General features: G+C 61.3%; 48 protein-coding genes and 1 pseudogene (1 of these 49 running past the window's edge). 27 read left to right on the plus strand and 22 right to left on the minus strand.

The window, feature by feature from the left end:
- Positions 1–225 precede the first annotated feature (225 nt).
- The 13 genes from MF6394_RS19780 to ureC all read left to right on the plus strand — a co-directional run bounded on the left by MF6394_RS19780 (position 226) and on the right by ureC (position 14,111).
- Entirely contained in the window at positions 226–2,286 is a 2,061-nt protein-coding gene (locus MF6394_RS19780) for a TonB-dependent copper receptor (RefSeq protein WP_078467366.1), read from the plus strand.
- 118 nt (positions 2,287–2,404) lie between these two features.
- Positions 2,405–3,766 carry a PepSY-associated TM helix domain-containing protein gene (locus tag MF6394_RS19785; RefSeq protein WP_078467367.1) on the plus strand — a complete coding sequence of 454 codons (1,362 nt, stop codon included), beginning with the start codon at positions 2,405–2,407 and terminating at the stop codon, positions 3,764–3,766.
- A gap of 194 nt (positions 3,767–3,960) precedes the next feature.
- Entirely contained in the window at positions 3,961–5,226 is a 1,266-nt protein-coding gene (gene urtA / locus MF6394_RS19790) for an urea ABC transporter substrate-binding protein (protein WP_003188149.1), read from the plus strand.
- Positions 5,227–5,392: 166 nt separating this feature from the next.
- Positions 5,393–6,895 carry an urea ABC transporter permease subunit UrtB gene (gene urtB, locus MF6394_RS19795; protein WP_044271067.1) on the plus strand — a complete coding sequence of 501 codons (1,503 nt, stop codon included), beginning with the start codon at positions 5,393–5,395 and terminating at the stop codon, positions 6,893–6,895.
- Positions 6,895–7,962 (plus strand): urea ABC transporter permease subunit UrtC, encoded by a 1,068-nt coding sequence (gene urtC / locus MF6394_RS19800; protein ID WP_014716711.1) that lies wholly within the window; start codon positions 6,895–6,897, stop codon positions 7,960–7,962. Before urtB ends, urtC begins: the two co-directional genes overlap by 1 nt.
- On the plus strand, positions 7,959–8,792 hold the full coding sequence (urtD, locus tag MF6394_RS19805; RefSeq protein WP_014716710.1) for an urea ABC transporter ATP-binding protein UrtD: 834 nt from the start codon (positions 7,959–7,961) through the stop codon (positions 8,790–8,792). Before urtC ends, urtD begins: the two co-directional genes overlap by 4 nt.
- Before the next feature lie 126 nt (positions 8,793–8,918).
- Positions 8,919–9,617 carry an urea ABC transporter ATP-binding subunit UrtE gene (gene urtE / locus MF6394_RS19810; protein WP_044271064.1) on the plus strand — a complete coding sequence of 233 codons (699 nt, stop codon included), beginning with the start codon at positions 8,919–8,921 and terminating at the stop codon, positions 9,615–9,617.
- 31 nt (positions 9,618–9,648) lie between these two features.
- The gene (locus MF6394_RS19815) at positions 9,649–10,488 is read left to right on the plus strand and encodes an urease accessory protein UreD (RefSeq protein WP_078467368.1); all 840 of its coding nucleotides are present in this window, start codon (positions 9,649–9,651) and stop codon (positions 10,486–10,488) included.
- A gap of 145 nt (positions 10,489–10,633) precedes the next feature.
- On the plus strand, positions 10,634–10,936 hold the full coding sequence (gene ureA / locus MF6394_RS19820; RefSeq protein WP_003171437.1) for an urease subunit gamma: 303 nt from the start codon (positions 10,634–10,636) through the stop codon (positions 10,934–10,936).
- A gap of 9 nt (positions 10,937–10,945) precedes the next feature.
- Positions 10,946–11,458: a GNAT family N-acetyltransferase gene (locus MF6394_RS19825; RefSeq protein WP_044271058.1), complete on the plus strand. Its 513-nt coding sequence runs from the start codon at positions 10,946–10,948 to the stop codon at positions 11,456–11,458.
- Between the two features lie 5 nt (positions 11,459–11,463).
- On the plus strand, positions 11,464–11,997 hold the full coding sequence (locus tag MF6394_RS19830) for a GNAT family N-acetyltransferase (protein ID WP_044271056.1): 534 nt from the start codon (positions 11,464–11,466) through the stop codon (positions 11,995–11,997).
- Positions 11,994–12,299, plus strand: a complete 306-nt coding sequence (locus MF6394_RS19835) for an urease subunit beta (protein WP_032893787.1) — start codon at positions 11,994–11,996, stop codon at positions 12,297–12,299. The genes MF6394_RS19830 and MF6394_RS19835 overlap by 4 nt, the downstream gene beginning before the upstream one ends.
- Before the next feature lie 111 nt (positions 12,300–12,410).
- A complete protein-coding gene (gene ureC, locus MF6394_RS19840; RefSeq protein ID WP_032893788.1) occupies positions 12,411–14,111 on the plus strand; it encodes an urease subunit alpha in 1,701 nt (566 codons plus the stop codon).
- 63 nt (positions 14,112–14,174) lie between these two features.
- Here the strand turns inward: ureC and MF6394_RS19845 are convergent, their stop codons facing one another.
- Together MF6394_RS19845 and MF6394_RS19850 are read right to left on the minus strand one after the other, a co-directional pair.
- Entirely contained in the window at positions 14,175–15,113 is a 939-nt protein-coding gene (locus MF6394_RS19845; protein WP_078467369.1) for a DnaJ C-terminal domain-containing protein, read from the minus strand.
- Positions 15,114–15,343: 230 nt separating this feature from the next.
- Positions 15,344–22,291: an NEL-type E3 ubiquitin ligase domain-containing protein gene (locus tag MF6394_RS19850; protein WP_078467370.1), complete on the minus strand. Its 6,948-nt coding sequence runs from the start codon at positions 22,289–22,291 to the stop codon at positions 15,344–15,346.
- 166 nt (positions 22,292–22,457) lie between these two features.
- On the opposite strand from MF6394_RS19850, the gene MF6394_RS19855 reads away from it, so the two are divergent.
- The gene (locus tag MF6394_RS19855) at positions 22,458–23,726 is read left to right on the plus strand and encodes an Hsp70 family protein (protein WP_032893792.1); all 1,269 of its coding nucleotides are present in this window, start codon (positions 22,458–22,460) and stop codon (positions 23,724–23,726) included.
- A 547-nt stretch (positions 23,727–24,273) separates the two neighbouring features.
- On the opposite strand, the gene MF6394_RS19865 is transcribed toward MF6394_RS19855, so the two are convergent.
- From MF6394_RS19865 to MF6394_RS19880, 3 genes are all read right to left on the minus strand, one after another.
- Positions 24,274–25,287: an AI-2E family transporter gene (locus MF6394_RS19865; RefSeq protein WP_003188124.1), complete on the minus strand. Its 1,014-nt coding sequence runs from the start codon at positions 25,285–25,287 to the stop codon at positions 24,274–24,276.
- 177 nt (positions 25,288–25,464) lie between these two features.
- On the minus strand, positions 25,465–25,764 hold the full coding sequence (locus tag MF6394_RS19875) for a PsiF family protein (protein WP_003188123.1): 300 nt from the start codon (positions 25,762–25,764) through the stop codon (positions 25,465–25,467).
- A gap of 71 nt (positions 25,765–25,835) precedes the next feature.
- Positions 25,836–26,624: an AraC family transcriptional regulator gene (locus tag MF6394_RS19880; protein ID WP_078467373.1), complete on the minus strand. Its 789-nt coding sequence runs from the start codon at positions 26,622–26,624 to the stop codon at positions 25,836–25,838.
- A gap of 98 nt (positions 26,625–26,722) precedes the next feature.
- Here MF6394_RS19880 and MF6394_RS19885 point away from each other — a divergent pair, with 98 nt between their 5' ends.
- Entirely contained in the window at positions 26,723–27,610 is an 888-nt protein-coding gene (locus MF6394_RS19885; protein WP_044271043.1) for a DMT family transporter, read from the plus strand.
- Between the two features lie 91 nt (positions 27,611–27,701).
- Here MF6394_RS19885 and MF6394_RS19890 read toward each other — a convergent pair whose 3' ends face one another.
- Positions 27,702–28,592 (minus strand): esterase/lipase family protein, encoded by an 891-nt coding sequence (locus MF6394_RS19890; RefSeq protein WP_047712456.1) that lies wholly within the window; start codon positions 28,590–28,592, stop codon positions 27,702–27,704.
- Between the two features lie 176 nt (positions 28,593–28,768).
- Here MF6394_RS19890 and MF6394_RS19895 point away from each other — a divergent pair, with 176 nt between their 5' ends.
- Entirely contained in the window at positions 28,769–29,299 is a 531-nt protein-coding gene (locus MF6394_RS19895; RefSeq protein WP_003188119.1) for a ferritin-like domain-containing protein, read from the plus strand.
- Positions 29,300–29,412: 113 nt separating this feature from the next.
- Here the strand turns inward: MF6394_RS19895 and MF6394_RS19900 are convergent, their stop codons facing one another.
- Positions 29,413–31,479, minus strand: coding sequence for an AsmA family protein (locus MF6394_RS19900; protein WP_044271037.1), 2,067 nt, complete (start codon positions 31,477–31,479; stop codon positions 29,413–29,415).
- A 357-nt stretch (positions 31,480–31,836) separates the two neighbouring features.
- Between MF6394_RS19900 and MF6394_RS19905 the strand changes: the two genes are divergently transcribed.
- Complete coding sequence (locus MF6394_RS19905) at positions 31,837–32,157, plus strand: hypothetical protein (RefSeq protein WP_003188116.1); 321 nt, start codon at positions 31,837–31,839, stop codon at positions 32,155–32,157.
- 151 nt (positions 32,158–32,308) lie between these two features.
- Complete coding sequence (locus tag MF6394_RS19910) at positions 32,309–32,941, plus strand: TetR family transcriptional regulator (protein ID WP_003188114.1); 633 nt, start codon at positions 32,309–32,311, stop codon at positions 32,939–32,941.
- A 5-nt stretch (positions 32,942–32,946) separates the two neighbouring features.
- On the opposite strand, the gene MF6394_RS19915 is transcribed toward MF6394_RS19910, so the two are convergent.
- A complete protein-coding gene (locus MF6394_RS19915; protein ID WP_003188113.1) occupies positions 32,947–33,453 on the minus strand; it encodes a C40 family peptidase in 507 nt (168 codons plus the stop codon).
- 339 nt (positions 33,454–33,792) lie between these two features.
- On the opposite strand from MF6394_RS19915, the gene ureE reads away from it, so the two are divergent.
- The 5 genes from ureE (at position 33,793) to MF6394_RS19940 (ending at position 37,471) form a co-directional block, all read left to right on the plus strand.
- Positions 33,793–34,293, plus strand: a complete 501-nt coding sequence (ureE, locus tag MF6394_RS19920; RefSeq protein ID WP_003188112.1) for an urease accessory protein UreE — start codon at positions 33,793–33,795, stop codon at positions 34,291–34,293.
- Positions 34,290–34,964, plus strand: coding sequence for an urease accessory protein UreF (locus MF6394_RS19925; protein ID WP_078467374.1), 675 nt, complete (start codon positions 34,290–34,292; stop codon positions 34,962–34,964). The genes ureE and MF6394_RS19925 overlap by 4 nt, the downstream gene beginning before the upstream one ends.
- Before the next feature lie 14 nt (positions 34,965–34,978).
- Positions 34,979–35,593, plus strand: a complete 615-nt coding sequence (ureG, locus tag MF6394_RS19930; protein ID WP_003188109.1) for an urease accessory protein UreG — start codon at positions 34,979–34,981, stop codon at positions 35,591–35,593.
- Between the two features lie 22 nt (positions 35,594–35,615).
- Positions 35,616–36,188, plus strand: a complete 573-nt coding sequence (locus tag MF6394_RS19935; RefSeq protein WP_034125669.1) for a HupE/UreJ family protein — start codon at positions 35,616–35,618, stop codon at positions 36,186–36,188.
- 173 nt (positions 36,189–36,361) lie between these two features.
- Positions 36,362–37,471, plus strand: a complete 1,110-nt coding sequence (locus MF6394_RS19940; protein ID WP_078467375.1) for an AGE family epimerase/isomerase — start codon at positions 36,362–36,364, stop codon at positions 37,469–37,471.
- A gap of 109 nt (positions 37,472–37,580) precedes the next feature.
- On the opposite strand, the gene MF6394_RS19945 is transcribed toward MF6394_RS19940, so the two are convergent.
- The 10 genes and pseudogenes from MF6394_RS19945 to amaB all read right to left on the minus strand — a co-directional run bounded on the left by MF6394_RS19945 (position 37,581) and on the right by amaB (position 48,623).
- Positions 37,581–38,486, minus strand: a complete 906-nt coding sequence (locus tag MF6394_RS19945; protein ID WP_003188105.1) for a cation diffusion facilitator family transporter — start codon at positions 38,484–38,486, stop codon at positions 37,581–37,583.
- A 96-nt stretch (positions 38,487–38,582) separates the two neighbouring features.
- Positions 38,583–38,672: pseudogene (locus MF6394_RS35045) on the minus strand (outer membrane lipoprotein carrier protein LolA); the annotation flags it as partial.
- 30 nt (positions 38,673–38,702) lie between these two features.
- Entirely contained in the window at positions 38,703–39,470 is a 768-nt protein-coding gene (locus MF6394_RS19950) for an SDR family oxidoreductase (RefSeq protein ID WP_003188104.1), read from the minus strand.
- A gap of 784 nt (positions 39,471–40,254) precedes the next feature.
- Positions 40,255–40,971, minus strand: coding sequence for an ABC transporter ATP-binding protein (locus MF6394_RS19960; protein ID WP_005784287.1), 717 nt, complete (start codon positions 40,969–40,971; stop codon positions 40,255–40,257).
- On the minus strand, positions 40,968–41,843 hold the full coding sequence (locus tag MF6394_RS19965) for an ABC transporter ATP-binding protein (RefSeq protein ID WP_003188102.1): 876 nt from the start codon (positions 41,841–41,843) through the stop codon (positions 40,968–40,970). Before MF6394_RS19965 ends, MF6394_RS19960 begins: the two co-directional genes overlap by 4 nt.
- Positions 41,840–43,117 (minus strand): high-affinity branched-chain amino acid ABC transporter permease LivM, encoded by a 1,278-nt coding sequence (gene livM / locus MF6394_RS19970; RefSeq protein WP_003188100.1) that lies wholly within the window; start codon positions 43,115–43,117, stop codon positions 41,840–41,842. The genes MF6394_RS19965 and livM overlap by 4 nt, the downstream gene beginning before the upstream one ends.
- A 2-nt stretch (positions 43,118–43,119) precedes the next feature.
- Complete coding sequence (locus MF6394_RS19975; protein WP_003188099.1) at positions 43,120–44,034, minus strand: ABC transporter permease subunit; 915 nt, start codon at positions 44,032–44,034, stop codon at positions 43,120–43,122.
- A gap of 201 nt (positions 44,035–44,235) precedes the next feature.
- Positions 44,236–45,372, minus strand: coding sequence for a branched-chain amino acid ABC transporter substrate-binding protein (locus MF6394_RS19980; RefSeq protein ID WP_003188098.1), 1,137 nt, complete (start codon positions 45,370–45,372; stop codon positions 44,236–44,238).
- 374 nt (positions 45,373–45,746) lie between these two features.
- Positions 45,747–47,030: an L-pipecolate oxidase gene (gene amaA, locus MF6394_RS19985; protein ID WP_078467376.1), complete on the minus strand. Its 1,284-nt coding sequence runs from the start codon at positions 47,028–47,030 to the stop codon at positions 45,747–45,749.
- A 102-nt stretch (positions 47,031–47,132) separates the two neighbouring features.
- On the minus strand, positions 47,133–48,623 hold the full coding sequence (gene amaB / locus MF6394_RS19990; protein WP_003188096.1) for an L-piperidine-6-carboxylate dehydrogenase: 1,491 nt from the start codon (positions 48,621–48,623) through the stop codon (positions 47,133–47,135).
- A 153-nt stretch (positions 48,624–48,776) separates the two neighbouring features.
- Between amaB and MF6394_RS19995 the strand changes: the two genes are divergently transcribed.
- The 3 genes from MF6394_RS19995 to nadE all read left to right on the plus strand — a co-directional run bounded on the left by MF6394_RS19995 (position 48,777) and on the right by nadE (position 51,920).
- Positions 48,777–49,667: a LysR family transcriptional regulator gene (locus tag MF6394_RS19995; RefSeq protein ID WP_078467377.1), complete on the plus strand. Its 891-nt coding sequence runs from the start codon at positions 48,777–48,779 to the stop codon at positions 49,665–49,667.
- A 207-nt stretch (positions 49,668–49,874) separates the two neighbouring features.
- On the plus strand, positions 49,875–51,089 hold the full coding sequence (gene pncB / locus MF6394_RS20000; protein ID WP_003188094.1) for a nicotinate phosphoribosyltransferase: 1,215 nt from the start codon (positions 49,875–49,877) through the stop codon (positions 51,087–51,089).
- A 3-nt stretch (positions 51,090–51,092) separates the two neighbouring features.
- The gene (gene nadE / locus MF6394_RS20005) at positions 51,093–51,920 is read left to right on the plus strand and encodes an ammonia-dependent NAD(+) synthetase (RefSeq protein WP_032893809.1); all 828 of its coding nucleotides are present in this window, start codon (positions 51,093–51,095) and stop codon (positions 51,918–51,920) included.
- Positions 51,921–52,055: 135 nt separating this feature from the next.
- On the opposite strand, the gene azu is transcribed toward nadE, so the two are convergent.
- On the minus strand, positions 52,056–52,502 hold the full coding sequence (gene azu / locus MF6394_RS20010; RefSeq protein ID WP_003188091.1) for an azurin: 447 nt from the start codon (positions 52,500–52,502) through the stop codon (positions 52,056–52,058).
- Positions 52,503–52,835: 333 nt separating this feature from the next.
- Here azu and MF6394_RS20015 point away from each other — a divergent pair, with 333 nt between their 5' ends.
- Entirely contained in the window at positions 52,836–53,018 is a 183-nt protein-coding gene (locus tag MF6394_RS20015; protein ID WP_005784271.1) for a hypothetical protein, read from the plus strand.
- Between the two features lie 128 nt (positions 53,019–53,146).
- Here the strand turns inward: MF6394_RS20015 and MF6394_RS20020 are convergent, their stop codons facing one another.
- From MF6394_RS20020 to MF6394_RS20030, 3 genes are all read right to left on the minus strand, one after another.
- On the minus strand, positions 53,147–54,037 hold the full coding sequence (locus MF6394_RS20020) for a transglutaminase family protein (protein WP_078467378.1): 891 nt from the start codon (positions 54,035–54,037) through the stop codon (positions 53,147–53,149).
- Positions 54,037–56,523, minus strand: coding sequence for a circularly permuted type 2 ATP-grasp protein (locus tag MF6394_RS20025; RefSeq protein ID WP_078467379.1), 2,487 nt, complete (start codon positions 56,521–56,523; stop codon positions 54,037–54,039). Before MF6394_RS20025 ends, MF6394_RS20020 begins: the two co-directional genes overlap by 1 nt.
- A gap of 148 nt (positions 56,524–56,671) precedes the next feature.
- Positions 56,672–57,671: the final stretch of a transglutaminase family protein gene (locus MF6394_RS20030; RefSeq protein ID WP_078467380.1), read on the minus strand. The gene runs 2,291 nt beyond the window's last position; the window shows 1,000 of its 3,291 coding nt (coding positions 2,292–3,291); its start codon lies off the right edge, out of view; the stop codon is at positions 56,672–56,674.

The following is a 57,671-nucleotide window of genomic DNA, read 5'->3' on the forward strand; positions in this document are numbered from 1 at the left end:
CCGCACCGTCGCGAGATGACAGTCTTCTATTGGGCGGTGGTGTCGGTTGTGTTTAGGCGACACCCCCGGGGCCATGCCCGGCAGAGCATCTTCCCCGGCGCCCGTAGCCGTGCGCCGCCCATCGTTTCGTAAGCCCTTCACCGCGTTACTTCACCCCGGCCGACTTTAGACAGACAGCCGCAGGCTGCTGGCCGTGTTGTTTACGATTGATTGATGGAATTTGTCATGTCCAGGTTTTCTGCTGACACCCGTTTGGGAAGTACTGCCCTGCTCACCGCGTTATGCGGCGCACTATTGGCTGCCCACGCTCACGCCGACGAGCATGAGCTGAGCCCCACGGTCATCACCGCTATTGCCCCCAGCTCGCCGCTGACCGTGGTCACCAACCCCAAAGACCCACGCCAACCGGTGCCCGCCAGCGATGGCGGCGACTACCTCAAGACCATCCCCGGCTTCGCCCTGGTGCGCAACGGCGGCACCAATGGCGACCCGGTACTGCGCGGCATGTTCGGCTCGCGCCTGAATATCCTCACCAACGGCGGCATGATGCTCGGCGCCTGCCCGGGGCGTATGGATGCCCCCACCTCCTACATATCGCCGGAAACCTACGACAAGCTCACCGTAATCAAAGGCCCGCAAACCGTGCTCTGGGGCCCGGGCGCGTCAGCGGGCACCATCCTGTTCGAGCGTGAACCGGAGCAGTTCGGCGAGCTGGGCACGCGGGTCAATGCCAGTGTGCTGGCCGGCTCCAACGGGCGTTTCGACAAGGTCATCGATGCCGCTGCCGGCGGGCCATTGGGCTACGTGCGGGTGATCGGCAACCAGGCCCACGCCGACGATTACAAGGACGGCAACAACGACACGGTCGCCTCGCGCTATGACAAGTGGAACGGTGACGTAGCCGTGGGTTTCACGCCCGACGCCGACACCCTGCTGGAACTCACCGCCGGGCGTGGCGACGGCGAGGCGCGCTACGCCGGGCGCGGCATGGATGGCTCGCAGTTCCTGCGCGAAAGCCTGGGGCTGCGTTTCGAAAAGTCCAATATCGGCGAGGTGCTGGATAAGGTCGAGGCCCAGGTCTACTACAACTACGCCGACCATGTGATGGACAACTACAGCCTGCGCGTCCCTTCGGGCACCGGCATGATGGCGGGCCCCATGGCGTCCAACGTCGACCGCCGCACCCTCGGCGCACGTATCAAGGCGACCTGGCGCTGGGCCGATGTGCAATTGATCAGCGGCCTGGATGCACAGACCAATGAACACCGTGCACGCAGCGGCATGGGCATCGACACCTATAAGGATGCGCCACGCAACAAGGACGCCAATTTCCACAACTACGGTGTGTTCGGCGAACTGACCTGGTACGCCGCCGACAATGATCGCCTGATCACCGGCGCACGCCTGGACCGCGCCTCGGCCAAGGACTTCCGTCAACGCACCGGCTCGGGAATGATGTCGCGCCCGAACCCGACTGCCGGCGACACCCGCGCCGATACGTTGCCCTCGGGCTTTGTGCGCTATGAACACGACCTGGCGGACAGCCCCACCACGCTGTATGCCGGCCTGGGCCACGCGGAACGTTTCCCGGATTACTGGGAACTGTTTTCCCCCAACACCGGCGCGGCCGGTTCGGTGAATGCCTTCGACGGCGTGAAACCGGAAAAAACCACCCAGCTCGACTTCGGTGCCCAATACAAGAGCGCCGACCTGGAAGCCTGGGCCTCGGGCTATGTCGGCCAGGTGCGCGACTTCATTCTGTTCGACTACAGGCCCGGCATGATGGGCACCACCTCCCAGGCGCGCAATGTGGACGCACGCATCATGGGCGGCGAAGTGGGCGCGGCGTACAAGCTGAGCCAACACTGGAAAGCCGACGCCAGCCTGGCCTATGCCTGGGGCAAGAACAGCAGCGACGGCAAGGCCCTGCCCCAAATGCCACCGCTGGACACGCGCCTGGGCCTGACTTACAGCGAAGACGACTGGAGCGCCGGCGCCTTGTGGCGCGTGGTCGCGGCACAAAACCGCATCGACCCGAACAAGGGCAACGTGGTCGGCAAGGACTACGACAAAAGTGGCGGCTTTGGCGTGTTCTCGTTGAATGCGGCCTACCGCATCAACAAGCACTTCAAGGTCAGCACCGGGGTCGACAATTTGTTTGGCAAGGCTTACGCCGAGCACTTGAACCTGGCCGGTAACGCAGGCTTCGGTTACCCAGCCAACGACCCGCAGGCCATCAAGGAACCGGGGCGTACGCTCTGGACCAAGGTGGACATGAGCTTCTAAAAGCATTGCAGGCAAGCCAGCCCTCACAGGTGGAATACATTCCAATGTGGGAGCTGACTTGCCTGCGATGACGGTGTAACAGACCAAGAAAAATCAAAAGCCTTATGCGGAGCCCCCGATGACCACACAAAAAATTTCCTTCTACAACCTGGCCTGGCGCTGGCATTTCTACGCCGGCCTCTTCGTCGCCCCCTTCATGGTGCTGCTGGCCCTCACCGGCATCATCTACCTGTTCAAACCTCAGCTCGACCCGCTGATGTACGGCCACCTGCTTACCGTGCCCGCCGCCGAACACGCGCTGAGCGCCGACGAGCAACTGCGGCGCGCCCAGGCCGCCTACCCTCACGCCGCGATCAGTAAATACCTGCCCCCTGCCGACGCCACTCGCAGCGCGCAGTTCGTGATGCGCAACGACGCCCACGAAGTGACAGTGTTCATCGACCCCTATCGCGGCACCGTCCTCGGTGAGCAAGACGCAAACAACAACCTGCAAGCCATCGTCCGCGCCCTGCACGGCGAACTGATGATCGGCACCGTCGGTGATCGCCTGATCGAACTCGCCGCTGGCTGGGGCGTGATGCTGGTGGTGTCCGGCCTGTACCTGTGGTGGCCGCGGGGCAAGTCTTCGGCCGGGGTGTTGTGGCCGCGCTTCGGTAGCCGTGGCCGCTTGTTCTGGCGCGACCTGCACGCTGTCGCCGGGTTCTGGGGCGCGGCGTTCCTGCTGGTGATGCTGCTCAGCGGCATGACCTGGACCGGCTTCTGGGGCAAGCAATACGCCGACCTGTGGAACACCTTCCCGGCAGCGATGTGGAACAACGTGCCGCAGTCCGACCAGCAGGCCCGTGTACTCAACACGGCCACCCAGCAAACCGTGCCCTGGGCCCTGGAAAACACGCCGATGCCGATGTCCGGCGACCACGCCGAACACATGAATCACGGCGCAATGCACGCAGGCCCGGCCGCACCCACGGTGCGCCTGCAACAGGTGGTCGACCTGGCCAACGCGCGCAAGGTCGAGCCCGGCTACAGCATCACCTTCCCCACCACCGCCACCGGTGTGTTCACCGTCGCGGTGTTCGCCGACGACCCGCGCAACGACGCCACCCTGCATGTGGACCAGTACACCGGCAAGGTCCTGGCCGATGTGCGTTGGGATCATTACAACCTGGTCGCACGCGCCACCGAGACGGGTGTGATGCTGCACGAAGGCAAGATGTTCGGCTGGGTCAACCAACTGATCGTGCTGGTGATCTGCCTGATGATTCTGCTCAGCGCGGTCAGCGGCGTGGTGATCTGGTGGAAGCGTCGGCCACAAGGTGGGCTGGGCGTGCCGCCGCTGCGTCATGACTTGCCGAAGTGGAAAACCGCGATGGCGATCATGCTCGGGCTTGCGATCATTTTCCCGTTGGTAGGGGTTTCGTTGGTCCTGGTATGGGCGCTGGATCGCTTGCTGCTGTCACGCATTAGCGCAACCGCCTGAAGCATTGTCGCGCAACGCCCTCTTTTGAAGCCTGCCGTGCACTCAACGGCCTGCGTGGCGCCAACCTGGTGCGCCACGGAGCAGCTTTACCTCCTGAACCCGCCGGTAAACCCGTGTCTGGCGTAGCAGGCACAGCCCTTGCAAAGCCCTGTGTATCTGCCCCACAACAATTATCGGTACACGGAGATCGCACCATGAAGCGTCGCAGCTTGATCAAGGCTTTCACTTTGTCGGCATCCATTGCCGCCATGGGTTTGACCTGGACCGTCCAGGCCGCCGAGACCATCAAGGTCGGCATCCTGCACTCGTTGTCCGGGACCATGGCGATCTCCGAAACCTCGCTTAAAGACATGGCGCTGATGACCATCGACGAGATCAACGCCAAAGGCGGGGTGAACGGCAAGATGCTCGAACCGGTGGTGGTGGACCCTGCGTCCAACTGGCCGCTGTTCGCCGAGAAAGGCCGGCAACTGCTGACCCAGGACAAGGTCGCCGTGGTGTTCGGCTGCTGGACCTCGGTGTCGCGTAAATCGGTGTTGCCGGTGTTTGAAGAACTCAACGGCTTGCTGTTCTACCCGGTGCAGTACGAAGGCGAAGAGATGTCGCCCAACGTGTTCTATACCGGTGCGGCGCCGAACCAGCAGGCGATCCCGGCGGTGGAATACCTGATGAGCGAAGAAGGCGGCAGCGCCAAGCGTTTCTTCCTGCTCGGCACCGACTACGTGTACCCGCGCACCACCAACAAGATCCTGCGCTCGTTCCTGCACTCCAAAGGCGTGGCGGATAAAGACATCGAAGAGGTGTACACCCCGTTCGGCCACGCCGATTACCAGACCATCGTTGCCAACATCAAGAAGTTCTCCGCCGGTGGCAAGACGGCTGTGGTCTCCACCGTCAATGGCGACTCCAACGTGCCGTTCTACAAAGAGCTGGCCAACCAAGGCTTGAAAGCCACCGAGGTACCGGTGGTGGCGTTCTCGGTGGGTGAAGAAGAACTGCGTGGCATCGACACCAAGCCGTTGGTGGGCAACCTCGCGGCCTGGAACTACTTCCAGTCGGTGGAGAACCCGGTGAACCAGAAGTTCGTGGCCGACTGGAAAGCCTATGCCAAGAAACACAACCTGCCGGGCGCCGACAAAGCCGTGACCAACGACCCGATGGAAGCCACCTATGTGGGCATCCATATGTGGGCGCAGGCGGCGGAAAAAGCCAAGTCCACCGACGTCGACAAAGTGCGTGAAGCCCTGGGCGGCCAGACCTTCGCCGCGCCGTCGGGCTTCACCCTGACCATGGACAAGACCAACCACCACCTGCACAAGCCGGTGATGATCGGTGAGATCCAGGCCGACGGGCAGTTTTCGGTAGTGTGGCAGACCGAAGCGCCGATTCGTGCACAGCCGTGGAGCCCCTACATCCCGGGCAATGACAAAAAGCCGGACTATGCCGTGAAGAGCAACTAAAGCCCCCACAGCTCGAATGTGGGACATGGTCACTGTGGGAGCTGGCTTGCCTGCGATGCAAACAACTCGGTGTGCCTGACACACCGCAGCGATGCCATCGCAGGCAAGCCAGCTCCCACACACAGCCTGCTCCCACACTGTCCCCGCATGACCAGGACATTTTGCTATGCCCACTGCCCTCCATCGCCTCATCCTCGCCCTGCTGTTGCTGCTGCCCTTTGGCGCACACGCCAGCGACGCCGAAGACTTCCTTGCCGCCAACCCGGTGCAGCAAGCCAAACTCCTGCAGGACTGGGCCGCCCAACCCGACCCAACGCGTATCGAGTTGGTGGATGCCCTTGAGCAAGGCCAACTCACGCTCAACGGCGAAACCAAGACCGTGCGCCTGAACAACCGCCTGCGCGGCTTGATCAATAACGTGCAAGCCAGCCAGCAACTGCTCGCCGCCGACCCCAAGGTGCGCCTGGAGGCAGCGCGCACCCTGCAAAAAAGCGCGGTGCCTGCACAACTGAAATTCCTCGACCAGCAGGTCGCCGCCGAGACGGATGAGCAGGTGCACAGCGCCCTCAGCCTGGCCCTGGCCAACCTGCAACTGGTCGACCCCGACCCGGTGGTGCGCCTGGCGGCCGTGCGCTTGCTCGGCAGCACGGGCGACCCGCTGGCCCGCACGCGCCTTGAAGCGCTGCTGGCACCCGGCGTGGAAGCCGACGCGGCCGTGCATACCGCTGCTGAAACCAGCCTGGCCCAAGTCAAACGCAAACTGATGATGGGTGAAATCCTCGGCCAGGCGTTCAGCGGTATGTCCCTGGGCTCGATCCTGCTGTTGGCGGCCCTGGGCTTGGCGATCACCTTCGGCTTGCTCGGCGTGATCAACATGGCCCACGGCGAGATGCTGATGCTCGGCGCCTACTCCACCTATGTGGTGCAGTTGATGATGCAGCGCTATGTGCCCCAGGCCATCGAGTTCTACCCATTGATCGCGTTGCCGGTGGCGTTCTTTGTCACTGCGGCCATCGGCATGGCGCTGGAACGCACAGTCATCCGTCACTTGTATGGCCGCCCACTGGAAACCCTGCTCGCCACCTGGGGCATCAGCCTGATGCTGATCCAGCTGGTGCGCCTGGTGTTCGGCGCGCAGAACGTCGAAGTGTCGAACCCGGCCTGGCTGTCCGGCGGCATCCAGGTGCTGCCCAACCTGGTGCTGCCGTACAACCGCATCGTCATCATTGCCTTCGCGCTGTTCGTGGTGGTGCTCACCTGGCTGCTGCTGAACAAGACGCGCCTGGGTCTGAACGTGCGCGCCGTCACCCAGAACCGCAACATGGCCGCCTGCTGCGGCGTGCCCACCGGGCGCGTGGACATGCTCGCCTTCGGCCTCGGTTCCGGTATCGCAGGTTTGGGCGGCGTGGCGCTGAGCCAGATCGGCAACGTCGGCCCGGACTTGGGCCAGAGCTACATCATCGACTCGTTCCTGGTGGTTGTGCTCGGCGGCGTCGGCCAGTTGGCCGGCAGTGTCATGGCCGCCTTTGGCTTAGGGATCGCCAACAAGATCCTCGAACCCCAGATCGGTGCCGTGCTCGGCAAGATCCTGATCCTCGCGCTGATCATTCTGTTTATCCAGAAACGCCCGCAAGGACTCTTCGCACTGAAAGGACGGGTGATCGACTGATGAACCAGCCATTGATGCTTACGGCCACGCAAAAGGCCGGCCCTAAAGTCACGATTGCAGTCGGTGCGGTCATCCTGCTCCTGCTGCTGGCGTTGCCCTTGTGTTCGTTATTGTCTGCCGACAACCCTCTGCATGTATCGGCCTACACCTTGACCCTGGTGGGCAAGATTCTCTGCTACGCCATCGTCGCCCTGGCGCTCGACCTGGTGTGGGGGTACGCCGGGATGTTGTCCCTGGGCCACGGTTTGTTCTTCGCCCTGGGCGGCTACGCCATGGGCATGTACTTGATGCGCCAGGCGTCGGGCGATGAGTTGCCGGCGTTCATGACCTTCTTGTCCTGGACCGAATTGCCTTGGTACTGGGCCGGCACCGACCACTTCCTCTGGGCGTTGTGCCTGGTGGTACTGGCCCCCGGTGTGCTGGCGTTGGTGTTCGGTTTCTTCGCCTTCCGCTCGCGGATCAAGGGCGTGTATTTCTCGATCATGACCCAGGCTCTGACGTTCGCCGGGATGCTGTTGTTCTTTCGCAACGAGACCGGGTTCGGCGGCAACAACGGCTTTACCAACTTCCGCAGCATCTTAGGTTTTGGCATCACTGAACCGGGCACGCGGGCGGTGTTGTTTATCGCCACGGTGCTGTTGCTGGTTGCCAGCCTCTACATTGGCTGGCGCCTGGCGAAGAGCAAGTTCGGGCGTGTGCTCACCGCCCTGCGCGATGCCGAGAACCGCCTGATGTTCTGCGGCTACGACCCACGCGGTTTCAAGCTGTTCGTGTGGGTGTTGAGCGCGGTGTTGTGCGGCCTTGCCGGCGCGCTGTATGTGCCGCAGGTGGGCATCATTAACCCCAGCGAAATGTCACCGACCAACTCCATCGAAGCCGCCGTGTGGGTGGCGCTGGGCGGGCGTGGCACGCTGATCGGGCCGCTGCTCGGCGCCGGTGTGGTCAATGGCATGAAAAGCTGGTTCACCGTGGCCTTCCCCGAGTACTGGCTGTTCTTCCTGGGGGCGCTGTTCATCATCGTCACCCTGTACCTGCCCAAGGGCGTTATCGGCCTGCTGAAGAAATGAGGAACGTCATGCTTGAACCTATTTTCGACGCAGGCAGCGGCCGCGATGCGATTGGCATCGGCCAGGTGGCGGGCAAAGGACTCAACACCCGCCACGGCACCATTCTGACCCTGGAAGATATCAGCGTCAGCTTTGACGGATTCAAGGCCCTCAACGACCTGAACCTGTACATCGGCGTGGGCGAATTGCGCTGCATCATCGGCCCCAACGGCGCCGGCAAGACCACACTGATGGACGTGATCACCGGCAAGACCCGGCCCAGCCACGGCAAGGCCTGGTTTGGCGAAACCCTGGACCTGACCCGCATGAGCGAAGTGCAAATCGCCCAGGCCGGCATCGGGCGCAAATTCCAGAAACCCACGGTGTTCGAAGCCTTGAGCGTGTTCGAAAACCTGGAGCTGGCGCAGAAGACCGACAAGTCGGTGTGGGCCAGCCTGCGTGCGCGCCTCAACGGTGAGCAGAAGGACCGCATCGAAGAAGTGCTCGACACCATCCGCCTCACCGCTTCCGTGCATCGCCCCGCCGGTTTGCTGTCCCACGGCCAGAAGCAGTTCCTGGAAATCGGCATGCTGCTGATGCAAGACCCGCAACTGTTGCTGCTCGATGAACCGGTGGCAGGCATGACCGACGCCGAGACCGAGTTCACCGCCGAACTGTTCAAGCGCCTGGCCGGCAAGCACTCGTTGATGGTGGTGGAACACGACATGGGGTTTGTCGGCTCGATTGCCGACCACGTGACCGTGTTGCACCAGGGCAGCGTGCTGGCCGAAGGGTCGCTGGAACAGGTGCAGGAAAACGAGCGGGTGATCGAGGTCTACCTCGGCCGCTAACACTGACACGAACGGCTTTATGTGGGAGCTGGCTTGCCTGCGATGCAGACGACTCACCGCTATCGCAGGCAAGCCAGCTCCCACAGTTGATCCGGTTCCCGCAGGGGGATTGAGGAGGTTTTGAGAATGCTGCAAGTCGACAAGCTGCACCAGTACTACGGCGGTAGCCACATCCTGCGTGGGCTGTCTTTTGATGTGAAGATCGGCGAAGTCACTTGCCTGCTCGGGCGTAACGGCGTGGGCAAGACCACCCTGCTCAAGTGCCTGATGGGCCTGTTGCCCGCCAAGGAAGGCGCGGTGAACTGGGAAGGCAAGACCATCACCGGCTTCAAGCCGCACCAGCGCGTGCATGCCGGGATCGCCTACGTGCCTCAGGGCCGGGAGATATTCGCGCGGCTGACCGTGGAAGAAAACCTGCTGATGGGGCTGTCGCGTTTCCCCGGCTCCGAAGCCAAGGAAGTGCCGGCCTTCATCTACGAACTGTTCCCGGTGTTGCTGCAAATGAAGCATCGACGTGGCGGTGACTTGTCCGGCGGCCAGCAGCAACAGTTGGCAATTGGCCGTGCCCTGGCCAGCCGCCCACGCCTGTTGATCCTCGATGAACCCACCGAAGGCATCCAGCCGTCGGTGATCAAGGAAATTGGCGCGGTGATCAAAAAGCTCGCGGCGCGCGGCGACATGGCGATCCTGTTGGTGGAGCAGTTCTATGACTTTGCCGCTGAGCTGGCAGACCAGTACCTGGTGATGTCCCGTGGCGAAATCGTGCAGCAGGGCCGTGGTGAAAATATGGAAAGCGACGGTGTGCGCGGGCTGGTAACCATCTAATCTGTAGCCTCCTAACGATAAGCACACGCTCATGAACCTGCCCGTTTCCCCTGCCCTGTTCACCCCCAGCTGGCACGCCGAGCTGGAACTCGGCTACGCGCGTGTCAATGACACCACGCGCCCGGTGCTGCGCCGTCACCTTGGCCCGCTGCGGGTGCAAAAACACCTGTACGCCGAAGGCCCCCAAGTGTGCCAGCACATCATCGTGCACCCGCCCGGCGGGATTGCCGGTGGCGATCGCCTGGACATCAGCGCCCATGTGGGCACCGGAGCCTGGGCCCAACTGACCAGCCCTGGCGCCGCCAAGTGGTACCGCGCCAGCGGCCCGGCGTTTCAACAACTGGAACTGACCGTGGAGGCCGGCGCGACCCTGGAGTGGCTACCTCAGGAAACCATCGTGTTCAGCGCCGCCCAGGCCGAACTCACCACGCGAGTCGAGCTGTCGGGCGATGCGCGGTTGTTCTATTGGGATGTGGTCGCCCTGGGCCGCCCGGCCAGTGGCGAACGGTTCGACCTGGGCCACTTTCAATCGCACCTGGACATTCGCCGCGATGGCCAGTTGCTCTGGCACGAACGCCAGCGCATTGTGGGCGCCGATGGGTTGTTGGATTCGCCTATCGGGCTGGATGGGCAGCCGGTGTTTGCCACGTTGCTGGTGACCGGTGAAGTCGATGCACAATTACTGGAACAATGCCGCTCACTGCCCCACGCGGTGCGCGGTGACCTGACCCAACTGCCTGGATTACTGGTGGCGCGGTGCCTGGCCAGTGAAGCGTTGCTGGCGCGGGGATGGTTGATTGATCTATGGAAATTGCTACGCCCGGCAGTGCTGGGGCGAGAAGCAGTCGCACCACGAATCTGGAGCACATGATGATCAAAATGTGGGAGCGGGCTTGCTCGCGAAAGCGGTGTGTCAGTCGACGCATTCGAAACGGACCTACCGCTTTCGCGAGCAAGCCCGCTCCCACAGGGGATCTGCAGTGTATTTATAAATGATGTTTGAAGGACCTTGAACCATGGACCTGACCCCACGGGAAAAAGACAAACTGCTGATCTTCACCGCAGGCCTGGTCGCCGAGCGGCGCCTGGCGCGCGGGGTGAAGCTCAACTACCCGGAGACCATCGCCTATATCTCCGCCGCCTTGATGGAAGGCGCCCGCGATGGCCGCACCGTGGCCGACCTGATGCACTACGGCACCACCCTGCTCAGCCGCGAACAAGTGATGGAAGGCATCCCGGAAATGATCCCGGATATCCAGGTGGAAGCCACGTTCCCCGACGGCACCAAGCTGGTCACCGTCCACCAGCCCATCGCGTGAGGCGCAGCCATGATTCGTGATGCAACCGAACACGACCTGCCGGCAATTCGCGCCATCTACAACGACGCGGTGTTGAACACCACGGCGATCTGGAACGAGCAACCGGTGGACCTGGCCAACCGCCAAGCCTGGTTCAGTGCGCGCCAGGCCCAGGGCTATCCGATCCTGGTGGCTGTGGAAAACAACGAAGTCACCGGTTACGCCTCGTTCGGCGACTGGCGCCCCTTCGAAGGCTTTCGCTACAGCGTCGAACACTCGGTGTACGTGCGCAGCGACCAACGCGGCAAAGGCCTCGGCCCGCACCTGATGGCGGCATTGATCGAGCGCGCTCGCACCGGTGGCAAACACGTGATGGTCGCCGCCATCGAAAGCGGCAACCTGGCCTCGATCCGCCTGCATGAACGCCTGGGCTTCATCACCACCGGGCAAATGCCCCAAGTGGGTATCAAGTTTGGCCGCTGGCTTGACCTGACCTTTATGCAACTGACCTTGAACCCGGGCGCACAACCGCCCAAGGAGTGACATCGATGAGCGTTGCACAACTGCGTCGAGTCAATGCGGAAAGTTTTGCTCATTACCGCCGGGGCTTGATCGAGCTGTTGCTGGACGCGGTGCAGCATGGCGCTTCGGTGGGCTTCATGGCCGACTTCGATGAGGCCCAGGCCCGGGACTACCTGAGCAGCGTGCAAGCCGGCGTCGAGGACAGCAGCCTGCTGCTGTGGGTGGTGGTGCGCGACGAGCAGGTGATCGCCAGCGTGCAATTGGCGCTGTGCCAGAAAGCCAACGGCCTGAACCGCGCCGAGGTGCAAAAGTTGCTGGTGCACAGCAGCGCCCGTCGCCATGGCCTGGGCCAACAATTGATGAATGCCCTGGAACTCGCCGCGCGCCAGCACAAGCGTGGCCTGCTGTACCTGGACACCGAGGCCGGCTCCGGCGCCGAAGCCTTTTACCAGTCGCTGCGCTACACCAAGCTCGGTGAGCTCCCCGACTATTGCCAAAGCCCGGACGGGCGCTACAGCCCGACCGCCATCTACTTCAAGACCCTGGGGCAACCTGCATGATTCCTGGTGAATATCAGATCCAGCCTGGCGAGATCGAACTGAATGTCGGCCGCCGCACCCTCACCCTCGGCGTGGCCAACAGCGGCGACCGGCCGATCCAGGTGGGCTCGCATTACCACTTTTTCGAGACCAATGACGCGCTGCAATTCGACCGAGCGGCCAGCCGTGGCATGCGCCTGAATATTCCGGCGGGCACGGCGGTGCGGTTTGAGCCGGGGCAGCGTCGGGAGGTGGAATTGGTGGAGTTGAGTGGTGCAAGGCGGGTATTTGGGTTTGCAGGGCGGGTCATGGGCGACCTTTAGGGCCTCATCGCAGGCAAGCCAGCTCCCACAGTTGGAATGCAATCCCCTGTGGGAGCTGGCTTGCCTGCGATAGCGATTTCACATTCCACACCTATTGTTCAGGGCACACACATGAAAATCACCCGCCAAGCCTACGCCGACATGTACGGCCCCACCGTCGGTGACAAGGTGCGCCTGGCCGACACCGAACTGTTCGTCGAAGTGGAACAGGACTTCACCGTCTACGGCGAAGAGGTCAAATTCGGCGGCGGCAAGGTAATCCGCGACGGCCAGGGCCAGAGCCAATTGCTCGCCCATGAAGTGGTCGACACGCTGATCACCAATGCATTGATCATCGACCACTGGGGCATCGTCAAGGCCGACGTCGGCTTGAAGAATGGCCGCATCCACGCGATTGGCAAAGCCGGCAACCCGGACATCCAGCCCGGCGTGACCATGGCCATCGGCGCCAGCACCGAAGTGATTGCCGGGGAAGGCATGATCCTCACCGCCGGCGGCATCGACTCCCATGTGCATTTCATTTGCCCACAACAGATCGAAGAGGCGCTGACCAGCGGCGTCACCACCATGATTGGCGGCGGCACCGGGCCGGCTACCGGCACCAACGCCACCACCTGCACCTCCGGCCCGTGGCACCTTGCGCGGATGCTGCAGGCCAGCGATTCGTTCCCGATGAACATTGGCTTTACCGGCAAGGGCAACGCCAGTCTGCCCGAACCGCTGATCGAGCAGGTCAAGGCCGGTGCTATCGGCTTGAAGCTGCACGAAGACTGGGGCACAACGCCGGCGAGCATCGATAACTGCCTGAGCGTCGCCGATGCCTACGACGTGCAGGTGGCAATCCACAGCGACACTCTCAATGAGTCGGGCTTTGTCGAAACCACCCTCGCCGCGCTCAAGGGCCGCACCATTCACACGTACCACACCGAAGGCGCCGGTGGTGGCCACGCGCCGGATATCATCAAGGCCTGCGGTTTCCCCAATGTGCTGCCCAGCTCCACCAACCCGACGCGGCCGTTCACGCGCAACACCATCGACGAACACCTGGACATGTTGATGGTGTGTCACCACCTGGACCCGAGCATCGCCGAAGATGTGGCCTTCGCCGAAAGCCGCATCCGCCGCGAAACCATCGCCGCCGAAGACATCCTGCACGACCTCGGCGCGTTCTCGATGATCAGCTCCGACAGCCAGGCCATGGGCCGTGTCGGTGAGGTGATCACGCGCACCTGGCAGACCGCCGACAAGATGAAAAAACAACGTGGCCCCCTGCCGGGCGACGGCGCGGGCAACGATAACTTCCGCGCCAAACGCTACATCGCCAAGTACACCATCAACCCGGCGATCACTCACGGCATCAGCCATATCGTCGGCTCCATCGAAGTCGGCAAATGGGCCGACCTGGTGCTGTGGCGCCCGGCGTTCTTCGGCATCAAGCCGACGCTGATTCTCAAGGGCGGCGCCATTGCTTCGAGCCTGATGGGCGACGCCAACGCCTCCATCCCCACACCGCAACCGGTGCATTACCGCCCTATGTTTGCCAGCTTCGGCAGCTCCCTGCACGCCACCAGCCTGACGTTTATCAGCCAGGCAGCACAGGCCGCAGGCCTGCCCGAGGCCCTGGGTTTGAAAAAGCAGATTGCAGTGGTCAAGGGTTGCCGCGATGTGCAGAAAACGGACCTGATCCACAACGACTATTTGCCGGATATCGAGGTGGACCCGCAGACGTATCAGGTCAAGGCCGACGGTGTGTTGCTGTGGTGTGAACCGGCTGAAGTGTTGCCGATGGCGCAGCGGTATTTCCTGTTCTAGCTTCGCCTCATGTGGTGAGGGAGCTTGCGCCCTCACCACAGGTACAGCGTATTCGCGTAGGCCTCAGAACTGCTCGCGTGGGTTAAAAGCGGCTTTTTGCGCCAGCTCCTGCCACAACGCTTTCACATCGTCGTTACCCGCCGCAGGCATGACCGCCTTGAGCTGAATGAACAGGTAGCCGCGTTGCCCGGCCTTGTTCAGCAAACCATGGCCCTTGGCACGCATGCGCTGGCCGTTCTGGCTGCCGGCAGGCACCTTGAGGTTGATCTTGCCGGTGAGGGTCGGCACGGCCACTTCCGCGCCCAACGCCAACTCCCAGGGTGCCAGCGGCAGGTTGATGATCAGGTTTTCGCCGTCCACCTCGAACTTGGGGTGGGGCGCAAACTTGATGATCAGGTACAAATCACCATTGGCCCCGCCACCGATGCCCGGTGCGCCCTGGGCCTTGAGGCGAATGCGCTCGCCATCGGCCACACCGGCCGGGATCTTCACGTTCAGGCTTTTGGTGGTATTGCTCACATGCCGACCGGAGGCATCGTATTGCGGCACCTGGAAGCTGATCTGCTTGGACTCGGTGGACAGGGTTTCCTCCAGGGAAACCGTGAGGTGCATCTCCACGTCCTGGCCCTTGCGCCCGGTAGGACGACGCTGGCCGCCACCGAAAGCATCGCCGCGCGAGCCGAAGATCGAACTGAAAAAGTCCGAAAAGTCGCCCGCGTCCTGGCCGCCACCAAAGCCTCCACGGCTCTGCCAGCCCGGCGGCCCCTGGAACGGCTGGCCATGCTGGCCGTATTTGCGCAGTTCATCGTATTCGGCGCGTTTGTCGGCACTTTTCAGCGCTTCATAGGCCTCGGACGCATCCTTGAACTTGGCTTCGGCATCCTTTTCTTTGCTGACGTCCGGGTGATATTTACGCGCCAGCTTGCGATAAGCCGACTTGATCTCCTTGTCGTCAGCCGTCGGCTCGACACCGAGAATCTTGTAATAGTCTTTGAAATCCATGGGGGCATCACCATCCGTTATCGATATCGCGCAGCCCGCCACACGGCACGCCATGGCTGGCAGCCTGGGAATTGATGTCAGGGCGCGTCATAAGTTAAGCGGCGGCACACAGATTTAATGCAATGGCTGTGTACCGCCTGGATATGCCCACAAGATTGGGGCAAAACGCGGTCTTTCAAGATGCGATACCGCTATTTACGACGACGGACGGGTTACCGACCTGCGTAGGATCAAGCGAACAGCTTTTTTATCATCCCCTCGGTGTATTGGTAGTCCAATCGCAGCTCGGTGCCCGCGGCGATGTCTTCAGTGGCGAAAAGGGTGTTGAGGATGAACGGCTTGCGCTTTATCTGCGCCCCCGGCCCCATGCCCAGCCACATGTCGGCCTCAACATCAAACCCCACTGTCTCGACGTTATAGCCACTTGGCGCCTGGCGCAGCGGCTTGCCGTTTTCGTCATATTCAAAGTGAGTGTTTATTCGCGACAGAATATTGTCCCCCGACAAATGAATCGGCACCTCCATCAGAACGTTACCCTCGGCGACCTTCTGGCTGCCCACCTTCATGGTGTAGGTCTGGCCGCCCTCGCCGAAGATCCCCGACGGCAGTACGGTACCGCCGTAGACACCGACGATTTCCCCTTTGGCGATACGCCGGTTGGCCACCACCATGGACTGGCCGATCAACGCCTTTTCGCCAGGCACTTTCACATCCTGCGCGGTGAACGTGCGCAGTTGCAGTTGCGCTTCATAGCGTGCACCGACGTGCTCATAGCCTTCGAACTGGATGTAGGGTTTGACCTGCGCGGAGGTGTATTGCGCGCCGGAATCCAAGGTCACTTGCCTCTCCAGGGTTCGGATACGGATCGGCCTGCCCTGGTAATCCCTGAGTGGGTACTTACCGTTGTTGGCGCGGATGTAACTGCCGACCGGATTAGGGTTGGCCGTAAAGTGCACTTCCCGGCGCATGTAACTGAGTTCGGCCGTTGTATAGGGCTTGACCGGCATGGATTCCGACGCGTCGACAAACTCATCGTCGGACCCCGGCGGCGCCATACCGCCCGCCAGGCCTCGGCGGCGCCACACGCCCTTGACATCAGGCTTGGCCACGATTGCGCTACTGGTCAGGCGCAAGGGGTTATCCGCCGCTTGTACCCATAACACGTAATGCTCGCCATCACCCGCATCGGGCATGCTCGCCACGAAGTAGCGCTTGCCATTGAAGTCGATGGCTTGCGCCTGGGACAGTTGCAGCCCGGGGCTGGCGTTCTCTACCAAGACTTCAAGGCTCGCTGTCGGCACCAGCGCCTGCGCCACTTCATCGCGGCTCAAGCGTTCGATCAATTGTGCTTCTTCAATCTCGAACTGCGCCTGCAATGCCTTGACCTTGGTGTCGTAGGTTGCACGGGGCAGCGTCCCGGCCTCGAAATCGCGCTGCAAGGCTTCCATTTGTTCGTGATGGGGTTCGTTCTGTGCTTCAAACTGCGCCCGGTATTTATTCGCCACATAGTCTTTCCAGAAGTCTCTGGCGAGCATCGCTTGCAACTCCTGGGCGGAGTTATCCAGGCTGAGCACCCGCTGGTAGGCCGCATCAAGCATGGCCTGGGTCACATTGCCGAAATGAGCAAACCGGGCCTGCTGCGGTTGGCCGGGCAATTCAAGGCGATCCTTGAGCCCATGGCGATACGCCATGCGCACCTCCACCTCTTCCACGGCCCTCAAGGCGCTCTCTCGTTGGGCAGGGGTCAAGCCCTCACGCGCGTTGATCGCGGCCCTGCGCTGGTCGATATCCTCCAGGGCGATCTTTTCCAGCTCATCGAGACGGAACAGCCCCTTGGACAGCTCCAGCAGGGCCGCACCCTGGGTCGAGTCCAAAGCGAGTGCCTTGGCGTTGTAGGTCATCAGCAAGATCTCCAGGTTGCTGAAGGTCAACGCCGCCCGGTCACAGCAGGCCGCCCGCCCCGCCCACTCGAACATCTCCTTGCGCAACTGCTCGGACTCATTGCTGTTTTGCGTGATGCCATCGATCACCTCCCAGATGCGGCGCTGCAAGTCTTCACGCCCGGCAGGCGCTATTTCCAGGTCCCGGAGCACTTCAAAGAAGCCGTCCGAACCCGGTAACGCACGCAGGGTGGACCACTGGAGCCGGCGCTGCGCCAACTGCTCAGTGGAAAAGCCCGTGGCCCAGCGCCGAAACGGAGCATCCGCGTCATGCGACACCACCGGGCCATCCACCGCACTCGTCACACTGGCGACCAATCGATTGGCTGCTCGCTCGGTGGCGGTGAGCCGGTCGCCGTAGGCGTTGATGCGTTGTCGCGTATCGGCGGACAGCGGGTTAAGGCCCAGGTCGGTTACCCGGGTGACCCGCAGTGTCTGTTCCAGTTGCTCGTCCGACGGGGCGATCAGCGCATCGGGCAAGGCGGAAATATTGTTGCCTCGCAGGTACACCATGTCCAACAGGGGGAGCTCGTCCAAGCCGGTAGGCCAGGTATCGAGGCCGGTGGCCCCCATGCCCAACGAGTGCAGGTTGGTCATTTGGCTGAAGTCCGGCGCCCTACTCAGGGGGTTTGAATTGAGTACCAGAGCCTTGAGCGTGGTGCGTGACGAGAGTATCGCCGCCGAATCGGCAGTCAGGCGGATCCGGTTGTTTTGCAGGGACAAGCGGGTCAAGCCATGCATCTGCCCGACCGCCGGCGGTAACTCACGCAACTGGTTCTTGGACACATCGAGCCAGCGCACCCCGCGAAAACGCGCGAGGAACCCTTCCGGCGAGGTTCGAAGGTTCATATTGCTCAGTTTGAGCGAACCCACATGGCTGAAATCCGCGTCCAGGTCAGGCAGGCTCGGCAGGTTCAGATCACTGAGGTTCAACTCCAGGCCGAAAGGTTCGCCATCATTGGTGAGCTGTTGCGGTGTTTCTTGCCTCCAGCAGCGCAAGATGCGGTCCCAGGCCTGGTGGCGGTCACGCAAAGACCCTGCGTCATTGGCACGCTCGCCAACACGCACATAGCGCTGGCGCTCACCACCGCCTGAGAACAGCCACCCGTTCAACTGCCGCAGCAGCACAGAATGCTCTTGCCAGAGGCGGTTGAGCTGCGCCTCGGCCCCTTCACCCCAGGACCAGATAAGCGCCCTGGCCTTCTGCACGGAGTACTCGGGGTACATGTACTGCACCTTCTCGATGCGCGGATTTTTACTGTCGAAAGCGCCCTCCAGTGCCCCTTGCAACAGGTCGGGTCGCGACTGGGCCAGGTCCTGCCAGTACTTATCGAAGGTTTTCCAATAATCGGGGGGGAAGCGATTATTCTCGAGCAAGGTGACATTGTTGATCCGTGCCACTTTTTCCAATTGATCCGCGGGCGGCACCAGGTTGTCCTGCGGTACCTGTTGCAGACGGTTTTGACGCAGGTCGAGGCGCTCCAGCCCGGCTTGCTCTCTCAACCCCGAGGGCCACCGCTCGATGCGCGTCCTATACAGATTCAGCTCTCTTAAATGGGGCATGCCACTGAAGTCTGGCGTTACGCCCAGCGGATTACTCGACAGGTCGAGCACTTGCAGCGCATTGAGATTACTCACCAAGCCCGCGCTATGTTCAGTCAACTGCAAGCCGTTGTCGTGCAGCTTCAACGCAGTGAGCTGCTTCATGTCGCCAATTACCGCAGGCAGCTCGGTCATTTCGGCCCCAGTGATGCTCAAGCTGTTCAGCTCGTTAAAGTTTTCGAGAAACAATGCACTGGAATGCCCACCCCATTTGACATTCGACAACACCAATTCCTGGACATGGTCGAAGCCTCCTTTTATGGCGGGCAAATCCACCCCATAGAGGTTGTCCCTGGGCAGGCGAATGTGCAGTTGGCTCCCGGTCTCACGGCGCCAGCAGCGTTTGATCTCTTCGCTCACACGCCACTCCTCGCTGTAAGGGGCCAAGGCCCGCGGCCCCTTAGCTTGCGCCCAGACTTTCAAGGTTTTTTTCAGGGTGCGGTACTCCAACTCACGGCGGCTCAACTCGCCCCGCACGTCTTCACCCAGCGACTCAATGAACGCCGTGACCTGCTCGTCGCTGAAGGTTGGAAACAACCGCCGTACCCGCTCCGCCGGGGAGCGAAGCACATTCCCCGCCGTCCTTAACAACTGGCGCACCCCTGGGGCGCCGCCCAGTAGCCTGGCCATCGGGTCGTAGTCAGGTTTGCGCAGTGGGTTCTCCTCCAGCACCGTGCGCAACGGCTCTCGCGGTAACGGGCTGCGTTGAATCGCCTGCTTGAGCTCAACGGCACTGCTCAAGCCCAGACGCTGGCGCTCATCGAGCGCCAATTGTTCCCAGATAGCGCTGTAGAAATCACCGGGCATGGAGGCTTGGAAGTCGCCGCTTTCCAGCAGCACCAATGTGCGTTTGTGCGGAAAGTCAGGCGAGCCGATGGCATCCAGCACCGTGCCTTCAGCCGAATACTGACGCAGCTCGATGCGCGAACCCCGGTGCCAGCCCGGCAGGGTTTCCAGGGTACGCAAGGCCAGGCGCTGGCTATCGAGGTGCGTCTGGGTGTCCAGGTGCAACCCTTCGTAGGCACGGGCCACCCGGGTTTCCTGGGCACACCATCGGGCTTGTGTGGCCAGGGGCTCAGGCAAGCGGCGGGTGCTGCGAAAGGCCTGCAACTGATCCGTCGTCGCCCCTTGCAACACACGCTCGGCGACCGGTGTGGGCAAGGCCGGGTAGGTATCCAGCAGACGTTGCACATCGGCATCGGGCGCAGGGTTCAGCGCTTGGTAGCGTTGTTCCAGCAACGGCCCCTTGAGGCTGTCAACGGCATCGCCGAGATAGTGGCGCAGCTTGCCGGCGCGCACCTCCAGCGACTCCTCGGGGCTGCCGGGAAACTCCTTGAGCAGCGGGTCGACACCCTGCAACGTATACAACAACTCGCGCAGCAAACCGCCCCGGGCCATGGCGCTTTCGGTCACCACCATCACGCGCTTGCTGGCTGAAGCCGGTGCATCGGGCGTCTCCCAGAGCACCTCGCCCTGGGGGCCGATGACTTTCAGCGCCACGTTGTCAGGCAACAGGCCGCGGCGTTGAAGCAGGTCAAATTGCAGCTTGGGTTCGGCTTTCGAGTACTCCAAAGGGTCGCTGCTTCTGATGCGCTCGGCAAAGGTGGTGAGCTGCTGGTGCAGCTCGAAGCGTTTGAGCGTGTCTTCCAATAACCACGGCAACGGCTCGTGATGGAGCGCGGCCTGGCGCAACACGTCGGTGTCGACACCGCTGATGCGCAGCGGGTCCGCCTGGTCGACAAGCCCCAGGCGCTTGAGCAAGGTCGGTTCATCCCAGGTCAGCGGTTCTTCCAGCTCATGGCTCCATACCCCGTTGTGGTTGTGTTCCAGCTCCGGGGCATAAGCGCCGGAGCGGGTCGGGTGCTGGATGCGGTAATCGCCAGTGAGGGGGTCTTGCTTGACCTGATAATGGGCGTCCTCGAATGCCACCAGTTGCTGCCCGTCGTGGTCGTACAGGCCCAGCGCGTTGGCCTTGGCTTCGGGCGCCGGTTTGACGGGTGCTTCGTAGGGCGCGAGGTCAGGGTTCCACAACACCTGCTTGCCGGACGGCATCGTCACAGGCTTGAGATGCTCCACCGCGCTCTGCCATTTGACGGCAGGCAGTACCTTGGCGCCGGTGGCAATAAACGCCACGTTCAACGCCACCGAGGCAAAATGCGCCCACATTTGCCGCGGCTCGCCTTGCCCATAAGCCTCTATCCCTTCAAAGACCTCGTAGCACATCTGCGACGCGCCCACGGCCAGCATGATCGGCCCCAACCCTGGCACCACGAAGGCCGCCAGGTTGAACACGCTGACAGCGGCGTCGAAAAACCCTTCCAGACGCTCCAGCCGCGCCTTGCGATCCTCGTCCTCGGTGGGTACGGCCACCGCCCGCGCATCACTCAAAATCTTGCGGATATGTGCCTGCCGACTGCGCTGCCAAAGGTCACCACTGAGCAGGAAGCCGTCCATGGGCAAACGCACCAACGAGGTACGCAGCGGATAATCGGCCCCACCGTTGCCGTTATCGGCTGGCTGGTACAACCGGCTGAAACGGGCGAAAAAACTGCCTTGCTCGTGCACCGGTATAAAGCGGCTAAAAAAGCGTCGATAGGATGCGCTGTGCAAGCGCATGCGCAGATCGACCATGAACTCGCCACTGGAGGCATACTCCTTGACCGGCTGTTGCGGGTCGCCGGGTATGTACACCACCAGCGGCTCGGTACGGTCCGAACGTTCACGGTCTGGCCCGATCAGCAGCGGCCCTACCAGCACGCGGTCCAACACCTTGAGGGCGGCGTAGGTGACCGGCTTGCCCGCCAGCTTCGGTGTGCCGGAACCGGCCACCACCTGTTTGAGCATCTGGTAGGCATCGGCGCTCAACGCGCCGTTTAACTGCAACCGGGCAATCTCGATGCTCAGCGCCAGTTGCTGGCGTTGATGCTCCTCAAGCAACTGCTCCAGCGCCTCGCGCTCTTGGGCGGCGTCGGGTTCGACAACCGCCTTGATGTGCTTCTGGTATTGCGCGCCGAGGTCCAGGGTGCGGCACAGCTTGGCAAACTCATGGGGTTTGATCGCCACCGCGTGGGCGCTGACGGCGGCGAATGTCGCAATGATGTGGGGGTTCTCGGGATTCCAGCGGGTAATGAGTTGGCAATCGGTGCACGGCGAAGGCTGTTCTTCATCGGCCTCGAAATTGGCCAGAGCCGCTTCCAGCAGGGATGTGCCACGGTAGGTGTAGGTCAGGCTGGGGTCGTTTTGCTGTTCAAAAACAAAGGCCCCGTAGAAATCGTCGCGAGCACCTTTGTAGGCATATTTGCGCACGAGGAACACATTGCGTACATCCAACTCCAGGTTGAACTGCTTTTTGATCGCGTCCTTGAGCGGCTGCTCGGCAAACGCCAGGATGTCGTCGATCTGGCCAAGATGCTCTTCGATTGAATTGAGGGTTTCGCGAAAACGTGTGTGCTGCTCGGCCAGGGTGGTTTTGTCTTGGTGAGTCGCGGCCAGGTACCAGGAAGGAATGTCCATCTCGTGCTGGCCCAGCTCTTCCTGGCGCTGGGTCGTGCCGTTCAGGAACCAGCTTGGCACGCGTTGTTTGAGGAAGTCGTAGTGCACGCCGCGCAGGTCGGCGGTAAAGGTTGCATCAGGCATAGCGGTTCATCCGTGAGCGGTAAAACCGCAGCCTAGCCAAACCCCGGCAGCCTCAAGACGTAGCTATGTAGCGCGAATGCCGGTGGATTTACGGATCACCGGTCTACGCATCCGCGCGCCAGTGGCATACACTGCGCGGCCGTTTTTTGCCCGGAACCTGTGAGACATGAAAAACGCATCCCCAGCCCGTGCCTGCGGCATCGACTTCGGCACGTCCAACTCCACCGTCGGCTGGATCCGCCCCGGCGAGGAGACGCTGATCGCGCTGGAGGACGACAAGATCACCCTGCCGTCAGTGGTGTTCTTCAACTTCGAGGAGCGCCGCCCGGTCTACGGTCGCCTGGCGCTGCACGAATACCTGGAGAACTACGAAGGCCGCCTGATGCGCTCGCTCAAGAGCCTGCTGGGTTCCAAGCTGATCAAGCACGACACCAGCGTGCTCGGCACTGCCATGCCCTTCACCGACCTGCTGGCACTGTTTATCGGCCAACTCAAGAGCCGCGCCGAAGCCAACGCCGGCCGTGAGTTCGAAGAAGTGGTGCTGGGCCGCCCGGTGTTCTTCGTCGATGACGACCCGATGGCCGACCAGGAAGCAGAAAACACCCTGGTGGACGTGGCGCGCAAGATCGGCTTCAAGGACATCTCCTTTCAGTACGAACCGATTGCTGCCGCCTTCGACTACGAGTCCACCATCACCAAAGAAGAGCTGGTGCTGATCGTCGACATCGGCGGTGGTACCTCCGACTTCTCCCTGGTGCGCCTGTCGCCGGAGCGTCGTCACAACGACAACCGCCAGAGCGACATCCTCGCCACCGGCGGCGTACACATCGGTGGTACCGACTTCGACAAACAGCTCAGCCTACAAGGCATGATGCCGCTGTTCGGCTACGGCAGCCGCATGAAAAGCGGCGCCTACATGCCCACCAGCCACCACATGAACCTGGCCACCTGGCACACCATCAACTCGGTGTACTCACAAAAATCCCAGCTGGCCCTGGGCAGCATGCGCTACGACATCGAAGACACCGGCGGCATCGACCGCCTGTTCAAACTGATCGAACAGCGCGCCGGGCACTGGTTGGCCATGGAAGTGGAAGAAACCAAGATCCAGCTCACCCACCAAGACAGCCGCCACGTGCCGCTGGACCGCATCGAAGCGGGCCTGAGCGTAGACCTGAGCCGCGCACTGTTCGAGTCGTCCATCGACAGCTTGCTGGAACGTGTACGCGGCAGCGTCACGCAGTTGCTCAACGACGCCTCGGTGAGCGTGGCGCAGGTGGATACCGTGTTCTTCACCGGCGGCTCCAGCGGCATCCCGGCACTGCGCCACAGCATCTCGGCAATGCTGCCGAATGCGCGGCATGTGGAAGGCAATATCTTCGGCAGTATTGGCAGTGGTTTGGCGATTGAGGCGAGCAAGCGTTACGGTTGCTGAGTTTCAGTTGAAACCGTGGCACGCCCCTCCGACGGTAACCACGATGCGAAGCGAGCCGCTCTTGATCTTGCTCTTGATCTGCTTTTGATCTCAGGCGCCCCGTTAAACCACGCTGGCCGGAATTCGACAGGGATTTGGGGGGTAAACCGGCAGGGATGCCGGTTTAGCCGCCCCGCGCCATGGATGGCGCGTGGCGGCGGCCCCCCAAATCACTGGCGGATTACGGGCACACCGAGCCCAAGCGAGGTGCCGAGTGGTGGGGCAAGAGCCCTTTGGTTACTTTGGGGCTTTTCCAAAGTGACCCGCCGTCAGGGCGGAACCCTAAGTGGCCGTTACCGCAGCAATGGATATATACACAATCGAACTGCGTTGACTGTCAGGCCGCCTTCGCGAGCAAGCCCGCTCCCACAGTTTGATCGCGGGGGGTCAGATAGACAGGGGCCGGCTGTGAGGCCGTCATCGCAGGCAAGCCAGCTCCCACAGGGGATCGCATTTCAATGTGGGAGCGGGCTTGCCCGCGATGGCGTCAGCCCAGGCGACACAGGGCCTAAACCATCCCCCCAAGCTTCAGCTCGCTCTTGAGATAGGCATAGTAAATCGGCCCCGCCACCACCCCCGGCAGGCCGAACGCCGCCTCAAACACCAGCATCGCCAACAGCAACTCCCATGACTTGGCACTGATCTGCCCGCCGACAATACGCGCGTTGAGGAAGTACTCGACCTTGTGGATCACGATCAAATACCCCAGCGCCGCCACCGCCACCCAGATCGATAGCGACAGCGCCACGATGGTGATCAGGGTGTTGGAGATCAGGTTGCCGATCACCGGCAGCAGGCCAAGCAGGAAGGTCAGCACGATCAGGGTCTTGGTCAAGGGCAGATGGATGCCACACAACGGCAGCACCACCGCCAGGAACACCGCGGTGAAGGCCGTGTTCAGCGCGGCGATCTTGATCTGGGCAAAAACGATGTTGCGAAACGCCTGGACCAGCAGGTGCAGGCGATCGAACAGTGCGGCGGCCAGGGGCTTGCGCTTGGTCAGGTCGGGCACGCGCTGCAAGGCGATGATCGCCCCCAGCACCATGCCAATCAGCAAGGTGACGAACATGTGGGCGGCGTCTTTGCCGACCAGTTGCAGTTCGCTCAGGTGCTTGCTCAGCCAATCGCCAATAGCCACGCGAAACTCCGCGGCGCTGGCGGGCAGGTAAGCGTCGATGGACGGCGGCAATTGGCCGCGCGCACGGTCGACCACGCCCATGAATTTATCCAGGGAAGCCCCGGGGTTTTCCGCTTCGTGAAGCAGGAAGCTGATGGCGCCGGCAAAGATCAAGGCCAGCACGCTGACGATCAGGGTGCCCAGCAAAGCCACCGCCAGCCAACGCGCGCGCCGGCCTTCGATCAGGCGTTGCAGTTGAGGGGTGAGCATGTTGACCAGCTCATAGACCAACAGGCCGGCCAGCAGGCTGGGCAGCAATTTCAGCGGCAGTACCAGCAGCAACCCGCCGAAAATGATGATGTAGCTGGACAGCAACAACACATGACGCTGAGAAAACGTTGGCATACAGCCTCAAAACAAACGGCGTTGAAGGATGTTGTAGGAGCGAGCTTGCTCGCGAAAAACGCAAGAGCGCCTCGTTTAGTCAGGGCGCCCGTGTGATCGTTCACGTTTTTCGCGAGCAAGCTCGCGCCTACAAAGGGGCTGTGTGCGAGTGTCGCAGCCTTCTATGGCCCGGGGCTATTATTTCTTCAGGCAGGTGCTCATGAAGGTTTTGCGTGCATCACCGGCCAAGGCTTGGGTTTTCGCCGACGCATTGCAGTCTTTCATCTTCTGCTGCTGCGGAGTCAAGGTCTTGGCGTCGTTGGCGGCAGGTGCCGACAGGCAGGTCTTCATGAAGGCCTTGCGGTCATCGCCCTTGAGCGTCTTGGTGGTGGCCTCGGCATTGCAGGTGGTCATTTTGTTCTGCTGGGCAGTGGCGGCAAAACCCTGGGCACACATCAGCAGGCCCATCATCAACAACGGAATACGCAGCATCTTCATGGAGTTTTCTCCCTGTTACCGTGCCGACGGGCACGGCCTACCGCGCAGTGTAGTCAAAACCTGTTACAACTTCACCGGCCACGAATATTCGCCCGTCGGTATTGCTCCGGCGTGCAGCCAGCGTGGCGCTGGAACATGGCGATAAACGCCGAGGCGGTGCTGTAGCCCAGATCAAACGCCACGTGTTGCACGCTGCGGTCGCTGTCCAGCGCTTCGATGGCCGCCAGGTAGCGCAGGCGCTGGCGCCATTCGCCGAAGCTCATGCCCAACTCGCGCACAAACTGGCGCGCCAGGGTGCGCTCGCTCACATGCACCTGTTCGGCCCATTGCACCAGCGGGCGATTATCTCCCGGCTCTGCCTGCATGCCCTCCAAGACCCCAAGCAATCCAGGGTGGCGGGCGTAGGGCAGGAAACAATCGTGGACCGGCGCTTGCCGGAGCTGGTCCACCAGCACTTGGGCCAGGCGGATGTCGGCGTCGGTGCGCGGTGCATTGACGTCGCGCAGAGCGAAATCCTTGAGGATCGCCTTGAGAATGTCGCTGATCGCCAACGTGCAAGGCTGCTGAGGCAACTGCTCGCACAGCTGCGGCGCCAGGCCTACGGAGTGGTAGACAATCGCCTCGGCATTGTAGGAGCTGTGCTCGGTATGCGGTGGCACCCACACCGCGTACTGCGGTGGCGACATAAAGCGATTACCCGCCACTTCCATGCGCATCACGCCGCTGGCCGAGTAATCCAGCGATCCCCAGGTGTGCTGGTGCGGGGTGCATTCGGTGTCCGGGGCAAAATCGGAGTACCGAAAGTACACCGGGCTTGGCAGGCGGGCGAAATCGGGCAGGCGGACGGTGTGTCGGGACATGTTGTCTGGATTCAACGCTCAGTTGTCTGGATCGCAGTATAGGCTTCGATCCAGACAGAGGATAATCCTGCCTCGTCAACACACTGGGTTTCTTTTCAATGCAATACGCGTATCCACTGCTGGCTATCTTTATCTGGGCCGGCAACACCGTGGTCAACAAATTGGCCGTGGGCTCGATCTTTCCGGCTGAAATCGGCTTTTATCGCTGGCTGTTCGCAGCGTTGCTGTTCACGCCGTTCATGCTCAAACCGGTGGTCGCCCACTGGCCGCAGATCCGCCCCAACCTGGGCAAGATCTTTATCCTCGGCGTGCTCGGCATGGCGGTGTATCAAAGCCTGGCTTACTACGCCGCGACGCTGACCAGCGCCACCAACATGGGCATCATCCTGTCGCTGATGCCATTGATGGCGCTGACCGCCGCGATCATCAGCCTTGGTCAACGCCTGACCTTTGGCGCCTTGACCGGCGCGGTGCTGTCGTTCGCAGGCGTGGTAGTGGTGGTATCAGCCGGCAGCCTGGGCGCGCTGTTGCAACATGGGGTCAACCTGGGCGACGGCATGATGCTGATTGCCACGCTGGCCTACGCGGTCTACAGCACCCTGCTGAAAAAATGGCAGCTGCGCCTGCCGCCGTTGGTGCTCCTGTATTTGCAGGTGCTGGTGGCGGTGGTGGTGCTGTTTCCGCTGTACCTGTTCTCGGCCAAGGCAGGTCTGGGCTGGGCGAATATCCCGCTGGTGCTGTATGCGTGCCTGCTGGCGTCGATGCTGGCGCCGTTGGCGTGGATGCACTCGGTGAAGACCCTGGGGCCAAGCCGTACCACGCTGTTTTTCAACCTGCTGCCCTTGATTACCGCGCTGATTGCGGCGCTGGTGCTCAAGGAAGAGTTGGCGCTGTATCACTTGGTGGGCGGTTTGCTGACCTTGGGTGGGGTGATTTTGTCGGAGCGTTGGACCACGCCGGTTGGCCGAAGGGTCAGCGTGGCCTGAGCCATCGCTATCGCAGGCAAGCCCCACAGGGGAATGCATTTCAAAGGTAGGAGCTGGCTTGCCTGCGAAGAACGATAACGCGGCTGCCCGGTTAAACCCCGGCCGCCTTCAGCCGCCGGGCATGCTCGACAAACAAGCGGATCGGCTCGGCCCCCTTGCCCACCAGCCCCAGGGACTGGTTGACGATATCGAAGTGGTCCAAGGCGTAGTCATCGCCGATCACCGTGCCCAGGTGTGAGCTGTAACGCCCGACCAGGCCGTCACACTGGCCCTTCTCCCGCACAAAGCTGCGGGCGAACCAGCGGCAACTGCGATTTGTCCCATCCAGCAAGTTGCGCCCGCGGTCGGTCTTGCCCGGCTGCAAGATGCCGGACCACGAGTAATAGCGCACACCGTTGACCTCCTCCACTCCCTGCCCACCCCATTCCTGGGGCAACCCCTGGGGATATTGGCGATTGAACAGCGCCACACCCGCGCTGGTCAGGGACTGGTGCGAGGCCGGCAGATCGGCCTTGAAGCGCGGCCCGCGATAGCCGGTTTCCAACAGCCCCATCACCCAGGCGGCCAAGTGAAACGCTGCGCTCATCAGCCGGCCTTTGACGCTGTCGACCGGGTAATGGGCGTGGATATGATCGGCCAGTTCCGAGCCATGGTTGGGCCCGGCCACCGAGGTCACCGAGGCCACCCATTGCGGGCGCGTGGCCGCCGCATAACGAGCGGTGAGCGAGCCCTGGCTATGCCCGATCAGGTTGACCTTGTCGGCGCCGGTCTCGCGCAGAATCCGCTCGATCTGCACCAGTAACTGCTCACCGCGCACCTCGCTGGAATCCAGCGGCGCAACCTGCACAGCAAATACCTGCGCCCCACCAGCCCGCAGCGCCGGGACGATGCCGTACCAGTAGGGGAACCACCCCAGGCGTACAAAACCCAGCATGCCGGGCACCAGCACCAAGGGGTAACGTGTAGCTAACGACTGCGGCATGGGCCTAACGTCCTTGATCCAGACGGAATAAAGTCAGGCTAGCCCACGCCCGCGACCAGAAGATGACACCCGCCGGCAAATCCAATAAAACTTTTTGCGCCGCCCAGGACTCACACCTGATAACGACCCCGCCGGCAGAGCGCGGCGTACAACCGGATTAGCCCCAGGAGATTGAAATGACTCAAGCACAATTGACTGACGTTGCAACCCTGCGCAGCCGCGCCCGCCAGAACGTCGAAAACGGCGCCGTGACCGAAGGCTACGACGCCGACCGCGAAGAAATCATCCGCCTGCTCAACGAGTCGCTGGCCACCGAACTGGTCTGCGTGCTGCGCTACAAGCGTCACTACTTCATGGCCAACGGCCTCAAGGCCAGCGTGGCTGCCGATGAGTTCCTGGAACATGCCACCCAGGAAGCCGAGCACGCCGACAAACTGGCCGAGCGCATTGTGCAGCTGGGCGGCGAGCCGGAGTTCAACCCCGACCTGCTGTCCAAGAACTCCCATGCGCAATACGTGGCCGGCAACACCTTGAAGGAAATGGTCTACGAAGACCTGGTGGCCGAGCGGATCGCGGTAGACAGCTACCGCGAGATCATCCAGTACATCGGTGATAAAGACCCGACGACCCGTCGCATCTTCGAAGACATCCTGGCCCAGGAAGAAGAACACGCCGACGATATGGCGGATATTCTGCAGGACCTGTAACCACTAACACTGCAACACCCCACTGTGGGAGCGGGCTTGCCCGCGATAGCGTTGGATCAGTTGATAAATCATTGACTGATACTCCGCTATCGCAGGCAAGCCCGCTCCCACAGTTACTTAACAGTTTTTGGCGCCTTGCCTTCCTTCATCTGTTGCAGCAACGGTGCGCACTCATTGGGCTCGCCACCACTTGGGGCCACCAAGGCGAGCAAGCCCGCAGCAGGCCCGGCAATCACACCCAGAGCGACCATGCCCGCACCGCGCAGTGCCAGCGGGATGGCCTTGACCCCGGCATTGGGCTTGATGAACGGCCCGTTGACGTACAGCGGTGAACGCAGGGAGAACAGGCGAAAGCCCTTGGATTCCGGCGTGATGGTCAGGTCCAACTGCTCAGTGGCCATATTCGCGGTGCCATCGATGTAGATGATCGCGTTCTCGGTATCGAACACAAACAACCGCGTGGTCGCCAGGCCCGTCTTGATGCCAAAGTCCGCCGCCGCGCAGTTGATCTTCACTTCCTCGTCGCCGAACAGACGCCCCACCACGTAGTTGCCCACGTTGAGCCCGGCGATTTCCATCAGGCTACGGCTAATGGCGCCATCGTTGATGAGCATCTTCAGGTCGCCGTTGGAGGTGCCCAACAGTGCCGCCACGGAGTTACCGCGCCCGGCAATATCGGCGTCGCCGTTGAGTTCACCAAAGCTGGTTTTCATCGGTTCGAAGGTGGGGAACAACTGCTTGAGCTTGAAGTTACGCGCCGTGAGTTTGGCGCGACCTTCCATCGGCGTGGTGCGACCGTTCAAGCGAATCTGCGCATCGAGCTTGCCACCGGCCACGCCGAAACGCAGGGGTTCGAGGCTCAGTTGGCCGTCGTTGAGCACCAGGTGGGTGTAGAGATCAGTGAAGGGCAAATCGGCGCTGTGGACGATGCGTTTGCCAGTGAACTCGACGTCGGCATCCATATCGTGCCAACGCTCGGTGCGGAACTCCTCAACCGGCAGCACTTTGGTCGCCGGCTGTTTGCTTTCACCGCCACGGGCTTTTTGCTTGGCGTTGGAGTCCGCGCCGATCAAAGGCGCCAAGTCATCCATCAGCAACTGGTTGGACACCAGCGCGCCGCTGAGCTTGGGCCGTGGCTGGCTGGCGACATAGGCCAGGTCGCCGTGGATGTCGCTGTTGCCGATCTTGCCGTTGAAGTTCTCGTAGCGGAAGGAGGCGCCGCTGGCTTCATGCAGTTTGGCGATCAGATGGCCGTCGGTGGAATAGGCCGGCGAGTCCGGCAGGGTCACGCCGGTCAGCGGGTACAGGTTGCCCAGGCTGCTGCCCGACAGTTTCAGGCGCAGGTCCAGGGCGCCGAGGTTCAGCGGGTCGGTCAGGGTGCCGGCCAGAGCGATGCTGGTGTCCGCGATCTTGACCTGGGCTTGCAGCGGGAACGGCTTGGCCGCGTCCTGCAAGGCCAGCAAGCCACCGATCTTGCCCGTACCCGCAAGCTTCTGCCCGTGGTACTGGCCTTTGACCTTGAGGCCGAACGCGTAGTCCTGGGGCGCCGAGCCTTTTTCCAAGGCCTTCTTGGCATCGGCGTCGCCGACGATTTCGCCAAAGGGAATCGGCTTGCCCAGCGGGTCGATGATCACATCCAGCTGGGTCTTGAGGCTTTGATCGTCAAGGGTCACATGGCCTTTGTCGAAGCCGATGGCGCCGATGTCCACCACCCAGTTGGACGGTTCGGCGTTGGGGTCCTTGGGGTCGAACTTGAAGGTCCAGTTGGCGCGGCCATCCGCCAGGCGCTGCAACTGGGCACTGGGTTCGGTGAGGTCGATGCGCGGGATCACCACACGCTGCACCAGCAAGGCCAGGGGCGATATGCGCAGCTCAACCTTCTTGAGCGTGACCATCTGCGGTTGTTTCGACCAATCGGGGTTACCCAGGGTCAGGTCTTCGGCAATCACATGGGGCCACGGCACCCAGGCGCGCCAGCCGCCTTCATCGGGCTCACGCTGCCACACCACCGCGAGGTTGCCGTTAATGGCGAACGGACGATGCAGTTCTTCGGAGACCTTGGCATTGAGGGGCGGCTTGATGCGGTTCCAGTCGAAGAACACCAACACCAGTACCACGATGGCCATTAACAGAACGAAGCTGGCGCAGCTCCAAGCGACGATTTTACGAGTGCGCGTCATTGCACAGGACTCCTGAATACGACTGGCTGGGCAACAGCCTTTTAAACAGCTTATAGGACTACGACTGGCAAAGTGCCTGGGGGTTTAACGCAACGGCGGATTTAGCCGAAAAAAGCGATTTTCCTGATCAACCAGACCATTTTTCCCATCGACGACGCACCATTGTTACCCAGGTTCGTGTCGAAAATACCCACATCGGTGCAAAGCCGCGGGCTTGAGAGGCTCGATCTAGAGCCTCCGGGGAGAACAATCAATTCTGTTGATTATTACCATTGTGTTTATGAACTTTTATATCGACTTATCAAGGGTAACATTAGCCCTGTACCCACTTTATCGCCCTCCCAAGGAGCAACCATCATGAAACGCCAATTACTCGCTACCGTTCTGTTATCTGTCCTGGCCTCCAGCGCTTTTGCCCTGCCAGCCGCCGAACAGGCCACCCCACAGAACAAAGCCCAAGCCGTGCAAACCAGCCAAACCGTAGCTCGCAGCGGTTCGCAAGAAGACGAAAACCGTGACTACGCCAAAGGCGCCGTGGCTGAAAATGGCTACAACCGCCTGCAAGAGAAAGGTCTGGTTGAAGGCGGTGCTGAACAAGCCAACAAACGCGCCTACACCGAAGGCGTTGCTGAAGGCGGTGCCGACCGTCTGCAAGAACTGCATCAAGCACAGAGCTAAGCCTGTGGTGGCCCAGAAAAAAGCCCGATCTGCCGATCGGGCTTTTGCTTTTATATAGACCGCGTCACGCCCCGCCCCTGCCAAGTTCGACGCCGGCAAAGCGCTTTTGCTAGAGTGCGTCGCTGTACTTGCCGACAAAGCTCATCCGCTCATGCTGCCCCGCGCCGAACAAAAGCAACAAACCCGCCTCGCCCTGATGGACGCAGCCCGCCATCTGATGGAGTGTGGCCGTGGGTTTGGCAGCCTGAGCCTGCGCGAAGTGGCCAAGACCGCGGGTATCGTGCCCACCGGTTTCTACCGCCATTTCGCCGATATGGACCAGCTCGGGCTGGTGTTGGTCAGCGAAGTCGGCCAGACCTTCCGCGCCACGATCCGCCTGGTGCGCCACAACGAATTCGTGATGGGCGGCATCATCGATGCCTCGGTGCGCATCTTTCTCGATGTAGTCTCGGCCAACCGTTCGCAATTTTTGTTTCTGGCCCGCGAACAGTACGGCGGCTGCCTGGCCGTGCGCCAAGCCATCGCCGCCCTGCGCGAAGACATCACCCGCGATTTGGCCGCCGACCTGACGTTGATGCCCAAGTTGCAGCACCTGGATGCGGAAGGTTTGCATGTGATGGCCGACCTGATCGTCAAGAGCGTGTTCGCCACCCTGCCCGATATCATTGACCCACCGGCCCACGCCTTGCCGGCCCACCTCACGCCCCAGGCAAAGATCACCCAACAACTGCGCTTTATCTTTATCGGCCTCAAGCATTGGCAAGGGCTGGGCAGCACCGAATAAAGCAATCAACCCGCCGTGTGGAAACGCTTGGCAGTGGTGTAGTGCTTGTTCCAGTAGCTATTGCTCAATGAATCGATACGAATGGTTTTGCCGGTGCGCGGCGAATGGATGAATTTGCCTTGGCCGATATAAAGGCCGACATGGCTGACCTGGCCGCGCCCGTTGCCTTTGAAAAACACCGCATCCCCAGGTTTCAACGCATTGCGCTTGATGGTCGCCGCCGATGAGCGGTGCATGGCCGTGGTGGTGCGCGGTATCTGGATATTGGCCTGGGTCTTGAACAGATACACCAGGAAGCTGCTGCAATCAAAGCCCTGCTCTGCAGAAGTGCCGCCCCACTTGTAGGGCGTGCCCAGCAACTCATGGGCGCGGTCGATCACGTCGTCGATGGAGGCTGGCTTGAGGCTTTGCAGCGACGAACCGAAGGTGGCGCGAGGCTGAAAGTTGGCCGATGCCGATGAAATAAAGAAGGTCAGGCTGACCAGGCATATACAGAAAATTGATCGAAGCATGATAAACGTCGCGGTGGCATTAAACAGGGCGCATAGCCTAAAGAACCCTCAAGTAATCTCATGAACTCCAAATCCTCATGATTCGTAGGACAAATCCTAAAAACCGCCTACTGAGAAAAAGATGAAAGAAATTTCATCAAGCTGAGCGCCACCATCAACGCAAAACGCCCTTCGCCGGTGCTATAAACATCGACACGCACCAAATTGATACACGCACCGAATTATCCGACGCCCTATTGAGCAGCATGCCTGCCTGACTACAGGGAATTCCTACTCAATTCCATGATTGGCAAGCCCCTTGCTCTAGGTCTTTCATCGCTCACAGCTGGAAGCTCTCTGATGCTGGTGATACACCGCCGAATCGCCCCCCAAGCCCTCTGGGCCGCCGAGTTGCTGCTCAACTTCGAAGCCCGCAGCAAAAGCCGTCTGCGCTGTTTCAGTGCCGACGGTGAAGACGTCGGCCTGTTTTTGGAGCGGGGCCAGCCGCCCTTGCACGATGGCGAATTCCTACAGGCAGAAGACGGACGCGTCGTACGGGTGTGCGCCCGACCTGAACAACTGCTGCACGTCACCTGCCGCAATGCCTTTGAGCTGACCCGTGCCGCCTATCACCTGGGCAATCGCCATGTGGCCCTGCAAGTCGGTGACGGCTGGCTGCGCCTGCTCGATGACTACGTGCTCAAGGCCATGCTTGAACAGCTAGGCGCCGATGCGCAGACCATAGAAGCGCCGTTTCAACCCGAGCACGGCGCCTATGGCGGTGGCCATCATCATTCGCGCCATGGTGATGAAGACTTCAATTACGCGCCCAAGCTGCATCAGTTCGGCGTGCGTCTATGAACCCAGCCTGGGCGCTGCTACGCCTGGCCAGTCCGCAATTGCCGATTGGCGGCTACAGCTATTCCCAGGGCCTGGAAATGGCGGTGGAGAGCGGCCGCGTACAGGACGCCGCGAGCGCCCGACGCTGGATCAGTGACCAGTTGCTGCTCAACCTGGCGCGTTTCGAAGCGCCGCTGTTGCTCGCCCATTGCCGCGCCGCCGCTGAGCAGGACTGGGCCCAACTGGCGCAGTGGTGCGACGAGCACCGCGCCAGCCGTGAGACCCGCGAGCTGTATCAGGAGAGCCGCCAGATGGGCTACTCCTTGCAACAACTGCTCAACGGCTTGCCGGAACTGGACGACAGCGCCCGTGACTTTCTCGCCCAACGCGACGAACCGCACCTGGCCCTTGGCTGGGCCTTGGCCGCGCGCGCCTGGCACATCAGCCCTGGCGATGCCCTTGCCGCCTGGCTGTGGAGCTGGCTGGAAAACCAATTGGCGGTGCTGATGAAAACCCTGCCATTGGGCCAGCAAGCCGCCCAGCGCCTGACCAGCGAGCTGCTGCCGCTGCTGCAACAAGCCCAGCAGGATGCCGAACGCATTAACCCTAACCATTTGGGCAGCGCCGCTTTTGGCCTGTCCCTGGCGTGCATGGCCCACGAGCGCCAGTACAGCCGCCTGTTCCGTTCCTGATTGTGGAGAAGCACATGAACACACAACCCCTGCGCGTTGGTATCGGCGGCCCGGTAGGCTCGGGCAAGACTGCCCTGACCCTGGCCCTGTGCCTGGCGCTACGCGATCGCTATAACCTGGCGGTGGTCACCAACGACATCTATACCCGCGAAGACGCCGACTTCCTGGTGCGTAACCAGGCCCTGGCGCCGGAGCGCATCATCGGTGTGGAAACCGGTGGCTGCCCGCACACGGCGATTCGCGAAGACGCCTCGATCAACCTGGAGGCCGTGGACCAACTCAACCGCCGTTTTCCGGGCCTGGACCTGATTCTGGTGGAGTCCGGCGGCGACAACCTGTCGGCCACCTTCAGCCCGGAACTGTCGGACCTCACCATCTATGTGATCGATGTGTCTGCGGGCGACAAGCTGCCACGCAAGGGCGGGCCCGGTATTTGCAAATCCGACCTGCTGGTGATCAACAAGATCGACCTGGCCCCGCTGGTCGGCGCCTCGCTGGAACTGATGAACAGCGACACCCAGCGCATGCGCAACGGCAAACCCTTTGTGTTCAGCAACCAGAAAACCGGGGTCGGCCTGGATGACATTGTCGCCTTCATCGAACGCCAGGGCCTGCTGACCGCCGCCTGATCAACCCATAAGGAACCTGTCCATGAGACTCAACAGACTTTTCGCCGCCGCCGCGCTGCTGCTCGCCCCGGCCCTGGCCTTCGCCCATCCGGGCCACGGCGACAATGGCCTGGTGGCCGGTATCAGCCATCCCCTGGGCGGCCTCGATCACTTGCTGGCCATGCTTGCGGTGGGCCTCTGGGCTGCGCAGCAAAAAGGCGCCGCGCGCTGGGCGCTGCCGTGCACCTTCGTCGGCACCATGCTGATCGGCGGCGTGCTGGGTTTTGAAGGGCTGCAACTGCCGGCGCTGGAAAGCGGGATTGCCGCCTCGGTGCTGGCGTTGGGCCTGGCGGTAGCATTGGCGGTACGGCCACCGCTGTTCGTGGCGGTAGGCGCCACGGCCCTGTTTGCACTGTTTCACGGCGTGGCCCATGGCCTGGAACTGCCGGATATGACCAGCCCTTGGGCGTATGCGGCTGGGTTTGTGGGGGCGACTGCCGTGTTGCACGCTGCGGGTTATGCGGTGGTGCGCTTTTTGCCGGCGGCTGCAGCGCCACTGGTGCGAGTGGCCGGGGCGGCTTCGGCGGCGACTGGGGTTTGGTTGCTGGCGGGCTGATCGTCAGCGCCTGTAAGGGCCTCATCGCAGGCAAGCCAGCTCCCACATTTGAGAGGGTTCACACTTCAAAAATGTGGGAGCGGGCTTGCCCGCGATAGCGCCAGTACAAACACCACCGATCCCAAGCCTGCTACCATGCGCGGCAAACACCCCTGCCGTGACGACGCCAGCCAATGCCCATCGCTTCCGCCTCTTCCCTGACGCCTGTGCTCACGCACTTCCATGACCTGATCGTGCCCCTCTGGCAAGGCCCGGGCTGGAATGCCGACCTGGCACTGCCCTTTGAGGCCCTGGACGCCGACCACCTGCCACTGCCCCCACAGCGCTATCGCGCCATGGCCTGCGCCCGGCAGTTGTACCTGTTCGCCAGCCTGATCGGCGAGCCCGGCGCGGCGTTCGCCGAAGAACGTGCGGCGGCGCTGTTTCGCTCCCTGCAACGGCACTTTCATGATGCCGAACACGGTGGCTGGTTCTACAGCATCGACCCCGCCGGCCAGCCGCTGGACAAGCGCAAAGACCTCTACACCCACGCCTTCATTATTTTTGCCTGCGCCCATTACTGGGCCAAGGTGCGTGAACCGCTGGTAGAGTCGGTGCTCAACGCCGCCCTGGAAGTCGTCGCCCAACGCTTTGCCACCGGCGACGGGTTGTACGAGGCGGTACTGGAGCGCAACTGGGCCTCGCTCAACGCAGGCCCTTTGCAAAACCCGTTGATGCACTTGGCAGAAGGTTTCCTGGCCACCCTCGCGGTGCGTGAGGATGCCGAGGTACAAGCGGCCCTGCTGGCATTGGCGACGGCCATGCAGCAACGCTTCATCGACCGCGAGCACGGCGTGATGATGGAAAAACCTTTGGGCGCTGTGGATAACTGGTTTGAGCCGGGGCACCAGTTCGAATGGTTCTTTTTGCTCGAATCTTCAGCTGTGCTGCGCGGCACCGCGCTGCATGGGTCGCTGACACGGGCATTTGCCTATGCCGAGCAAAAGGGTGTGGATAAGTTAAGCGGCGCGGTCAGCGGCATGCTCGCGCTGGATGGCACGGTGCGCGACGGTACCCAACGGATCTGGGCGCAGGCGGAGTACCTGCGGGCGCTGACCTTGCGGCCAGGTAGCGAAGCAGTGCTGCAGCGTCAGTTGCAGGCGCTGCAACAGCGCTTTTTGCATGCAAAGGGTTGGCATGAATGCCTGGATGCCGAGGGTAAGGTGAGCCGGCGGGATATGCCTTCGACAACGCCTTATCATTTAGCGACTTGCTATCAGGGTTTGGTCCGGCATCTGGGCTGACCTGTAGGGCCCCATCGCAGGCAAGCCAGCTCCCACAGTTGATAGTGTTCGCACATTTAAATGTGGGAGCTGGCTTGCCTGCGATAGCCTCACCTCGCTCTAACAGACTTTAGGCAATCCACTTGCGATCCCCGGTAAAACTGATCGTCAACCACCGCGCCGCATCCGCCGCCCCCAGCCCTGTGGATATCTCCTCACGCAGCCCATCAAGGGTGGCGACGTTATCTACCGGGTAATCCGCCGGCAGCACCACATGAATCTCGATAAACCGCGCGCGCCCGTGCTTCTGCACATAGGACACGTAGTCGTCGAAACCATGCTTGGCCTGCGCCGCGTCCATCACTTCGCGGACCTTGTCGTCCAAATGATCCGGCGCGATGCCCAATACTTCGCGCAACGCTGGGCGCAAAATCTTGAATGCCGGCGCCAGCATGCTCAGGGCCAGCAGGATCAGGATCAACGGGTCGACGTAGACCGCCCACTCGCCATAGCCCTGCGACTTTAGCAACAGCGCGGCCAGGAAGCTGATCAGCAAACCCACCGACAGCATCGCGTCCACCAGCCAGCTGATGTTGTCGAACTGGATCAATGACGACTTGAGTGTGCGATTGCGGTAGCGCACATAGAAGAAGTACGCGAACTCCACGACGGTAAACACCGCCGCATAAATGATCACCAGCCCCAACTCGATTTCGCGCCCGCCATTGATAATGCCGAACACGCCATTGAGGAACGCATAAATGGCGATCAACAGCAGGAAACTGCCTTCTATCAGCAGCACCATCGGCTCCAGGTGCCAATAGCCGAATTGGAAACGCTCGTTGCTTTTCTTGGCGATCAGCTTGGCCGTGATCAGCATCAGCACCTTGATGGCGGTGGCGATCAGCGAGAAAAAGCCGTCAAACAGAATGGATTGGGCGCCGGATATCACACCCGTGACAATCCCGGCGATCGCGACTGCGAACATCAGGATGGTCGATTGTTTGAGCAGTGCCTGCTCACCTCGGTTACTCACATTGCCTCCTGTCAAAACCTTTAAACCGCTGGGTGCGGTGGGGTTTTCAGGCGGGCAGTGTACCTTATGTCGCATTTTGGCCGATTTGCCGCCATTTACTGTAGGAGCGAGCTTGCTCGCGAAAAACCTGAGCGCGCCGCGTGCATTCAGGATACCCGCGTCATCGTTAACGTTTTTCGCGAGCAAGCTCGCTCCTACAGTGTGTGGCGCAGGTGCTTAGCCCTTGGCCCCACGCTCAATCGCAAACCCAGCCCAGGTCTGGCTCACCGGCATCAACTCCAGGCGGTTGATGTTCACGTGCGCCGGGGTGTTCATCACCCAGAAAATCGTATCGGCAATATCCTGTGGCTGGATCGGTTCGGCACCTGCATAGGTGGCGTCGTAACGTGCCTGGTCACCGCCGAAGCGCACCAGGGAGAACTCGCTTTCACACAAGCCCGGCTCGATATTGGTCACCCGTACGCCGGTGCCTTGCAAGTCGCAGCGCAGGTTCAACGAGAACTGCTTCACGAACGCCTTGGAACCGCCGTATACATGGCTGCCCGGGTACGGGTAGTTACCGGCGATGGAACCCAGGTTGATGATCCCGGCACCGCGGCCATGGGCAATCAGGCGCGGCAACAGCAGGTTAGTGGTGGTCAGCAGGCCCTTGATGTTGGTATCGACCATGGTTTCCCAATCGTCGAGGTCGCACTTGGGTGCAGGGTCGGTGCCCACGGCGAGACCTGCGTTGTTGATCAGGCCGCGCAGCGTGGCGAACGACGGCGGCAGGTTGGCGATGGCCTCCTCCATGCCTTTACGGTCGCGCACATCCACCACCAGGCCATGCACTTCGGTCTGCTTGGAAAGCTCTTCGACCAAAGCGTTCAAGCGCTCGGCACGACGACCGGTGAGCACCAGTTTCCAGCCGGCTTCGGCAAAACGACGGGCACAGGCTTCGCCGAAACCTGAAGTGGCGCCAGTGATAAACAGCGTGTCGGACATGGTGTTCTCCTTGCGGGCATCGGGAAAAAAACAGCCAGCAGAATGCCCTTACGTCGCCGTTGCGGCAACCGCTATGCACGCACATGCCTGCGCAACTGGTCATTTTTTAATCAACACTATTAAAGCCTTATAAACCGTGGCTTGCAGCCATATGCGCGCAGGTTATCCACAACTGCGCCCACAGTCTTTGGGGGCAAGTGCAAATGGCTCAAAGCCGCTGTGTACAAGGGTTGCAGGCGGTTTTAGAAAGTTTTTTGCTTGACCTGGGGGAACGCCTATGTAGGCACTGACAAATGCAGAAAAACACAACGATGGCTCCAGGCCAGTCATTCCGGCCCCTGCGCGCGTCTTTCCAGAGTTTAGTCACAGACTTATCCACAGGCAGGAATGACTTATTTGGTTCATATACCTGTGTCTTTAAACAGGTTGACAAACCCCTGGGGCGCTCGTGAAAAACACACTGATCAAAAAACAACCACAGAGCTGTAAGCCACGTAGTTAAAGGCTTTCAGCCAGCTACTCCCACGTTACCCACAGCCGGTTCCACAGTGGATGGGGACAAGTCAAAACTGTGACAAAACAGGGATTTGCGGCGGCTATATGTCGCGCTTTTGAGGTGGGCTGGATTTGTTTTCCACAATTTGGCGCTAGCCTTGTGAACACCGCAAAACAACTGTGGGAGCGGGCTTGCTCGCGAATGCGGTGTCTCAGTCAAAACATCTGATACTGGTACACCGCATTCGCGAGCAAGCCCGCTACCACAGGGGAACCGCGCCGCTTTAGGTCAGTGACCGCCCAGGTAGGCGTTGCGCACTTCCTCGTTCACCAGCAACTCCTTGCCGGTGCCCGTCAGGCGGATCTCACCGTTGACCATCACATAGGCCCGGTCCGACAGGCGCAGCGCATGGTTGGCGTTCTGCTCCACTAGGAAGATGGTCATCCCAGTGGACGCCAATTCGCGCAGGGTGGAAAAGATCTGCTTCACCACAATCGGCGCCAACCCCAGGCTTGGCTCATCGAGCAGCAACAGCTTGGGCCGGCTCATCAGCGCACGGGCGATGGCGAGCATTTGCTGCTCACCACCGGACATGGTCATCGCCCGCTGGTTGCGCCGCTCCTTGAGCCTGGGGAACAGCTCAAACATGCGCTGCATGTCTTCACTGGCGAACTTGTCGCCAATAGGGATGGTGCCCATCAGCAGGTTTTCCTCGACGGTCATGTCAGGGAACACCCGCCGCCCTTCCGGCGACTGCGCAATGCCGTTGGAAGCGATGTAGTGGGACGACTTGTGGGTAATGTCGACGCCGTTGTACAGAATCTGCCCCGACTCGGCCCGAGGCTGACCGAAGATCGACATCAGCAACGTGGATTTACCCGCGCCATTGGAGCCGATCAGGCTGACGGTTTCGCCTTCGTTGATGTGCAGCGAGACTTTTTTCAGGGCCTGGATCGGGCCGTAGAACACGTCCAGGTCCTTCATTTCGAGGATAGGTGCACTCATACCAGCTCCTCTTCATCCGCGCCCAGGTAGGCGGCGATCACTTTCGGGTCGTTGCGGATCGCGTCCGGGCCGCCTTCGGCAATCACGTTGCCGTGGTCCAGCACCACAATGTGGTCGGAAATACTCATCACCATGCCCATGTCGTGTTCGATCAGCACCACCGTGAGGTCGTGTTCGTCGCGCAGCAGGCGAATCATCGCGCTGAGGGCTTCGGTTTCCTGAGGGTTGAGGCCCGCTGCCGGTTCATCCAGGCAGATGATCTGCGGCCGCGTGCACATGGCGCGGGCGATCTCCAGGCGGCGCTGCTGGCCGTAGGAGAGCTCGCCGGCCAGGCGGTTGGCGCAGTCCACCAGGTCGACCACTTCCAGCCAGTAGAACGCGCAATCCAGCGCATCGCTTTCGGCCTTGCGGTAGCCCTTGGTGTTGAGGATGCCGGCAAGCATGTTGCGGTTGACCCACATGTGCTGGGCCACCAGCAGGTTTTCCAGCACCGACATTTCCTTGAACAGGCGAATGTTCTGGAAGGTGCGCGCAAGGCCCGCGCGATTCACCAGGTGGGTGCCACCGAACATCTTGTAGTACACACGGCTGAGGAAGCTTTTGGGCGACACGAAGTCGGTGGCCTCAAAGCGCTCGCCGAGCAGTTGGATGACGTTGGTTTGCTTGCCTCGCACGTTGAGTTCGATCTTGCCGCCACTGGCTTTGTAGAAGCCAGTGAGGCAGTTGAACACCGTGGTCTTGCCGGCGCCGTTGGGGCCGATCAGGGCGAAGATCGAGTTGCGTTTGACCTGCAGGCTCACATCACTGAGGGCCTTGATGCCCCCGAAGTGCATCATCAGGTGTTCGACGGACAGCACGACTTCCTTGCTCATGGCGCTACCCCCTTACGTGGCGTCACGCCGGTACGGCTGATGCGAATCAAGCCGCGCGGTCGCCAGATCATCATCACCACCATCAGCACCCCAAACAGCAGTACGCGGTATTCAGAGAAGCTGCGCAGCAGTTCCGGCGCAACGGTCAACACGAACGCCGCGATCACCACGCCGACCGTCGAGCCCATGCCGCCCAACACCACGATGGCGAGGATCAACGCCGACTCAAAGAACGTAAAAGACGACGGGTTGACGAAGCCTTGGTAGCTGGCAAAGAACACCCCGGCCAAACCGGCCGTGGACGCGCCGATGGTGAAGGCCGAGAGTTTGACCAGCACATGGTTCAGGCCCATGGAGCGGCAGGCGATTTCATCTTCGCGCAGCGCTTCCCAGGCGCGACCGACCGGCATGCGCGTCAGGCGATGCTTGATGTACAGCACGGCCAGCACCACCAAGAACAGCACGATGTAGATGAACATGAACTTGATATTAGGGTTGTAATCGATGCCGAAAAACTCGTGAAACGGAATGCCGCCATCCTTTGCACGCTTGCCGAACTCCAGACCCAGAAAGGTCGGTGACGGCACCGGCATACCGTTCGGGCCGCCGGTAAACGACAGCCAGTTGTTGAGCACCAGGCGAATGATTTCACCAAAACCCAGGGTCACGATGGCCAGGTAGTCACCGTGCATTCGCAGCACCGGGAAGCCGAGTATGCACCCCGCCAACGCCGCCGCGATGGCCGCCAGTGGCAGCACGGTCCAGAAGCCCAGGCCCAGGTATTGATAACCCAGCGCCAGGCCGTAGGCACCGATGGCGTAGAAGGCCACGTAACCCAGGTCGAGCAGGCCCGCCAGGCCCACCACGATGTTCAACCCCAGGCCGAGCAACACGTAGATCAGCCCCAGGATCACCACGGTCAGCAGGTACTTGTTGGCAAAGATCGGGAACACGATGGCGATCACGATCAGCGCCGGAATGATCCAGCGCAGCCGCGACTTGTAGTCCGGTGGCAGCACGTGCACGCCGGAGCCGCTGCTCTCAAACCCTTGCAGGATCTTCACGCCCTTGGGGGTTTGCAGGAACAGGCTCAGGGCAAAGCGCCCGGCCATGACGATGGCGACCAGCACGGCAACCCGCGCAGGTTCCAGGTTGAAGCTGTAGCCGTCGAGCACCACGCCGACAATCGGGCCGAACACGATCAGCGAAATCAGCCCCGCGAGCACCGTATCGACCACACTTTTCTTGATATCAATGGATTTGGCAGCAGACATGTTTACACCTTAGCCACGAGTGGGCGACCAAGCAGGCCCTGGGGACGGAAAATCAGAATCACCACCAGCAGGGAGAAACTGAACACGTCTTTGTAGTCAGAGTTGATCAACCCCGAGAACAGCGACTCGGAGATACCGAGGATGATCCCGCCGAGCATCGCCCCAGGCAGGGAGCCGATGCCGCCGAGTACCGCTGCGGTAAACGCCTTGATGCCGATGATGAAGCCGGCATAGAAGTCGAAGGTGCCGTAGTTGAGGGTGATGAGCACGCCGGCCAGGGCGGCCATGGCGGCACCGATGACAAACACGTAGGAGATCACGCGGTCGGTGTTGATGCCCAGGATCGAGGCCATCTTGCGGTCTTGCTGGGTAGCGCGGCACATGCGGCCCAGCTTGGTGTATTTGATGATGTAGGTGAGCAAGGCCATGCCGGCAAAAGCGGCGACCAGGATGAACACTTTGGTGTAGGTCAGTTGCACAAATCCGGTGCCGATATCGACGCGCCAGGCGCCGGCCAGCAAGGTGGGAATACCTTGTTGCTTGGCACCCTGGGCGATCTGCGCGTAGTTCTGCAGGATCAGCGAGATGCCGATGGCGCTGATCAGCGGAGCCAGGCGGGTGGAGTTACGCAACGGTTTGTAGGCGACACGCTCAATCACCCAACCGTACACGCCGGTGACGACCACGGTGAAGATCAAGGTACCGAGAATGAGCAGCGGGAAGGATTCGATGCCGAAGTAAGCCAGCAGTGCCAGACTGATCGCCGCGAGGTAAGCGGAAATCATATAAACCTCGCCGTGGGCGAAGTTGATCATGCCAATGATGCCATAGACCATTGTGTAGCCGATGGCGATCAGGCCATAGACCGACCCGAGGGTCAGGCCGTTGACCAGTTGCTGCAGGAAAATACCATCCATAACGCAATCTCACGCGGTGAGCACCTGCACACCGGTGGGTGTGCGGCGCTTCTGGAGGAAAAGACAGATCGGGGTCAAAACACAGCCCTTATGTGGGAGCGGGCTTGCTCGCGAATGCGGTGTGTCATAAACACATTCGGCGACTGACACTCTGCTTTCGCGAGCAAGCCCGCTCCCACATTGAGTCCGTGGTGCTTGTACTTACTTCTGCTTTTCCAACTGATGGTATTTGCCGTCTTTGTCCCACTGGTAAACCACGTAGTCAGAGACTTTCAGGTCGCCCTTGGCATCCCAGGCTTTTTCGCCCATGACGGTTTTAACCGGGTTGGCCTTGAGCCACTTGGCAGCGTCTTCGCCCTTGTTGGACTTGGCACCGTTGAAGCCGGCGGCCAGGGCCTGGATCGAGGCGTAGGCGTAGAGGGTGTAGCCTTCTGGCTCGGTGCCGTTTTTGCGGAACTCTTCCACCACGGTCTTGCTGTCTGGCAGCAGGCGCGGGTCGGCGCCGAAGGTCATGTACACGCCATCGACGTACTGCGCACCACCTGCGGTGGACACCAGTTCGTCGGTGACCACGCCGTCATCGGACATGAACTTGACGTCTTTCAAGCCCGCTTCACGGATCTGGCGCACCAACGGGCCGGCTTCCGGATGCAGGCCGCCGAAGTACACGACGTCGGCGCCCAGGGAACGGATCTTGGTGACCAGGGCGCTGAAGTCTTTCTCGCCACGGGTCAGGCCCTCTTCCAGCACCGGCTTGACGCCGCGCTTGGTCAACTGGGCTGCGGTGGCGTCGGCCAGGCCTTTGCCGTAGGTGTCCTTGTCGTTGATCACCGCGACTTTCTTGCCCTTGAGCACATCGACGATGTAGTCGCCGGCGACGATGCCTTGCTGGTCGTCACGCCCGCACATGCGGAACATGGCGCCCAGGCCGCGTTCGGTCACTTGTGGGTTGGTGGAGCCTGGGGTGATGGCGATGATGCCTGCTTCGTCGTAAACCTCAGACGCCGGGATGGTATTGGATGAGCAGAAGTGCCCGACCACGCCGATCACTTTGTCCTGGTCGGCCAGGCGGTTGGCTACGGCCACGGCCTGCTTGGGTTCGCAGGCGTCATCGCCGGCCACCAGCTTGATCTGCTCGCCGTTAATGCCGCCGGCCTTGTTGATAACGTCGGCTGCCGCCTGGGCACCCTTCATGTACTGCTCACCGAAAGCGGCGTTGGCACCCGTCATCGGGCCCGCCACACCAATTTTCACATCAGCTTGAACAAACGTAGAAACACCCAGCGCCGCAGCAACGGCGAGGGCCAGAAAACCTTTCTTGTAAAACGTCTGGGACATGAGTGGTGCTCCGATATTTTTGATTTTTGGCACGACAACTTGCATTCAAACCTTTCACCGAAAGCTCAGAGCAAGCCGCGTGCCATTACGTTTTTATTCTTCAAAAAGACACGGTGTCATTGTTATTACAGGCGTTTCGACGCCTTTTGCCAGGACGTGCAACCGTCTAGCGTCTACAGGTGCAACCAACACTGCAAAAAAGTACAACCCTGGCAGGTCGCACCTGCAACCACAGGCATAAACGACAGTTCCTACAGCTGTAACAACGTGCGTAACGGAACTGCACATTTACAGTGCGTGATTGCTACGACTTGCACCAATACAGATGGGTAGCCTGCTAAGAAAATGCAGGCTTCTGAGGGGTATTTCGCTGATCAGATCACGATCCTCAGGCATTGCCCGGCGTGATAGAGCGAGAAGCCGGCTTCATACAGGCAACTGCGCAGGCCTACCCCGGCCAAGGGCTGCATAGGGGCAAAGGGGATCGGCAAGGCTTGGGGATCCTGGTGACACAGGTAGTCGGCAAACGCCTTGCCCACCACGCTGCCGGTGGTCACCCCGCGCCCGTTATAACCGGTAACCGCCACCAGGCCGGGGGCCGGTTCGAACAGGCGCATCAAGTGGTCAGGGGTGAACGCGATGCAGCCGGTCCAGGTGTATTCCCATTGCACCGGTTTGAGGTACGGGAAGTAGTGTTGCTGCACCCGATCGGCCCACGCTTTGAGAAACCATGCCGGTTTCTGGTTGCCATTGCCCAGGCTGCCGAGCAACAGGCGGCCATCGGCATCGCGGCGAATACTGCTCAGGACCTGGCGCGTGTCCCAGGAGCCCTGGCCGCCGGGGAGGATCTGCTTGGCCGCGTCATCGGTCAGCGGCGCCGAGGCCACCTGGTAGTAATAGCCGGGGAAGAAGTTACGCCGCAGCTCGGTCCATTCGCCTTCGGTGTAGGCATTGGAGGCGATCACCACCTGGGCGGCCTGCACCGCGCCCTCGGCGGTCTGCACCGACCAATCGGCGCCTTGACGCTCAAGCTGGGTGACCGGCGAATGATCGAACAATTGCCCGCCCAGCCCCACGGCGGCATTCGCCAACCCCGCGGTATAGGCCATGGGATTCAAGGTGCCGGCGCGCCGATCCAGCAATGCGGCGGCGATTTTGCGGGTACCGGTGGCGTGCTCGCAGGCCTGGCCGGTGAGTAACTCAACCGGCGCGCCACGGCGTTTCCACTGCTGCTCACGGCTGCGCAAATCCGCCTCGCCCCGGGCATTGTGCGCCATGTGCAAGGTGCCTTCACGGCGCAATTGGCAGTCGATGTTGTACTTGTCGATCAGGCTGAACACCAGGGACGGCGCCGCGCCCAGCATGCGGTTGAGCTGGCTGCCCACCGCCGTGCCGAAACCGGCCTCGATCTCGTCCGGTGGAATCCACAGGCCGGCATTGACCAGCCCGACATTGCGCCCCGAACCGCCGTGGCCGGTGCGATGGGCCTCCAGTACGGCGACGCTTTTACCCTGTTCCAGCAAATGAATGGCCGCCGACAAACCGGTGATGCCGGCGCCGATCACGCACACATCCACCTTGACCGCGCCCTTGAGCGCGGCCCGGTCGGGGCGGCCAGGGGTGAGGTGTTCCCATAAACATGTTTCGCGCAGTGCCATTGCCAGACTCCGATGAGACCTAACAAACAAATACTCTTTTGAATGGGAAACCCAATCACCTGTGGGAGCTGGCTTGCCTGCTCCCACATTGACCGTGCCAGATCAGTCGAAGGTAATGCCTTGTGCCAACGGCAGTTCCAGCGAGTAGTTCACGGTATTGGTCTGCCGACGCATATACCCGCGCCACGCATCCGAGCCCGATTCACGCCCGCCGCCGGTCTCTTTTTCACCCCCGAACGCGCCACCGATCTCTGCACCGCTTGGGCCGATGTTGACGTTGGCGATGCCACAGTCGCTGCCTACCGCCGACATGAACTGTTCGGCTTCACGCACGTCGGTGGTGAAGATGCAGGACGACAAGCCTTGCGGCACGGCGTTGTTCAGGCGCAGGGCTTCGGCGAAGTCGGTGTAGCCGACCACGTAAAGAATCGGTGCGAAGGTTTCGCTGCACACCACGTCGCTTTGCTCGGGCATTTCCACGATGGCCGGCGATACGTAGTAGGCGTTGGGGAATGTGTCCTGCAGTTGGCGCTTGCCGCCGAACACCTTGCCGCCTTCGCTCAAGGCTTGTTCAAGGGCGTCCTGCATGTTGTCGAAGCTGTGCTTGTCGATCAGCGGGCCGATCAGGTTGCCTTCCAGCGGGTGGCCGATGCGCACCTTGGAATAGGCGGCCTTGAGGCGGGTGACGATTTCTTCTTTGACCGACTCATGGGCGATCAGCCGGCGCAGGGTGGTGCAACGTTGGCCGGCGGTGCCCACTGCGCTGAACAGGATGGCGCGTACGGCCATGTCCAGGTCGGCGCTTGGGCCGAGGATCATCGCGTTGTTGCCGCCCAGCTCAAGAATGCTGCGGGCGAAACGCGCGGCGACTTTGGGTGCCACTTCACGGCCCATGCGCGTGCTGCCGGTGGCGCTGATCAGGGCGACGCGCGGGTCATCCACCAGCGCAGCGCCGGCGTCGCGGCCGCCAATGATCACTTGGCTGAGATACTCAGGGGCACCGTCGAATTTTTTCAGTACGCGCTCGAACAAGGCCTGACAGGCCAGTGCGGTGAGCGGGGTCTTTTCCGACGGTTTCCAGATCACCGCGTTGCCGCACACCAAGGCCAGCGCAGTGTTCCACGCCCACACGGCCACCGGGAAGTTGAAGGCGCTGATCACGCCGACCACGCCCAGCGGGTGCCAGGTTTCACGCATATGGTGGCCTGGGCGCTCGGAGGCGATGGTCAAGCCGTACAGCTGACGCGACAGGCCCACGGCGAAGTCGCAGATGTCGATCATTTCCTGCACTTCACCCAAGCCTTCCTGGGTGATTTTGCCGGCTTCCCAGGAAACGAGTTCACCCAGGTCGGCCTTGTATTCGCGCAATACATCACCGAACTGGCGCACCAGCTCGCCACGTCGCGGGGCCGGCACTTTGCGCCAGGCTTCGAATGCATGCTCGGCGCGACTGACCTGTTGCTCCACCTCGGCGGCGCCTTCCCAATGGACACTGCCGATACGGCTGCCATCAATCGGTGAATGCACGGGTTGTTTCCCGGCCTGGTACAGCGCCGGGTTTACCCCGAGACGATCAAGCAATGCGGCAACCATGGGTCACTCCTTCAATCTGCATACAAAAATTCGCGCCGCAATACGCACGGCGATCCTGGCCCTATTTGTAGCTGGCCCAAGACTTGCCAACAAACGACGATTAGGCGAGATATCATTCCCTTTATTCATGCAAAGAATAAAAAGAGGCATGCCGTGCTGAACAAAAGACATTTGCCCTCGATCACCGCCCTGCAGTGTTTCGAAGCGGCCACCCGCCACCTGAGCTTCACCCGCGCCGCCGAGGAACTGAACCTCACCCAAAGCGCGGTGAGCAAACAGGTGGCGCAGTTGGAAGAACTGTTGCAACACCTGCTGTTTCGCCGCGTGCGCCGGCGCTTGCAGATGACCCCGGCGGGCGACCTGTACCTGGTGGAAGTGCGCAAGATCCTCACCCAGGTGGAGATGTCTACCCACTACCTGCGCTCCTACGGCGGCGAAACCGAAGTGCTGCGTGTGTCCACGCCCTACACTTTTGGCGCACGCTGGCTGGTGCCGCGCCTCAAGGGATGGCGTTTGCGCCACCCGCAGATCCACCTGGACCTGTGCAATGAACAGGACCCGGACGAGTTACTGCAAGGCAAGGCCGACATGGCGTTCTATTTCGGCCAGGGCGCACGTCCCGGCACCGAGAGCCTGAAACTGTTCAGTGAAGAGCTGGTACCGGTGTGTTCGCCCGACAGCCTGCCCGCCCAGCCCTTCACCGACCCCACGCAACTGAGCGAGCTGGTGCTGCTGCAAAACGCCTCGCGGCCTCAGGGCTGGCATGACTGGTTCGCCAGCCAGGGCTTTCATACCGAGCACAGCTACCATGGGCCGCGGTTCGACACGTTCTACATGTGCATCCGTGCGGCGCCGGTGGGGTGCGGCGTGGCGCTGTTGCCGCGCTTTCTGGTGGAGGAGGAATTGGCCGAGGGCAAGTTGGTGATTCCCTGGCAACATGGGATGCCGAGCCAGGATGCTTATTACTTGGCGTATCCTGAGCATTCGGCTGAGGTGCCCAAGGTGCGTGAATTTGTGAAATGGATGATGGAGCAGGTGCTTTAGCGCCTGGAGAATCGCCATCGCAGGCAAGCCAGCTCCCACCGTTTGGAATGCATTTCAAATGTGGGAGCTGGCTTGCCTGCGATGGCGCCAGTGGCCTTACTGAAAAAATCACTGGCAATCCCCCACAGGTCTATGCGCCACTAACCCCCTTCCTCAATTGTGCGTAAAGGCCGGCCTCCATCGCCGACCCGTCTGGAGATTCCCGTTATGAGCGAGAGTGTGTTTGCCGATCGCATCGTGCAGAACCTGCTCGACACCGACTTCTACAAGCTGACCATGATGCAGGCGGTGCTGCACAACTACCCGAACGTGGAAGTTGAATGGGAGTTTCGTTGCCGTAACAGTGAGGACCTGCGCCCTTATCTGGCGGAGATCCGCTACCAGATCGAGCGCCTCGCCGAGCTGAGCCTGAGCCCCGACCAACTGGGGTTCCTGGAACGCATCAGCTTTATGAAGCCGGACTTTTTACGCTTTCTCGGGCTGTTTCGCTTCAACCTGCGGTATGTGCAAACCGGCATCGAGAACGGCGAGTTGTTTATCCGCCTGCGCGGGCCGTGGCTGCATGTGATCCTGTTTGAAGTGCCGATGCTGGCCATCGTCAGCGAGGTGCGTAACCGCTACCGCTACCAGACCGTGATCCTCGAGCAGGCCCGCGAGCAGCTGTATCGCAAATTCGACTGGTTGACCGCCAATGCCAGCAGCGACGAGCTGTCGGAGCTGCAAGTGGCGGACTTCGGCACGCGCCGGCGCTTTTCCTACCGGGTACAAGAGGAAGTGGTCAGCGTGCTCAAGCACGATTTCCCGGGGCGTTTTGTCGGCACCAGCAATGTGCACCTGGCCCGTGAGTTCGATATGAAGCCGCTGGGCACCATGGCCCACGAGTGGATCATGGCCCACCAGCAACTCGGCCCGCGCCTGATCGACAGCCAGATCGCCGCCCTTGATTGCTGGGTGCGCGAGTACCGGGGCCTGCTGGGTATCGCCCTCACCGATTGCATCACCACCGACGCGTTCCTGGGCGACTTCGACTTGTACTTCGCCAAGCTGTTCGACGGCCTGCGCCATGACTCCGGCGATCCGATCCAGTGGGCAGAAAAAGCCATCGCTCACTACCACAAGCTGGGCATCGAACCGATGAGCAAGACCTTGGTGTTCTCCGACAGTCTGACATTGCCCAAGGCGTTGGAAATATTCCGGGCGTTACGTGGTCGCATTAATGTGAGCTTTGGCATCGGCACCAACCTGACCTGTGATATTCCAGGGGTGGAACCGATGAGCATCGTGCTTAAAATGACCGCCTGCAATGGCCAGCCCGTCGCGAAGATCTCCGATGAAGCGGGCAAGACCCATTGCACCGACCCGAATTTTGTCGCCTATTTGCGTCACGTTTTCAAAGTACCTGCCCTATCCAGCAAGGAGTGAATCATGCAAGCCGTACAGCGTGAGATTGCGCAACAGCTCAAGGTGCAAGCCCCGTTCAAAGACCAGGCCGCCCTTGAAGCCGAAGTTGCCCGGCGCGTGGCCTTTATCCAGGACTGCCTGCGCAATTCCGGGCTCAAGACCCTGGTGCTCGGCATCAGTGGCGGTGTCGATTCCCTGACCGCAGGCCTGTTGGCCCAACGTGCGATGCAGGAGCTGCGCGCCAGCACCGGCGATGAGGCTTATCGTTTTATCGCCGTGCGCCTGCCCTACGAAACCCAGTTCGACGAACACGACGCCCAGGCTTGCGTGGACTTTATCGAGCCGGACGAACGCCACACCGTGAACATCGGCCCGGCAGTAAAAGCCCTGGCCAATGAAGTGGCCGCCTTTGAAGGCAAGGCCGCGGCGTCCCGTGACTTTGTGCTGGGCAATACCAAGGCGCGCATGCGCATGGTGGCCCAGTACACCATCGCCGGCGCGGCGGGCGGCCTGGTGATCGGCACCGACCATGCGGCAGAAGCGGTGATGGGCTTTTTCACCAAGTTCGGTGACGGGGCCTGCGACCTGGCGCCGTTGAGCGGGCTGGTGAAGCACCAGGTGCGTGCCATTGCCCGCCACTTTGGCGCGCCGGAATCGCTGGTGGAGAAAGTGCCGACCGCCGACCTGGAAGACCTGTCGCCGGGCAAGCCGGACGAAGCGTCACATGGCGTGACCTATGCCGAGATCGATGCGTTCCTGCAGGGTGAGCCGGTGCGTGAGGAAGCGTTCAGGATTATCTGCGAGACCTATCGCAAGACTGAGCACAAGCGGGTGATGCCGTTTGCGCCTTGAGGTGAACCGATCGTTTTGCATTGATTGTCAGATCGCCATCGCAGGCAAGCCAGCTCCCACACTTGACCGTATTCCAACATGGGAATGCGGTCGAATGTGGGAGCTGGCTTGCCTGCGATGAACGATAACGCGGTCTTACTTCAGAACCACAGCACCTTTCATCATCGAGATGTGGCCTGGGAACGAGCAGAAGAAACTGTACTTCTCATCAGCCTTCAGCTTGGAGACGTCGAAGGTCACCGAGTCTTTCTCGCCAGCACCGATGATCTTGGTGTGGGCGATGATGCGCTCATCACCGGCTTTCAGGTAATCCTTGTCGATCCCCGCGGCCATGCCGTCGGTTGCCACCGGTTGCATATTGGCTTCGGTGGTCAGCACCCAGTTATGGCCCATCACGTTCTTTGGCAGGTTGCCCGAGTGAGTCAGCTCGACGGTGAACTGCTTGCAGCTCTTGTCGATGGTGATTTCTTTGGTGTTGAAAGACATTTGATCGGTGGAGTCGACAGTGACCTTGCACTCTGCAGCAAGCAACTGGCCGCTCGCCAGAGTCAGCAGGGAAACAGCAACGAGTTTGGCAAACATGTGAATCTCCAAGGCAGGGTTTTAAAAACGCGGATTGCGGTAAGGGTGCCTCAATCAGGCTTGAGTTCTTATGATCTGAATCAACAGATTGTATACAACTTTAGGCTATCAGCTTCATCAACACAATCAACCAGCCAAACTGCCGCACCCCGCCTATGATCCGCCCATCACTCACGGGAGTTCATACCATGCACCTTAATCACCTGTTCAACGGCCTTCTGGCTGCCTACGCCTGCGGTAAGTGAAAGCAAAGGGCCCCCTGAAGCTGCTACCATGACGACCCAAGGCAGCTGCGCGCCGCCCACCCTCACCTTCGACCCTAGAGGATCGCCCATGGCCAAACCTAATTACTCCTTCGCCAAACGTCAGAGAGACTTGGCCAAGGAACAGAAGAAAGAGGAAAAGCTGCAACGCAAGAAAGCCGCTGCAGACGAAGAAGCCGGCGCGCTGAACCCGGATGCCGAAGGTGAAGCGGCAACTGACGAGACCGAAACCCCGAAAGACCCCGCCGAATAAGCATTCCTGTAGGAGCAAGCTTGCTCGCGAAGAACGTCAACGATGACGAGGGACGCCTGGATTAACGTGGCGCTCCAAGATCCTTCGCGAGCAAGCTCGCTCCTACAAAAATCGACAGCCCGCAGTCATTATTCCAACGGCATCACCGTCACCCGCACCTCCGGGTCGTGGCTGCCTCCCCCCAGAATCACCCCCCGCAACGGCGACACATCAGAAAAGTCCCGGCCCCAGGCCAGGGTGATGTGCTCCAGCGCCGGCTGCACATTGTTGGTCGGGTCAAAATCCACCCAGCCTGATACCGGGCAAAACACCGAAACCCACGCATGGGACGCATCCGCGCCAATCAGCCGTGGCTGGCCGGGCGGTGGCTGGGTGAGCAGGTAGCCGCTGATATAGCGCGCCGCCAGGCCACGGGAACGCAGGCAGGCAAGCATCAGGTGAGCGAAGTCCTGGCACACGCCGCGACGGCGCTCCAGCACTTCCACCAGCGGTGTGGCGACCTGGGTGGCTTCGGCATCGAAGGTAAATTCGCTGAAGATCTTCTCCATCAATGCCTGCGTGCCCAGCAGTAAAGGCTCGCCGGGCGGGAAGCAGCTTTCGGAGAACTCGACGAAGGTTTTCTTCAGATGCACATAGGGCGACTCGAAGCGATAGCGGCAGGCTTCGATCAGCTCGGCGCTCAAGGCCTGGCTGCTGTAGGTCAGGCTGTCACGGGTGTGGTCCCAGGGCGGCGATCGCTGAAAGTCCAAAACAGGCCGCGCCAGCACTTCCACGGTGAGCCCGGCGTTCACCAGCAATTCGTCATGGGGCCGTTCGAACGCCAGCCGGGTGATCGGGTTGCCGAACACGTCCAGCTCATCGCGGCGCGAGGTGGGTTCCGGGCTGATATCCAACTGCTGCCAGGCGCACTTCTGCCAGGCGCACGGCCGTGGCCACAGGTGCGCCAGTTGCTGGGCCAGGGACACCGGGCTGTCGTAGTGGTAATGGGTATCGTGGAAAATCTGATAGCGCGCGCTCATTACACCGACACCGTTTGTTGGCTGACATCATCGACGTGGGCAAAATGGCGCAACGCCAAGCGATCCGATACCTGCCCGCTTTCATCGGCCACCGCTTGCAGCAAGTCGGCCAGGCCGTCCAGGGCGGCACGCACGCTGGTTTCGCCAAACAGGCCGTTCTCCAGGCAACTCAGGTCAAAATGCGCCAGGCGCTCGACCAACGGCGCCAGCCCGGTTTCACGGGGCACGCCAAAATCGTCATTGAGACGGCGCAGGGTGCGGCTCACCAACTTGAGCTGGAACAGCACCGCATGGGGGTTCTGCTCGTCGAGCAGCAGCAGGTCGAGCACCGGGATCAACTGCGGCACCGCCAGGTAGCGCGAGCGGTAGGTGATGCTGCTGTTGCCCAGCTCCAGCAACCATTCCAGACCGGCCTGATCGAACACCGCCACACCGCGCAGGAACGCCGCAAGGCTGCTGCTCAGAAACTGCAGACGCTCGATACGCCGGCCCATCATCAAGAAGCGCCAGCCTTCATCGCGGGTCATGTCGTCCAGGGCAAACCCGGACAGCGCCGCCAGGGACATCACCAGGCGGTTGAGAAAGTCGAGCAGCTCGCCAAAGTCCGCAGCGTCGCTTTCCAGCTCCATGGCTTCACGTTGCAGCTCCACCAGGGCCTGCCAGTTTTCCCGGGACAACTTGCCGCGCACCTGGGACGCCGCCCACTGCAAGCGCTGCAAATTGGCGCGCAGGCTTGAAGGCCAGTCATCACCCAGCAAGGCCGCGAGCAGACGCTCCGGCAGCTCGCCCTCTTCCGGCAACAGGCGCAGGCTTTCGCCCAGTTCGACGGCGGCCTGCAGCGCCAGCGGATCATCGCCATCGACATACCGCGCCAGCACTACGCGCAGCCAGCGCGCACTGTCATCGCAGCGCTCGCAGTAGCGACCGAACCAGAACAGGTTTTCCACCACGCGCGAGGGCAGATAGGGATCGCGGCGCACCAGGTCATAGGCGCCAATGGTGCGTTGGGCGCGCCACTGCTCGCCACCCGGCGCGCGTTCGCCGAGCACCCAGGTATCCTTGCTCGCCCCACCGCGTTGCATCGACACCACCTCGGCATCGGCCTCGGCCGCCACGCGGGTCAGGCCGCCGGGCAGCACCCGATAACCGTCATCACTGGCCACGGCGTAGACACGCATACCGATGGCGCGGTGTTGCAGGTGGTCATCCACGGTGTGCCAGACCGGCGCCTGAGACAACTGCGCCAGCTCTTGGGCGACATAGGCATAGGGCCGCGCACGCATGCGCTCGGCCAGGGCCTGGCGCTGTTCGTCATCAAGGTCGCGACCAAACACCGGGGCGAAACTTTGTGAGGGAAATGCCGGCTTGATCAGCAGCTCCGGGAGTTTTTCCAAGGCTTCGGCAAGCACCGGCGCTTCGCCGCACCACCAGGTGGCAATCGACGGCAGGATCAAGGCTTCACCGAATAAAAATTCGTTGATCTTGGGCAAAAAGCCCAGCAACCCCGGGGACTCCAGCACACCGCTGCCCAAGGCATTGGCCACCAGCACATTGCCTTGGCGCACGGCATCGAGCAGGCCCGGCACGCCCAGCGCCGAGTCGGTGCGCAGCTCCAGCGGGTCGCAGAAATCATCATCAAGGCGACGCATGATCGCGTGTACCCGGCGCAGGCCGCTGAGGGTTTTCAGGAACACGGTGCTGTCGCGCACGGTGAGGTCGCCGCCCTCGACCAAGGGGTAGCCGAGCTGGCGCGCCAGGTACAGGTGTTCGAAATAGCTCTCGTTGAAACGCCCCGGCGTGAGCAACACGATCAGTGGCGGCTGATCATCACCCGGAGCCTGGCGCGCCAGGGTTTCCTGCAACGTGCGAAAGAAACCGGTGAGGTGCTGCACCTGCATATCCCGGTACAGGTCCGGGAAGGCGCGGGACACGATGGTGCGGTTTTCCAGGGCATAGCCGGCGCCCGATGGCGCTTGGGTGCGGTCGGCGGTGACCCACCAGCGGCCATCCGGGGTGCGCGCCAGGTCGACTGCGTACAGATGCAGGAACGCACCGTCAGGCGGCTGGATACCCTGGCACGGCCACAGAAAATTGTTATGCCCGAACACCAATTCGGCCGGCAGCAAGCCTTCCTTGATCAGGCGTTGCGGCCCATACAGGTCGGCCAGCACCGCATTGAGCAGGCGCGCACGCTGGGCGATGCCAGCCGACAGTTGCTGCCACTCCTCGGCCGCCAGCACATGGGGCAACAGGTCCAGCTCCCAGGGGCGATCGGCACCCTTGGGGTCGGCGTAGACGTTGTAGGTCACGCCGTTTTCCTGGATCTGGCGCGTCAGCAATGCCTGGCGCTGGGCCAGTTGTGCGGGCGTGCTGCGTTGCAGGTGATCGAACAAGCGTCGCCAATGGGCACGCACCGCGCCGCTGGCATCCAGCAGTTCGTGATAGGTGCCCGCGGTGAGCGGGTAACGGTCGAGCAAGTCGGACATGGAACGCTCGGCAGAGGCAAGGGAAGTCAAAGTCACCACAGTCTAATGTGGGAGCGGGCTTGCTCGCGAATGCGGCGGGTCAGTCTATGCATATTTCGACTGATACACCGCTTTCGCGAGCAAGCCCGCTCCCACATTTGGATCGCATTCAGTCATTTTTATGGGGAAAGCGTCGCAGGTCCAAGGTCATCGGCAACTCGTCATTAATCACCAGAGCAGGCACTGGCAGCTTGCCCGGGCTATGCCCCAAGCGGAAAAACCGCGCCATGCGCCGGCTCTCCGCCTCATTGGCATTCACCGGCAGGCTGTCGTAATTGCGCCCGCCCGGGTGCGCCACATGGTATTGGCAGCCGCCCAACGAACGCTGCATCCAGGTGTCGAGCAGGTCGAACACCAGCGGCGCATGCACGGGGATGGTCGGTTGCAGGCAGTTGGCCGGTTGCCAGGCGCGGTAACGCACGCCCGCCACGAACTCGCCGACGCGGCCGGTGGGTTGCAGCGGCACCGGCACGCCATTGCAGGTCAGCAGGTAGCGTTGCGGCGGCAACCCGCTCAACTTCACTTGCAGGCGCTCCAGGGACGAATCCACATAACGCACCGTGCCCCCCACAGCGCCCTCCTCGCCCAGCACGTGCCAAGGCTCCAAGGCCTGGCGCAGTTCCATTTCGATACCGCTGACGGCGTAGTCGCCCACCTTGGGGAAACGGAACTCCAGGTGCGCCGCGAACCATTCGGCACGCAACGGGTAGCCGGCCGCGTTCAGCTCGACGATCACGTCGGCAAAGTCCTGCTCGATAAAGTGCGGCAACAGGAAGCGGTCATGCAGTTCAGTGCCCCAGCGCGCCAGCTTCGGCGGCGCATAGGGCTCGCGCCAGAACCGCGCGACCAGCGCCCGCAGCAACAACTGCTGGGTCAGGCTCATGCGCGCATGGGGCGGCATTTCAAAGGCGCGCAGTTCCAGCAGGCCCAGGCGGCCCGTGGCGCCGTCGGGTGAGTAGAGTTTGTCGATACAGAATTCGGCGCGATGGGTATTGCCCGTCACGTCGATCAGCAGGTTGCGCAACAAGCGGTCCACCCGCCACGGCGGGCACTCCTCGCCTGGCTCCGGCATCTGCGCAAAGGCGATCTCCAGTTCATACAGCGCATCG

Origin of the sequence: Pseudomonas sp. MF6394 (assembly GCF_002018845.1) — a bacterium.
Lineage (GTDB): Bacteria > Pseudomonadota > Gammaproteobacteria > Pseudomonadales > Pseudomonadaceae > Aquipseudomonas > Aquipseudomonas lactis.

Bases quoted from the DNA above. Each gene is read 5' to 3' on its own strand.
- MF6394_RS19875 (WP_003188123.1), bottom strand. From the start codon at position 25,764: ATGAAGATGCTGCGTATTCCGTTGTTGATGATGGGCCTGCTGATGTGT.
- MF6394_RS19960 (WP_005784287.1), bottom strand. From the start codon at position 40,971: ATGAGTGCACCTATCCTCGAAATGAAGGACCTGGACGTGTTCTACGGC.
- urtC (WP_014716711.1), top strand. From the start codon at position 6,895: ATGAACCAGCCATTGATGCTTACGGCCACGCAAAAGGCCGGCCCTAAA.
- MF6394_RS19895 (WP_003188119.1), top strand. From the start codon at position 28,769: ATGACTCAAGCACAATTGACTGACGTTGCAACCCTGCGCAGCCGCGCC.
- urtB (WP_044271067.1), top strand. From the start codon at position 5,393: ATGCCCACTGCCCTCCATCGCCTCATCCTCGCCCTGCTGTTGCTGCTG.
- MF6394_RS19905 (WP_003188116.1), top strand. From the start codon at position 31,837: ATGAAACGCCAATTACTCGCTACCGTTCTGTTATCTGTCCTGGCCTCC.
- MF6394_RS20020 (WP_078467378.1), bottom strand. From the start codon at position 54,037: ATGAGCGCGCGCTATCAGATTTTCCACGATACCCATTACCACTACGAC.
- MF6394_RS19785 (WP_078467367.1), top strand. From the start codon at position 2,405: ATGACCACACAAAAAATTTCCTTCTACAACCTGGCCTGGCGCTGGCAT.
- urtD (WP_014716710.1), top strand. From the start codon at position 7,959: ATGAGGAACGTCATGCTTGAACCTATTTTCGACGCAGGCAGCGGCCGC.
- amaA (WP_078467376.1), bottom strand. From the start codon at position 47,030: ATGGCACTGCGCGAAACATGTTTATGGGAACACCTCACCCCTGGCCGC.
- MF6394_RS19925 (WP_078467374.1), top strand. From the start codon at position 34,290: ATGAACCCAGCCTGGGCGCTGCTACGCCTGGCCAGTCCGCAATTGCCG.
- MF6394_RS20015 (WP_005784271.1), top strand. From the start codon at position 52,836: ATGGCCAAACCTAATTACTCCTTCGCCAAACGTCAGAGAGACTTGGCC.
- MF6394_RS19815 (WP_078467368.1), top strand. From the start codon at position 9,649: ATGAACCTGCCCGTTTCCCCTGCCCTGTTCACCCCCAGCTGGCACGCC.
- ureA (WP_003171437.1), top strand. From the start codon at position 10,634: ATGGACCTGACCCCACGGGAAAAAGACAAACTGCTGATCTTCACCGCA.
- urtE (WP_044271064.1), top strand. From the start codon at position 8,919: ATGCTGCAAGTCGACAAGCTGCACCAGTACTACGGCGGTAGCCACATC.
- ureE (WP_003188112.1), top strand. From the start codon at position 33,793: ATGCTGGTGATACACCGCCGAATCGCCCCCCAAGCCCTCTGGGCCGCC.
- MF6394_RS19885 (WP_044271043.1), top strand. From the start codon at position 26,723: ATGCAATACGCGTATCCACTGCTGGCTATCTTTATCTGGGCCGGCAAC.
- MF6394_RS19825 (WP_044271058.1), top strand. From the start codon at position 10,946: ATGATTCGTGATGCAACCGAACACGACCTGCCGGCAATTCGCGCCATC.
- nadE (WP_032893809.1), top strand. From the start codon at position 51,093: ATGCAAGCCGTACAGCGTGAGATTGCGCAACAGCTCAAGGTGCAAGCC.
- MF6394_RS19865 (WP_003188124.1), bottom strand. From the start codon at position 25,287: ATGCCAACGTTTTCTCAGCGTCATGTGTTGTTGCTGTCCAGCTACATC.
- MF6394_RS19980 (WP_003188098.1), bottom strand. From the start codon at position 45,372: ATGTCCCAGACGTTTTACAAGAAAGGTTTTCTGGCCCTCGCCGTTGCT.
- pncB (WP_003188094.1), top strand. From the start codon at position 49,875: ATGAGCGAGAGTGTGTTTGCCGATCGCATCGTGCAGAACCTGCTCGAC.
- urtA (WP_003188149.1), top strand. From the start codon at position 3,961: ATGAAGCGTCGCAGCTTGATCAAGGCTTTCACTTTGTCGGCATCCATT.
- ureG (WP_003188109.1), top strand. From the start codon at position 34,979: ATGAACACACAACCCCTGCGCGTTGGTATCGGCGGCCCGGTAGGCTCG.
- MF6394_RS19935 (WP_034125669.1), top strand. From the start codon at position 35,616: ATGAGACTCAACAGACTTTTCGCCGCCGCCGCGCTGCTGCTCGCCCCG.
- MF6394_RS19880 (WP_078467373.1), bottom strand. From the start codon at position 26,624: ATGTCCCGACACACCGTCCGCCTGCCCGATTTCGCCCGCCTGCCAAGC.
- azu (WP_003188091.1), bottom strand. From the start codon at position 52,502: ATGTTTGCCAAACTCGTTGCTGTTTCCCTGCTGACTCTGGCGAGCGGC.
- MF6394_RS19780 (WP_078467366.1), top strand. From the start codon at position 226: ATGTCCAGGTTTTCTGCTGACACCCGTTTGGGAAGTACTGCCCTGCTC.
- MF6394_RS19890 (WP_047712456.1), bottom strand. From the start codon at position 28,592: ATGCCGCAGTCGTTAGCTACACGTTACCCCTTGGTGCTGGTGCCCGGC.
- MF6394_RS19940 (WP_078467375.1), top strand. From the start codon at position 36,362: ATGCCCATCGCTTCCGCCTCTTCCCTGACGCCTGTGCTCACGCACTTC.
- MF6394_RS19850 (WP_078467370.1), bottom strand. From the start codon at position 22,291: ATGCCTGATGCAACCTTTACCGCCGACCTGCGCGGCGTGCACTACGAC.
- amaB (WP_003188096.1), bottom strand. From the start codon at position 48,623: ATGGTTGCCGCATTGCTTGATCGTCTCGGGGTAAACCCGGCGCTGTAC.
- MF6394_RS19965 (WP_003188102.1), bottom strand. From the start codon at position 41,843: ATGAGCAAGGAAGTCGTGCTGTCCGTCGAACACCTGATGATGCACTTC.
- MF6394_RS19830 (WP_044271056.1), top strand. From the start codon at position 11,464: ATGAGCGTTGCACAACTGCGTCGAGTCAATGCGGAAAGTTTTGCTCAT.
- ureC (WP_032893788.1), top strand. From the start codon at position 12,411: ATGAAAATCACCCGCCAAGCCTACGCCGACATGTACGGCCCCACCGTC.
- MF6394_RS19855 (WP_032893792.1), top strand. From the start codon at position 22,458: ATGAAAAACGCATCCCCAGCCCGTGCCTGCGGCATCGACTTCGGCACG.
- MF6394_RS20025 (WP_078467379.1), bottom strand. From the start codon at position 56,523: ATGTCCGACTTGCTCGACCGTTACCCGCTCACCGCGGGCACCTATCAC.
- MF6394_RS19915 (WP_003188113.1), bottom strand. From the start codon at position 33,453: ATGCTTCGATCAATTTTCTGTATATGCCTGGTCAGCCTGACCTTCTTT.
- MF6394_RS19910 (WP_003188114.1), top strand. From the start codon at position 32,309: ATGCTGCCCCGCGCCGAACAAAAGCAACAAACCCGCCTCGCCCTGATG.
- MF6394_RS19845 (WP_078467369.1), bottom strand. From the start codon at position 15,113: ATGGATTTCAAAGACTATTACAAGATTCTCGGTGTCGAGCCGACGGCT.
- livM (WP_003188100.1), bottom strand. From the start codon at position 43,117: ATGTCTGCTGCCAAATCCATTGATATCAAGAAAAGTGTGGTCGATACG.
- MF6394_RS19835 (WP_032893787.1), top strand. From the start codon at position 11,994: ATGATTCCTGGTGAATATCAGATCCAGCCTGGCGAGATCGAACTGAAT.
- MF6394_RS19900 (WP_044271037.1), bottom strand. From the start codon at position 31,479: ATGACGCGCACTCGTAAAATCGTCGCTTGGAGCTGCGCCAGCTTCGTT.
- MF6394_RS19975 (WP_003188099.1), bottom strand. From the start codon at position 44,034: ATGGATGGTATTTTCCTGCAGCAACTGGTCAACGGCCTGACCCTCGGG.
- MF6394_RS19950 (WP_003188104.1), bottom strand. From the start codon at position 39,470: ATGTCCGACACGCTGTTTATCACTGGCGCCACTTCAGGTTTCGGCGAA.